This is a genomic window from Pseudomonas oryzihabitans (assembly GCF_001518815.1).
Taxonomy (GTDB): domain Bacteria; phylum Pseudomonadota; class Gammaproteobacteria; order Pseudomonadales; family Pseudomonadaceae; genus Chryseomonas; species Chryseomonas oryzihabitans_E.
Genome location: NZ_CP013987.1, coordinates 700,509 through 756,593 on the forward strand (window position 1 = coordinate 700,509; position 56,085 = coordinate 756,593).

Below are 56,085 nucleotides of genomic sequence, written 5' to 3' on the forward strand. Positions count from 1 at the left end.
GGCCTGAGGGACAGCCTCAGGCGCATGGTGCAGCAGCCCATAGGTACCTTTCTCACCTGCCTGGTGATGGGCATCGCCCTGGCGCTGCCCATGGGCGTGTCGCTGCTGCTGAAGAACGTCGAGCGCCTGGGTGGCTCCTGGCAGCGCGCGGCACAGATCTCGGTCTTCCTCGACCTGCGCACCGGTCAGGACCAGGCCGAGGTGCTGATGAGTCAGATCAAGGTCCTGCCCGATGTGGCCGAGGCCCGTTGGATCAGTCCGGACGATGCCTTGAAGGAATTGCAGCAGGACGCCGGTCTGGGCGAGGCGCTGCGCGAATTGCCGCAGAACCCGCTGCCTGGCGTCATCGCGGTGACGCCCAAGGAAGTCGACAAGAGCCGCCTCGACATGCTGCGCAGTCAGCTGGCCGAGATGAACGGCGTGCAGCAGGTGCAGCTGGACATGCAGTGGGTCGAGCGTCTCACCGCCATCCTCAAGCTGGGCGAGCGCTTCGTCTTCGGCCTGACCGTGGTGCTGGTGATCGCCCTGTTGTTGGTGATCGGCAATACCATCCGCCTGGCCATCGAGAATCGCCGTACCGAGATCGAGGTGGTCAAGCTGGTGGGTGGCACCGACGGCTACGTGCGCCGGCCCTTCCTCTACATGGGCGCGTTGTTCGGCCTGGGCGCCGGCATCGCCGCCTGGGCGCTGCTGGTGTTTGGCCTCAATTGGCTCAACGCCGCGGTGCTGGATCTGGCCGGCCTCTATGGCAGCGATTTCGCCCTGGGCAGCGTTGCCGTCGAAGACGGGCTACAGTTGCTGATCGGCGCCGTGCTGCTCGGCTACATAGGCGCCTGGTTGGCCGTCGCCCGCCATTTGCGCGAGCTCGCTCCACGCTGACGAACGACCGTTTCCGACATCTCCGGAAACGGTCTAAACCCCTGATGTGACAGGCCTTTCAGGGCGGTTTTCAGCTGGGGTTAAGGGAACCTCGGCTAGTCTGGCGCTGTCCAAAAAATCAGTGTTAGACTGTCCAGTGCTTAGTGAATCGGAGGATTCGCATGACCACTTCGTTGCAACCTGTTCCTACATTGGTTCCTGGCGCCAGCCTGGAAGCCTATGTGCATTCGGTGAACAGCATTCCGCTGCTCACTCCGGAGCGGGAGCGTGAACTGGCCGAGCGCCTCTTCTACAAGGAAGACGTCGAGGCCGCCCGCCAGTTGGTGCTCGCGCATCTGCGTTTCGTGGTGCATATCGCCAAGAGCTATTCTGGCTATGGGCTGGCTCAGGCCGACCTCATCCAGGAAGGCAATGTCGGCCTGATGAAGGCCGTGAAACGCTTCAATCCCGAAATGGGTGTACGCCTGGTGTCCTTTGCCGTGCATTGGATCAAGGCCGAAATCCACGAATTCATCCTGCGCAACTGGCGCATCGTCAAGGTGGCCACCACCAAGGCGCAGCGCAAGCTGTTCTTCAACCTGCGCAGCCAGAAGAAGCGGCTGGCCTGGCTGAACAATGACGAGGTCCATCGCGTGGCCGAAACCCTGGGCGTCGAGCCCCGGGAAGTGCGCGAGATGGAAAGCCGCCTGACCGGTCAGGACATGGCCTTCGATCCGGCTAGCGATGCCGACGACGATGCCGCCTACCAGTCGCCAGCCCAGTACCTGGAAGACAGCCGTTACGATCCGGCGCGCCAGCTGGAAGAGGCCGACTGGACCGACAGCTCCACGGCCAATCTGCACGAGGCCCTGGAACGCCTGGACGATCGCAGCCGCGACATCCTCTACCAGCGCTGGCTGGCCGAGGAAAAGGCGACGCTGCATGAGTTGGCGGCCAAGTACAACGTCTCGGCGGAGCGTATCCGCCAGCTGGAAAAGAACGCGATGAACAAGCTCAAGGGCAACATCGCCGCCTGATCCGCGCCTTGCTCGAAGAACCGCACCTCAGGGTGCGGTTTTTTATGTCTGAGAGAAAAGCCGTCGTGGCTATCGCGGTTCGTCGAAGCAGCCAAGTTTGCCGGCCCACGCTGCTGTAGGAGCGGCCCATAGCCGCGATAAACCGCAGGTGGGGTGGAAAGCCGCGCAACTTTTCTTGCGCCGGTTCGAGAAGGCGCGATCATCTAGCTCCGTTACCAGCTACATCATGATCGCGGCCATGGGCTGCTCCTACAGGTGCTGGTGAATCCGTAGGAGCGGCCCATGGCCGCGATTAAACGCAGGTAGATGGAAAGCTGCTCAGCGTTTTCCAAGCGTGAGCTTCAGCGTTACCTAGGCAGCTCGCTGGGGCCAGGTATCCCGCTGGAAAAGGCGGCGCCGTCTTCCACCCTGCGGCGCCTGGCGCTACTGCCCGGTCATCCGCCGCAGGTAGTCGCTACCACCCAACTGGCGCTCCTGCTGGCGGATCCAGGCGGCGCGTTCGGCGACGTAGGCGCTCGGACGACTCGGGCTCCATTCGCGAGGATTGGGCAGCACGGCGGCCAGCAGGCTGGCCTGGCGGTCGGACAGGTAGGGCGCGCCTATGCCGAAATGGTGTCGGGCCGCAGCCTCGGCGCCAAAGACGCCATCGTCCCATTCCACGCTGTTGAGATAGACCTCGAGGATGCGCTGCTTGGACCAGAAGGTTTCCAGGAGCACGGTGAACCAGGCTTCGAAGGCCTTGCGCAGGTAGCTGCGCCCGCTCCAGAGAAAGAGATTCTTGGCGGTCTGCTGGCTGATGGTGCTGGCGCCGCGCAGGGAGCCGCCGGCCTCGTTGTGGCTGAAGGCCTGGCGGATCGCCGCCATGTCGAACCCCCAGTGCTCGGCGAAGTGCTGGTCTTCACCGGCGATCACCGCCATCTTGAGATCGTCCGGCAGCTCCTTCCAGGGGCGCCAGTCACGCTGCAGGTCGATGGGCTTGCCGTCGATCCAGGACTCGACCTTGCGCTCGACCATCAGCATGCTGCCCGGTGGGGGCACCCAGCGCAGGAGCAGCACCAGGGCGGCACTGAGGACGGCGAACCAGAGGGCGATACGCAGGATACGGCGGAGGAGGGTGAGCAGCATCGGCTTGGTCTTTGGCGGTTAGCGGGCCATTATAACCAGCGCTTTCCTTCCATCGCCCGGTAAAACCCATGTTGCGTCTCTTCCTGCTGTTCGCCGCCCTGGCCGGGTTCACCGGCGTCGGGCTCGGTGCCTTCGCCGCCCATGGTCTCAAGGGGCGACTGTCCGCCGACTACCTGGCCGTGTTCCAGACCGGCGTGCTCTACCAGCTAATCCACGCCCTGGCGCTGCTCGGCGTCGCCCTGTTGTCGTTGCACTTCCAGGGTCGCCTGGTGGCCTGGGCGGGAGGCTTCTTCATCGCCGGTATCCTGCTGTTTTCTGGCAGCCTCTACCTGCTGACGCTGACCGGCATCTCGCGGCTGGGAATCATCACCCCCTTTGGCGGGTTGTGCTTTCTCGCGGGCTGGGCCTGCCTGGCCATACTGGCCTGGCGCCTGAGTAGCCTCTAACCGAGCGCAGGCCGTCGTTCCCGGCCTGGCGCCGCTGCAATGAACGCCCGACCGGCGTAGAATGCCGGCTCACCCCGCGACGATGCCTTTGCCATGCAGATCCTGTTGAACGGCGAATCCCTTGAATTGCCGGACGGTGCCACCGTCGCCGACCTGCTCGTGCGTCTCGACTTGACCGGACGGCGGGTAGCGGTGGAACGCAACCTCGACATCGTGCCGCGCAGCCAGCACGCCACCACCGCTCTGGTGGACGGCGACCGGCTGGAAGTGGTCCACGCCATCGGCGGCGGCTAGCCGCGAAAGAGGAATCCAGATGAAAGACACTCCCTTGACCCTGGCCGGGCGCACCTATGAGTCGCGCCTGCTGGTCGGCACCGGCAAGTACCGTGATCTCGAAGAGACCCGGCTGGCCATCGAGGCCTCCGGTGCCGAGATCGTCACCGTGGCGGTGCGCCGCACCAACATCGGCCAGAATCCCGGCGAGCCCAACCTGCTCGACGTGATCTCTCCCGAGCGCTACACCATCCTGCCCAACACCGCCGGCTGCTACGACGCGGTGGAAGCGGTGCGCACCTGCCGCCTGGCCCGAGAGCTGCTCGACGGCCACAACCTGGTCAAGCTGGAAGTCCTGGCTGACCAGAAGACCCTGTTCCCCAACGTCATCGAGACCCTCAAGGCGGCCGAGACCCTGGTGGCCGACGGCTTCGACGTCATGGTCTACACCAGCGACGACCCCATCGTCGCCCGCCAGCTGGAAGCCATCGGCTGTATTGCCGTCATGCCGCTGGCCGGTCTGATCGGCTCGGGTCTGGGCATCTGCAATCCCTACAACCTGCGCATCATCCTCGAGGAGGCCAAGGTGCCGGTGCTGGTGGATGCCGGGGTGGGTACCGCCTCCGACGCCACCATCGCCATGGAGCTGGGTTGCGAAGCCGTGCTGATGAACAGCGCCATTGCCCACGCCCGCGAACCTGTGCTGATGGCCGAAGCCATGAAGCACGCCATCGTCGCCGGCCGCCTGGCCTATCTGGCCGGGCGCATGCCGCGCAAGCTCTATGCGACCGCGTCCTCGCCGCTGGATGGCCTGGTCAACTAAGGCCTGGAGCTATCCTCCATGCGCCCGGCCCCTGCCGGGCGTCTCTTTTTCTCACTATCGATAATGCCATGACCGATCATCAAGACGACCAGACCCCCGACCGCCCCCTGCGCACCATCAAGAGCTTCGTGATGCGCGCAGGCCGCATGACCGAAGGCCAGCAACGTGGCCTTGACCAGGGTTGGCCGCGGTTCGGTCTGGACCTGGCCGACGGCCTCCAGGATTTCGACCAGGTGTTCGGGCGTCAGGCATCGCGCACCTTCGAGATCGGCTTCGGCATGGGCCATTCCACCCTGGAAATGGCCGCCGCCGCACCTGAGCAGGATTTCATCGGCGTCGAGGTGCATCGTCCGGGCGTGGGTGCGCTGCTCAACGGGGCCATGACCCAGGGCCTGACCAATCTGCGGGTCTACAGCTGCGATGCGCTGGAAGTGCTGCGCCAGGGTGTGGCCGATGCCAGTCTGGACCGGGTACTGCTGTTCTTTCCCGATCCCTGGCACAAGAGTCGCCATCACAAGCGTCGGATCGTCCAGCCGGCCTTCGCCGAGCTGGTGCGGCAGAAGCTCAAGGTCGGTGGGGTGCTGCACATGGCCACGGATTGGCAGGCCTATGCCGAACACATGCTCGAGATCATGAACGCTGCCCCTGGTTTCCGTAACCTTGGCGACGCCTCGGGCTACGTGCCACGACCCGAGGAGAGACCCATCACCAAGTTCGAACGCCGGGGCGAACGACTGGGGCACGGTGTCTGGGATTTGAAGTTCGCACGCCTCGACTGACCGCGTGTCGCTGATGAGCAGTGGTTGAGCCGTCGACAGGCTCTTGGCATGATGGCGTTTTGCTTTGATGGGCCCAGCCTGTCGTAATGCGCATGGACAAGCGAGATGTCAGTCGATAAGCACGAGCTGCCAGGGCTTGGGCGGTGATCCGCCCGTCGGACGGCACGTTGGCCGAAATGGACGCCCTGCGCCAGCTAGAGGTCGAGCGGAGCGCCCGCCAGCGTACCGAGCGCTCGCTGAACCTGATGGCCTCGGCTTTCGCGCTGTGCCGTGATGCCATGGCCGTGCTGAGCGAAAGTGGCCAGATCATCGAGGCCAACGAGGCGCTGTGCAGACTGATGCTCAGCGCCGGCAAGAGCGTGTCCGGTCAGTACCTGTCGCATTACATCAAGCTGCCGGAGGCGGCCATCCAGGCCTTCGAGCGCCATGGCTATGCGCTGTCCGAGGCCAGTTTCCATGTCTCGGCCAAGCGCGCGACGCCGATGGAGATCAGCCTCAGTCGTTTCGCCGGCGAAGGCGGAGCCGAGGGCTATGTCATCGCCAGCCTGCGTGACATCACCGAGCGCAAGCGTGCCGAGCAGGCGCTGGAGCGTCTGGCGCTGAGCGATGGCCTGACCCAGCTGCCCAACCGTTCCGGTTTCTATCGCCGTTTCGAAGACTGCCTGCGCGGTCTGGCGCCGGACCGTAGCCTGGCCGTGCTGTTCATCGACGTGGATGGGTTCAAGGAGGTCAACGACTCCCTGGGCCACGAGACGGGTGATGAGCTACTCAAAACCCTGGGCGCCTCTTTGCAGGACAGTCTGGGGGAGGGCGAACTCCTGGCGCGTTGGGGTGGCGATGAATTCGTCGCCGCCGTCGCGGTGGACGGTCGCAGTCAGGCCCGCCAGATTGCCGAGCGTCTGTTGCAGGTGGTCGGCCGGCCGCAACGTATCACCGAGCACGATATCCGGGTATCCGCCAGCATAGGCCTGAGCTTGAGCCCCGAGGACGGGCAGAACGCCGAGACCCTGCTCAGCAATGCCGATGCCGCCATGTACGCGGCCAAGAGCGCCGGCAAGAGCCGGGCACGCTTCTACGATCCGGAATTCACCGCCGAGGCGTTGCGCAAGGTCACGCTGCTGGCCCACCTGCATGCCGCCATCGAGGCGGAAGAAATCAAGTTCGTCCTGCAACCCAAGTTCGATGCCCAGCGGCGCCTGGTCAGTGCCGAGCTGCTGGCGCGCTGGGAGTGTCCCGGCGTGGGGGTGGTGCTGCCCAGCGTCTTCGTTGCCCTGGCCGAGCAGAATGGCATGGCGTCTTCCCTGGGCCGCCTGGCGATCCGGCGTGCTGCTGCCTATGCCCGTGACTTGCAGCTGGCGGGGGTGAACATTCCGGTGGCGGTGAACATCTCCGCACGTCAGGTGGCGGATGACGAGCTGGGCCTGGTGCTGGAGCGCGCCTGCACCGAGTTTGGCGTGCGGCCGCGGGCCCTGGAGCTGGAGGTGACCGAGTCGGTGTTCCTGCAGCGCGGCACGCCGGAACGGCGCCTGGGCCGGCTGCGCGACCAGGGCTTCCGCGTGGCCATGGATGACTTCGGTACCGGTTACTCGTCGCTGAGCTATCTGCACCGGCTGTCGTTCGACACCATCAAGATCGACCGTAGCTTCCTGCTGTCGGTGGATCGTGACGCGCGCTCGCGGCAATTGCTGGCCGGTATCGTCAGCCTGTGCCGGGCGCTCAACATGCAGATCGTCGCCGAGGGCGTGGAGACCCAGGCGCAGTTCGAACTGCTCAAGAGCCTGGGCGTGGATACCTTTCAGGGCTTTCTGCTCGGCCGACCACAGTCGCTGGAAAGTCTGCTGCTGCTGGCTGGCACCACGGACTATGCGCCGGTGCTCTATTAGCCTCTGCGCTCGGCCAGCACGCCCAGCAGGCAGACGCCGATCAGCAGCACCGGGGCCAGGGCGTAGTTGTTGAACTGCGCGAGCCCCTTGACCACCCAGGGCGTCAGGAAGGTCATGGCAGCGCCATAGAGGGCCAGGCTCGCCAGGGCGAAGGCCGGGATTCGGATGGCGGTCGGCAGGCTGCCCAGGCGGGCCTGGATGAAGCCATTGACCTGGCTGCCGAACAGCACCAGCAGGGTAGCGGTGACCGCCAGGGCCACCTCGTCCAGGTGGCTGCGGCTCCAGCGGGAGAGGTCGGCGATATGGTCGAGCACGAAGTCCAAGGCAGAGCTCCTCGTCAGTCAGGTAGAAAGGATTGCAAGAGGTCGTTCAGGAACAGCTGGCCGCGGGCCGTTGGGCGCAGACGCTCCGCGTCTTCCGCCAGCAGGCCGGTACGCCGCGCCGCCGCCAGCGCGGGCGCCAGGCTGTCCAGCGACTGGCCGGTCCGTTGCGGATACCAGGCGGCGGGTACCCCGTCCACCAGGCGCAGGGCGTTCATCATGAAATCGAAGGGCAGGTCGGCCGGTTCCAGTCGCTTCGCACCGGCCTGGAAAGCCCTGGCCGGATCGAGATAGTCCCTGGGCAGACGGGTCTTCCAGGTACGCATCAGGCTGCCATCCGGCGCGCTGAGCTTGGCGTGGGCACCGGCGCCGATGCCGAGGAAGTCGCCAAAGCCCCAGTAGTTGAGATTGTGCCGCGCCTGGCGCCCGGGCTGGGCATAGGCGGAGGTCTCGTACTGCTGGTAGCCGGCGGCCGCCAGGCGCGCCTGGCCGGCTTCCTGGATGTCCCAGAGGGTGTCGTCTTCGGGCAGCTCGGGCGGCTGGCTCCAGAACACCGTATTGGGCTCCATGGTCAGCTGGTACCAGGACAGGTGCGTGGGCGCCAGGGCGATGGCCTGATCGAGATCGCCGAGGGCATCGGCGACGCTCTGCTCCGGCAGGCCGTGCATGAGATCCAGGTTGAAATTGTCGAAGCCGGCGGCGCGGGCCCGATCGGCGGCGCGGATGGCTTCGTCGCGCCCATGGATGCGCCCCAGGGCCTTGAGCTTGGCGTCCTGGAAACTCTGGATGCCGATGGATAGCCGATTGATGCCCAGCCCACGATAGGCGACGAACTTGGCCTGCTCGAAGGTGCCGGGATTGGCCTCCAGGGTGATCTCGATGTCCGGCGCGAAGGCCAGCCGCCGGGCCACGCCCTCCAGCAGTCGGCCCAGGGCGTCAGCGGAAAACAGACTGGGTGTGCCGCCCCCGAAGAAGATCGAGGTCAGCGGCCGGCCATGGACGTGGATCAGGTCGTTGTCCAGATCCGCCAGCAGGGCGTCGACGTACTCCGTTTCCGGTAGCGTCGGGCCAGCGGCATGGGAGTTGAAGTCGCAATAGGGACACTTGCGCACGCACCAGGGGATATGGACGTAGAGCGCCAGTGGCGGCAGGGCGAAGGTATCGGTCACAGCTGGAGCCGTTGCTTGAGCTGGGCCATGGCGCGGGCGCGATGGCTGCGCTGGTTCTTTTCCGCCGGGGCCAGTTCGGCCGCGGAGACCGCTTCGCCGTCGGGCTGGAACAGCGGATCGTAGCCGAAGCCGTGTTCGCCCTGGGCCGCGTGCAGGATACGGCCAGGCCAGAGACCTTCGCAGAGGATCGGCAGCGGGTCATCGGCGTGGCGCACCAGGGCCAGTACGCAGACGAACTGGGCGGTGCGCTCGGCGTCGGGGATGTCACGCAGGGTGTCGAGCAACTTGGCGTTGTTGGCCGCGTCGCCCTGACCATCGGCGTAGCGCGCGGAATAGATACCGGGAGCGCCGCCGAGGGCGTCGACCGCCAGCCCCGAATCGTCGGCCAGGGCCGGCAGGCCGGACAGACGCGCTGCGTTGCGCGCCTTGAGGATGGCATTCTCGACAAAGGACAGGCCGGTTTCCTCGGGCTCCACCTGACTGAACTCACCCACCGAGCGCACCCGCACCCGGTCGCCGAGCATGGCCTGGAGTTCCTTGAGCTTGCCGGCGTTGTGGCTGGCGAGGACCAGTTCGGTAAGGTCGGACATGAGGGCACCGTGTCACGTTGGGAAGGGCGGCGTATTGTACGCGAAGCCACGCCCAGGCTGGGCGCGCCACCCATGCCTTACGTCATATGGCGACGTGATGCTCGTGCAGGCGGGGGGCGCTGACCCGGTAGATGCCGATCTCGCCGAGCAGATTGGGCCACAGGCGACTGGCCCAGCCATGGCGATGCAGGCGGTCCACAGCGAGGCGATCCAGTACCCGGGCGCGCTGTTCGCGGCAGAGACGCTCGAAGTCCTCGAAGGTGCAGAAGTGGATGTTCGGCGTGTTGTACCAGGTGTAGGGCAGGAAGTCCGAGACCGGCATCCGCCCCTTGCCCCCCAGGTACAGCCGGCAACGCCAGTGGCCGAAATTGGGAAAGGTGATGATGCACTGGCGCCCGACCCTGAGCATCTCCTGGAGGATGCGATCAGGGTACTGCATGGCCTGCAGCGACTGGGTCATCACCACCACGTCGAAGCTGTCGCTGGCGAAGTTGGCCAGGCCGCCGTCGAGGTCCTGCTCGATGACGTTGACGTCCTTGAGCAGGCATTCGGCGATCTTGTCCGGGTCGATCTCCAGACCGTAGCCGGTGACCTGCTTGTGATCACGCAGCCAGGCAAGCAACTCGCCGGTGCCGCAACCGAGGTCGAGGACCCGGCTGCCAGCGGGGATCCATTCCTGAATGATGTCCAGATCGGCGCGCACGGCAGCTATACCTCGATGCGGGTCATGTAGTGGGAGAAGGCCTGCAGATAGCGCGGGATGGGAATGAGGAAGGCGTCATGGCCCTGGGGTGCGTCGACCTCCAGGTAGCTGACGTCCTTGCGCGCGGCCATCAAGGCGTTGACGATCTCCTTGGAACGCGCCGGCGAGAAGCGCCAGTCGGTGGTGAAGGAGACGATCAGGAAGCGCGCCTGCACCCCGGCCAGGGTCTTGGCCAGGTCGCCGCCGTGGGCGTGGGCCGGATCGAAGTAGTCCAGCGCCTTGGTCATCAGCAGGTAGGTGTTGGCGTCGAAGCGGCCGGAGAATTCCTCGCCCTGGTAGCGCAGGTAGCTCTCCACCTGGAATTCGACGCTGTGGAAGTCGTAGTTGAGCTGGTCGGTCTTGAGTTCGCGACCGAATTTCGCGCCCATGGCCTCGTCGGACAGGTAGGTGATGTGGCCGACCATGCGCGCCAGCATCAGGCCGCGCTTGGGGATCACGCCCTTTTCCTGGAAGTGGCCGGCATGGAAGTCCGGGTCCGAGAGAATGGCCTGGCGCGCCACCTCGTTGAAGGCGATGTTTTCCGCCGACAGCTTGGACGCCGAGGCGATGGCCAGGCAGTGGCGGATGCGCTCGGGATAGCTGATGGTCCACTGCAGCGCCTGCATGCCGCCCAGGCTACCGCCGATCACCGCCGCCCACTGCCCGATGCCCAGGCGATCGGCCAGCCGCGCCTGGCTGTTGACCCAGTCTTCCACGGTGAGCACCGGGAAGTCCGCGCCGTAGGCCCGGCCGGTCTCGGGATTGGGGCTGCTAGGGCCGGTGGAGCCGTTGCAACCGCCCAGGTTGTTGAGGGCGACCACGAAGAACTTGCGGGTGTCGATGGGCTTGCCGGGGCCGATGCAGCTGTCCCACCAGCCGGGCTTGCGGTCGTCGAGGCTGTGGTAGCCGGCCGCGTGATGGTGACCGGAGAGCGCGTGGCAGATCAGTACGGCATTGCTGCGGCTGGCGTTCAGCTCGCCATAGGTCTCGACCATCAGGTCGTAGGCCGGCAGGGTGCGGCCACAGGCCAGGGCCAGGGGCTCGCTGAAGTGCAGCAGCTCGGGGGTGACCAGGCCGACGGAATCTTCGGGAATGACGCTGGGCATTGACGGCTCGTCCGGGGCGGGGTTCGCCAGTCTAAAGAGCGTCGCCAGGAGCGGCAAGGGCAGGCACGGCGCGGCGGTCAAGGACCGCGCCATGGGTGTCCGGCAGGGCTAGCCGACCCGCGCCAGCGGCAGCGCGACCACGTTGTCGTGGCGCTGGGAGGGCGCCGGCCGGCTGATCTGCTTGAGCATGTCGCTGACCTCGCTGAGCTGGCGATGCAGAACGTCCTCGTGCACCTGCAGCCGCCGCACCTGCTCCTGGCTGTTGAGGTTCTGCTGGGTCAGCTGCTTGAGCGCCAGCATGCTGGTTTCCAGCAGCTGCTTCTGCTCGCGGGTGTGCTGGACCAGCGGGGTCAGGGCGCCGTCGTTCCAGCGCAGCACCTGGGCATGGGCGCCTTCCTGCAGCGCCTGGACCTCCTGGGCCACGGTGGCGAAGAAGCGACGGGCCAGGGCGCTCTGCTCGGTGAGCAGGGTCTTGACCTGGCGCTGCACCTCCTCGGTCTTGAGTTGCAGCTGGCGCAACTCGCGGACATGGGGGCGGATGCGCAACCGCGGCGCTTCCAGCGGATGCAAGGGGTTCTCCGCATTGTGCCGCTGGTAGACCGCGCCAAGCACCTTGTTGGCCCGGTCCGCCTCGTTGTCCAGGGCCAGCAGGTCATGCTCGACCACGCGGAAGAAGCGGGCGATGGACTGGTTGATGCCGACGGTGGTCAGGCTGCTGCGGAATTCCCGGCGGGCGGTTTCCAGATGGGCGTCCAGGCGATCGGTGGCGACCAGGTCGGTCAGCAGCTTGCGCTGGCCGGCCAGCATGTTCTGGGTGGTGCGCAGGTCCAGCAGGCGGCGGTGGTACAGGTCGTACTCCTGGCGCGTACGGGCGGTCTGCAATTCCAGTCCGGCGCCGGGCAGTTCTTCGTCGGCCAGTTGCGCATACTGCGCACGAATGGCTTCCAGCCGCTGCTCGATGAGCGTCCGGCTGGCACCCAGCAGACCACTGGCCTGCTGCACGATGCGCTGCTGCAGAAGACGCTCGCGGGCGCCGACGATGCGTTCGGCGAGCAGCTGTTCGAGGCTGTCCAGCTGGCTGCGCGCCAGCAGTTCCAGGTCGCCACGGACCTTGCCCAGCAGTGCCTGCTTGGCGGACAGCGGCAGGATGTGCTCGGCCGGCAGGGCCAGTTGCCGGGCGCTGGCCTGGCGGACGTTTTCCAGGGACTGGGCGACATGGGCGACGCCGCCGAGGTCGTCCCAGAGGCTGTCGATCTTGTTCATCACCGCGAACAGCCGCTCGGGCGCATCACCCAGGGAGGGCTTGACGCACTGCTCCCAGAGCGCCAGGTCCGATGCGGTCACCCCGGTGTCGGCACCGATGAGAAAGAGCACGGCCTGGGCATGGGGCAGCAGCGACAGGGTCAGTTCGGGTTCGGCGCCCAGGGCGTTGAGGCCGGGCGTATCGAGGATGCGCAGGCCCTGGCGCAGCAAGGGATGATCGATGCTGATGAGGGCATGGCGCCAGGCCGGGACGCTGACCAGGCCGGCGTCATCGATCTGCTCCAGTTGTTCTGGATCGAAACCCAGCTGCACGGCAGTGGCGGTTTCCACCTCGCGCGTCTCGGTGACCTTGGCCAGCAGGGTGGCCATGGCGTCCGGGTGGCGGTCATCCAGGGCGAAACGCTGCCAGGCCTCGGGCGCCTGGCGCCAGGCGCCCAGGCTGCGCTCGTCCAGACGGCTGTCGATGGGCAGCAGCTGCAGATAGGAGCCGTCGGCCCCGGCGTCGAAAAAGATCTCTGTGGGGCACATGGTGGTGCGCCCGGCCTGGGACGGCAGCATGCGCTGGCCGTAGTCGGCGAAGAAGAGGGCGTTGATCAGCTCGGTCTTGCCGCGGGAGAACTCACCGGCGAAGGCCAGGGTGATGCCATCGGTCTGCAGTTCGCTCTGACAGCTGGCCAGGGCGGCGTCCAGGGCAGGGGAGGCCAGACGATTACGCTGCAACCAGTCGCGGTAGCGGCCCAATTGGGTATCGAGTTCGGCTTTCCACGTGGCATAGGCATCGACGTGGCGGAACAGGCGTTCCATAGGGGACTTCCTTGACCTGGACAGCAAAGGCTGGACGGTGCCCCAGCGTCCGGAGGACGTCAATGCCGCCTCCGCCACGACGCGGCAGGCGGTCGTGGCGGAGGGGCGAGTGGTGCTGCTGTTCTGACGTCAGAGGAAGGGAGCGAGGATCTGCGGCATGCCGGTGGCCGCGGCCAGCTGGCCGATGACGAAGCGATCCAGCAGGTTGATCACGATGAAGGCGAAGATCGGCGACAGATCCAACCCACCCAGGTTCGGCAGAAGACGGCGGAAGGGCGCCAGCAGTGGCTCGCAGATCTGGTTGACCAGCTCGGCGGCGGGGTTGTGGGTCTGGGGCGCGACCCAGGAGAGGATGACGCTGACGATCAGGGCAAAGAAGAACACCTTGAGGAACAGCGACGCCACGCCCAGCAGGGCCCAGATCAGCAGGGCGGGGAACAGGCCGCCGATGCTGGCGCCGAGCAGCACCACCACGACCATCATCAGCGCCAGCTGGACCAGGATCGCCAGTACCAGGGCCGCCAGATCGACGCCACCGAAGCCGGGAATGATGCGCCGCACGGGCTTGAGCAGCGGCTGGGTGGCGCGCACGGTGAATTGCGACAGCGGATTGTAGAAGTCGGCCCGGACCAGCTGCAGGATGAAGCGCAGCAGGATGATCAGCAGATAGAGGCTGCCAAGGGTCTGGATGACGTAGACGAGAGCTTGGGCGAAAGCGGACATGGATACTCCTTATCGATCCGGCAACTGGGCCAGTTCCGCAGCCCGGTCGGCCGCGGCGGTGAGGGCTTCTTCCACCAGGTCCTCGAAGGCCCCGGCTTGGAAGGTTTCGATGGCGCGTTCGGTGGTGCCCTTGGGCGACATCACCGAGCGACGCAATTGTTCGGGGCTGCGCTCGCCCTGGCAGGCCATGGCGGCGGCGCCGCGGGCGGTGTGCAGGGTCAGCTGTTCGGCCACCGCGGCCGGCAGGCCGAGCTTGGTGCCGGCCTGGGTCATGGCTTCCATCAGCAGAAAGAAATAGGCCGGACCGCTGCCGGAAACGGCGGTGACCGCGTCCAGCTGCTGTTCTTCGTCGATCCAGAGGGCCAGGCCGACCGCGGCGAGTATTTCCTGGGCACGGTCGCGTTGCGCCGGGCTGACCTGCTCGTTGGCGAACAGGCCGCTGGCACCCAGGCGCAGCTGCGAGGGCACGTTGGGCATGCAGCGCACCAGTGGCCGCTCGCCCAGCCAGCGCGTCAGGCTGGCGCAGGTAATGCCGGCCGCGACCGAGACGATCAGCTGCTCCGGACGCAGGTGGGGGGCCAGTTCCTGGCAGACCTCGCCCATTACCTGGGGCTTCACGCCCAGCACCACCACGTCGGCGTTGTCGAGCACGGCGCTGTTGCTGGCCTCGACGCGGATGCCGTGGTCCCGGGCCAGCGCCTCGCGCTTGGCCGGGTTGCGATTGCTGGCGCTGAGCTGCCGGGCCGGCACGCCCTGGGCGAGCAGCCCGCCGATGATGGCACCGGCCATGTTGCCGGCACCGATGAAGGCGATGCGGGTATCGTTCATCGAGACTTCCTAGGTTGAAGAGGCGGCGGCGCCATAGTCGCGGGCGCCGAAGAGAGCGGTACCGATGCGGACCCAGGTGGCGCCTTCGGCGATGGCGGCTTCCAGATCCTGGCTCATGCCCATGGACAGGGTGTCCAGGCCCAGGTTCAGCGCCTCGCTCAGGGTGCGCAGCCGGGCGAAGGCGGCGCGCTGGCTGGCAGGGTCGTCGGTGGGTTCGGGAATGGCCATCAGGCCACGCAGACGCAGGTTGGGCAACTGGCTCACCGCGGTGGCCAACGCTGGGAGTTCGTCGGGGTGGCAGCCGGACTTGCTGGCTTCGCCGCTGACGTTGACCTGCAGGCAGATGTTCAGTGGCCCGCGCTCGGGCGGACGCTGTTCGGCCAGGCGCTGGGCGATCTTCAGGCGATCCACCGAATGCACCCAGTCGAAGTGGCTGGCGATGGCGCGGGTCTTGTTGGACTGGATGGGACCGATGAAATGCCACACCAGTGGCAGGTCGGCCAGCTCCAGTTGCTTGTCCAGCGCCTCCTGCAGATAGTTCTCGCCGAAGTCGCGCAGGCCGGCGCCAGCGGCCTCCCGCAGCGCCGCGGCGGGCTTGGTCTTGCTCACCGCCAGCAGGCCGACGGTCGCGGGATCGCGGCCTGCCGTCCGGCTGGCGGCGGCGATGCGTTCGAGTACGGTTGCGCTATTCTCGGCTATCGTGGACATTCAGCCCCTGCTTGCGTCGGCGCACCCGGCAGGCCTTGGCGTACCGGATGAAGGAGTGGCGGTGACCAGGTCAGACCGCCAGTGCTGCGCGGCATTCTACCTGCTTGCTCGACATCTGGGAGTCCCATGGATATCACCGAATTGCTGGCCTTTTCCGCGCGGCAAGGCGCCTCCGACCTGCACCTGTCCGCCGGCCTGCCGCCGATGATCCGCGTCGACGGCGACGTGCGCCGCATCAACCTGCCGGCCTTCGAGCACAAGCAGGTGCACGCGCTGATCTACGACATCATGAACGACAAGCAGCGCAAGGACTTCGAGGAATTCCTGGAGACCGACTTCTCCTTCGAGGTGCCGGGCGTGGCGCGCTTCCGGGTCAATGCCTTCAATCAGAATCGTGGCGCTGGCGCGGTGTTCCGGACCATCCCTTCCAAGGTGCTGAGCATGGAAGAGCTGGGCATGGGCGAGGTGTTCAAGAAGATCACCGACGTGCCGCGCGGGCTGGTGCTGGTGACCGGACCGACCGGTTCGGGCAAGTCCACCACCCTCGCGGCCATGCTCGACTACCTCAACAACACCAAGTACCACCACATCCTCACCATCGAGGATCCCATCGAGTTCGTCCACGAGTCCAAGAAGTGCCTGGTCAACCAGCGCGAGGTGCATCGCGACACCCTGGGCTTTTCCGAAGCCCTGCGCTCGGCGCTGCGCGAGGACCCGGACATCATCCTGGTGGGCGAGCTGCGCGACCTGGAAACCATCCGCCTGGCACTGACCGCGGCCGAGACCGGGCACCTGGTGTTCGGCACTCTGCACACCACCTCGGCGGCCAAGACCATCGATCGGGTGGTGGACGTCTTTCCGGCGGAAGAGAAATCCATGGTGCGTTCCATGTTGTCCGAATCCCTGCAGGCGGTGGTCTCCCAGACCCTGCTCAAGAAGGTCGGCGGCGGTCGGGTAGCCGCTCACGAGATCATGATCGGCACCCCGGCCATCCGTAACCTGATCCGCGAGGACAAGGTGGCGCAGATGTATTCCTCGATCCAGACCGGTGGCGGCCTGGGCATGCAGACCCTGGACATGTGCCTCAAGGCGCTCCTGGCCAAGGGGCTGATCAGCCGCGACGCGGCCCGCGAGAAGGCCAAGACGCCGGAGAACTTCTGATGGATTTCGACAGGTTCCTGCAGCTGATGGTGGACAAGGGGGCGTCCGACCTCTTCATCACCACCGGCGTGCCCCCTTCGATGAAGATCAATGGGCGCATGACGCCGGTCACCAAGGATTCGCTGTCTCCCGAGCAGTGCCGGGCCCTGGTGCTGGGGGTGATGACCGACGAGCAGCGGCAGGAATTCCAGCAGAAGCGCGAGTGCAACTTCGCCATCAGCGCCCGGGGCATCGGTCGCTTCCGGGTCAGTGCCTTCTACCAGCGCAATCTGGTGGGCATGGTGCTGCGCCGCATCGAGGTCAACATTCCCACGGTCGAGCAGCTGCGCCTGCCGGAGATCATCAAGAAGCTGGCCATGACCAAGCGCGGCCTGGTGATCTTCGTTGGCGCCACCGGCACCGGCAAGTCCACCTCGCTGGCGGCCATGATCGGCCATCGCAACAAGAACTCGGCGGGGCACATCATCTCCATCGAGGATCCCATCGAGTACATCCACCAGCACCAGGGCTGCATCGTCACCCAGCGCGAGGTAGGGATCGACACCGAGTCCTTCGAGGTGGCGCTGAAGAACACCCTGCGCCAGGCGCCTGACGTGATCATGATCGGCGAGATCCGCAGTCGGGACACCATGGAGCATGCTCTGGCCTTCGCCGAGACCGGCCACCTGTGCCTGGCCACCCTGCACGCCAACAACGCCAACCAGGCGCTGGATCGCATCATCCACTTCTTTCCGGCCGATCGACACAGCCAGACCTGGATGGACCTGTCGCTCAACCTCAAGGGCATCGTCGCCCAGCAGCTGGTGCCGACCATCGATGGTCAGGGGCGCCGCGCGGTGATTGAGGTGCTGCTCAACACCCCGCTGGCCACCGACCTGATCCGCAAGGGCGAGGTGCACGAACTCAAGGCGCTGATGAAGAAGTCCGGCGAACTGGGCATGCAGACCTTCGACCAGTCGCTCTACAGCCTCTATCGCGACGGCGAGATCAGCTACGAAGCGGCCCTGGCCCACGCCGATTCCGCCAACGACCTGCGGCTGATGATCAAGCTGGGGTCGGAGACGGATGCCGATCACCTCAATCAGACCACCCGCAATCTCTCGGTGGACATGGGCGACGACCCACCCAGGCGCTTCCGCTAGCTCTCGCCGTCGGCTGCCAGGGTCCTGGCCTCGCGCAGGGCAGCGACCAGCGCCTGGCGTGCCTGCTCCTGCTGCCCTGCGTCCGGGGTGCGCAGGATGTAGGACGGATGATAGGTGGCGATGATCCAGCGCTCGTCCAGCCGCAGGGGCCGACCCATGAATTGCGCGAGGCCCCGTGGCTTGCGCTTGAGCAGGGCTTCCAGGGCCGTCGACCCCAGAGCCACCACTACCGTCGGCTGGATGTCGCGCAGCTCCTGCTCCAGCCAGTAGCGGCAGGGGGCGATCTCCGGTCCTGGGGTGACGTGCTTGCGTCTCCGGCCCTGGGGAATCCACTTGAAGTGCTTGACCGCATTGGTGAGGAATACCTCGCTGCGGTCGAGACCTGCCTCGGCCAGTGCCGCCATCAGCACCTGCCCGGCCGGCCCGACGAAGGGGCGACCCGCCAGGTCTTCCTGGTCGCCGGGCTGTTCTCCCAGCAGCAGGATGCGCGCCGTGCGTGGGCCTTCGCCGGCCACCGGCTGGGTGGCCTTCTCCCAGAGTTCGCAGCGGCGGCATTCGTCGAGGGTGGTGGGCAGCGGTCGATCCGGCTGGGCGCGTTCCGCGGCGATCAATACCTCGCGACCGCCCTGACGACCCACGGCCTCGGCCTGGGCCAGGCGCTGGGCGCCGGCTCGGGCCTCGCTAAGCAGTGCCGGGATAAGCGGCCCTTCCGGCAGATCCTTCCAGAAGCGCGCCGGCATGTTTCCCCTCAGGGTGCGCGGATTGGCCCGTGCTGGATTGAAGGTGCTGCGGTAATAGGCGCGCCAGAGTTCGTCACCAGCGTTGCGGTCATCGTCCTCCGGCGTCTGGCGGGCCAGTTGCTGCAGCTCGGCGGGGCAGGGCTCCACCAGTTGCAGCGCCTGGCCATCCCAGAGCGCGGCGGCCTCCGGGGTCGCGATCAGCCAGCTGCTATTGCCCATGCGGTCGCAGAAATGCGGCGCCGCCAGGGCCAGGACGTCGTGGGCGGGCTGGTGCCAGGCCACCCAGGCCGGCGGACCGGCGCTTTCCGCACGCGGGCGGAATCTGAGGAAGGCATGCACGTGGTGGATCTCGCGGCGGATCGCCTTGACCCGACGCTGTAGTTCGCTGCCGTCTTCATCGCCGGCCAGCATGGCCGCGCGCTCGCCCTGGGCGACCCGCCAGAGCACCTGATAGAGCAGTGCCCAGCGATCGTCACTGCGAAAGCAGGCGGCGTAGGTCAGGGCCTCGGCCAGTTGCGGCGGGATGCGCACGGCGCTACTGGGTGGCGTCGGCACCGCCTCGACCGGTTCGTCGAACAGGTCGCCCAGTCCACGGCTCTCCTGCCAGCTCACCAGAGCTGGTGCGATACCGGCCTGAAGCAGCCGGCGTGCCTCCTGGCGCCAGCCGGCGAAGGTGCCGTCGAAATCGACCCTGTGCATCTAGAGCAGGGCGAGCTGGGCGGGCGGTTCGGCCAGCTGCCGACGCAGGTCGAGTGATTCGGCCAGCCGTGGTTGCGGCCGGTAGTCCTGGGTGATGATGAAGGGGCGAGCCTTCTCCACGCTGCATTTCAGGCGGATCAGATCGGCGTAGCGGATGCGCCGTTCGCGTCTGAGTTCCACCAGGCGCTTGGCCGAGAGCACACCGATACCGGGTACCCGGGCGATCAGTGCCTGGTCGGCGCGATTGAGATCCAGCGGGAAGATGGCGCGATTGTGCAGCGCCCAGGCGAGTTTGGGATCAACGTCCAGCGGTAGCTGGCCGTCTTCGGTGGGCAGCTCTTCCGCCTGGAAGCCGTAGCCGCGCATGAGGAAGTCGGCCTGGTACAGGCGGTGCTCACGCAGCAGGGGCGGCGGTTGCAGTGGCACCGTGCCCGGGCTTTCCGGAATCGGACTGAAGGCCGAGTAGTAAACGCGCTTCAAGCGATAGGCGCCATAGAGTGTCTGGGCGGTATCGAGAATGGTGCGGTCGTCGGTGGCGTCGGCGCCCACGATCATCTGGGTGCTCTGGCCGGCCGGTGCGAAGCGCGGCGCCTTGGCTTCGGCCTCGGCTTCCTCCAGGCCCAGGCGGATGTTGCCCATGGTCTTGCGGATGCTGCTGCCGTTCTTTTCCGGCGCCAGCTTGATCAGGCTGCTCTCGGTGGGCAGCTCGATGTTCACCGACAAACGATCGGCATAGAGACCGGCCTGGGCAATGATCTCGGGATCGGCGTCGGGAATGGTCTTGAGATGGATGTAGCCGCGGAACTGGTGCTGTTCGCGCAGCAGCTGGGCCACCCGGGTCATCTGCTCCATGGTGTAGTTGGAGGAGCGGATGATGCCGGAGCTGAGGAACAGCCCGCTGATGACGTTGCGCCGATAGAAATCGAGGGTCAGCTGCACCACTTCCTCGGGCGTGAAGCGCGCCCGCGGGACGTTGCTGCTGCGGCGATTGACGCAGTACTGGCAGTCGTACTGGCAGAAGTTGGTCAGCAGCACCTTGAGCAGCGCCACGCAGCGCCCGTCGGGGGTGAAGCTGTGACAGATGCCCATGCCGTCGGTCGAGCCCAGGCCGTCCTTGCCCTTCGAGCTGCGCTTGGGCGCACCGCTGCTGGCGCAGGATACGTCGTACTTGGCGGCATCGGCGAGAATGATCAGCTTGTCAGCGAGCTCCATCGAGATCTCCTGTACTGTGATTGCATACAGTATCCAGGAAGCGGAGCGTCGTTCAATGGCTTTGCGCCGGGCGGCGCCGAGTGGAGCGACACTCCGCCGAGCGGTAGCAGCCCGGCGGAGCGAGGGGAGGGATCAGGACTTGCGGGTACGCTTGGTACGCGGCTTGTCCGCGACGGGACTGGTTTCCGCCGCCAGGGTGGGCTGCTGCAACACACGCTTGGCCGACGCGAACCTTTTGGTCCAGTAGGGCTTGCTCAGGTGATCGACCCGCACGCTTTCGCCGCTGCGCGGGGCATGGACGAAGCGATCGTTGCCCAGGTAGATGGCGACGTGGTCGATGCCGCTGCGCTGACCGGTCTTGAAGAACACCAGGTCACCAGCCTTGAGGTCGCCACGGGCGACCTTGGGGCCCTTGAGCTGGGACAGCTCACGGGAGGTGCGCGGCAGCTTGACGTTGTGCACGTCACGGTAGACGTAGTTCACCAGGCCGCTGCAATCCAGGCCGTTCTGCGGATTGGTCCCGCCGTAGCGATAGGGGGTACCGACCAGGTCCATGGCACGGGTCGCGACCTGGGCGCCGACGTTGCGGGTGGCGGCCTGAGCGGTGGCCTGTTTGCGGTGCATAGCACTGGTGGCCCGGGCTGCGCGCTTGGCGCGGGCCGCGGAAGCCGCCTGGGTATGGTCCACGGCGGCAACGTGCCGAGTCGCGGCCTTGCGAGCCGGAGTGGCGGCTACATGCCGAGCGGCGGTCTTAGGAGCTGAAGCGGCGGTGACATGCCGGGCTGCGACCTTATGGACCGGAGCGGCAGTGCGCGCTGCAGAGTTCTCTTTCGCTTGTACTGCCGCGGGCAGCACAAGACAGGCGGAGAGCCATGTCAGAAGAAATAGACGCATTGTCGTAGGGGTGTCTGAAGATCGAAGCGAGGGATTCTATACCAACCCTGTGGATATTTTGTGCACCTCTCATCAAGAAATTATGTAATTTTTAGCGGAAAGTGAGGTCCCTAAAGCGCCAACCAGTGAGACTCCCTGGGCATTCATCCAGTTTTCGACATAAAGTCATGGTGAAGGTAAGGGTGTAGGTAAGGTGGGTCTTTTCCGTCAGTCGCGAGGTCGTAGACATGCAGTATCAGGACACCCATAGCAAGGTCATGGGCTATCTGCTGTGGATTTTCGGGTTTCTCGGCGCGCATCGCTTCTACTATGGCAAACCGGTCACCGGCACCCTCTGGTTCTGCACCCTGGGATTGCTGGGCATCGGCTGGCTGATCGATCTCTTCCTGATCCCGGCCATGGATCGCGAGGCGGACCTGCGCTTCCAGTCCGGTTCGCTGAACTACAGCCTGGGCTGGATCCTGCTGACCTTCCTGGGCATCTTTGGCGTGCACCGCCTCTATATGGGCAAGTGGATCACTGCCATCCTCTATTTCTTTACCGCCGGTTTCTTCCTGCTCGGCGTGCTCTACGACTTCTGGACGCTCAATTCGCAGATTTCCGAAGAGAATCGTCGACGGCTGGTGCGCTAAGACCGGCTGAGAGGCAAAGAAAAGGGGCTCCGCGGAGCCCCTTTTCTATTCAAGCGCCGCGCTGGTAGGTCGCGCGCCCCCCTACCAGGGTGCGCTCGATGCGGCCGGGCAGGATGAGGCCATGGAAGGGGCAATTGCGGCCACGGGAGAGCCAGGGCGTAGCGGCCTGGGCGGTCGGCTGCTGGGCGAACAGCACCAGGTCCGCCGGCAGCCCCTTGGCCAGACGACCCGCCTCGAGGCGCAGGGCCTGGGCCGGGCCGCTGGTCAGACGGGCCAGGAGGGTCGGCAGATCCAGCAGGCCGTCCGCCACCAGGGTCAAGGCCAATGGCAGGAGCAATTCGACGCTGCTGATGCCTGGTTCGGTGGCGGCGAAGGGCGCCAGCTTGGCATCCGCCTCATGTGGCTGATGATGGCTGGAAATGGCGCCAATCACGCCGTCACGCACCCCGGCACGCAAGGCGTCGCGGTCACGGGCGGTCCGCAGCGGCGGTTTGACGTGATAGAGGCTGGAAAAGCCCTGCAGGGCTTCATCGGTGAGCAGCAGTTGATAGAGCGCCACGTCGGCGGTCACCGGCAGGCCACGCGCCTGGGCTGCGGCGATCATCTCCACCGCGCGCGCGCTGGTCAGTTGGCCGAAGTGGGCGCGCACGCCGCTCTGTTCCACCAGCAGCAGGTCGCGGGACAGGGCGATGGTTTCCGCCGTCTCCGGGATGCCGGTGAGACCCAGGAAGCTGGCGGTGGGGCCTTCGTGGGCCAGGCCGCCCTCGGCCAGATCGGCGTCCAGGGCAGTAAAGACCACGGTGAGATCGAAGGTGGCGGCGTATTCCAGGGCCCGCCGCTGTACCCGCAGGTTTTCGAAGCGCTGCAGGCCGTTGGTGAAGGCGACGCAGCCGGCATCGCGCAGCGCCATCAGTTCGGAGAGCTGTTCGCCACCCAGGCCCTTGGTCAGGGCACCGATGGGGTGAACCCGGGCATGATCGGCGGTACGCGCTCGGTCGAGGATGAGTTCGGCCACCGCGGTGGTGTCCAGCACCGGGCGGGTGGTCGGCGGACAGCACAGGCTGGTGACGCCACCGGTCGCGGCGGCGCGGGTCTCGCTGTCGACGTTGCCCTTGCGGGTCAGGCCCGGCTCGCACAGGGCGACGTCCAGGTCGACCAGGCCGGGTGCCAGGATGAGGTCGCTGGCGTCCAGCTGCTCGGCGGCCTGGAAGCCCTGGGGCGCCTCGCCGATGGCCAGGATGCGGCCCTCGTCGACATGGACGTCGCTGATCTGGTCGAGGCCAGAGGCCGGGTCGATCACCCGGGCGTTGCGGATGCTCAGGCTCACTGCGCATTCTCCTGTAGCTGACGCTGGGCCGTCTGCCCGCTCATGGTCATCGACAGCACCGCCATGCGGACCGCGATGCCGTAGGTGACCTGATTCAGGATGACCGACTGCTCGCCATCGGCGACCGCCGATTCGATCTCCACGCCGCGATTGATCGGCCCCGGGTGCATGACGATGGCGTCGGGTTTGGCACGGGCCAGGCGCTGGCGGGTCAGGCCGAACAGCCGGTAGTACTCGCCCTCGCTGGGCAAGAGGCCGCCCTGCATGCGTTCGCGCTGCAGGCGCAGCATGATCACCACGTCCACCCCTTCCAGGCCCTCGGCCAGATCGGTGCAGGTGCGTACGCCATAGAGGTCTTCCAGGCCGACCGGCAGCAGGGTGCGCGGCGCGACCACGCGGATGTCGCGGCAGCCCAGGGTACGCAGCGCCAGCATGTCGGAGCGGGCCACCCGCGAGTGCAGGATGTCGCCGACGATGGCTACCGACAGGTTGGCGAAGTCGCCCTTGTGCCGGCGGATGGTCAGCATGTCGAGCATGCCCTGGGTGGGGTGGGCATGGCGGCCGTCGCCGCCGTTGATGATGGCGACATCGGGGCAGACGTGTTCGGCGATGAAGTGGGCCGCGCCGGAATCGGCATGGCGCACCACGAACATGTCGGCGGCCATGGCCTCCAGGTTGCGCAGGGTGTCGAACAGCGTCTCACCCTTGCTGGTTGAGGAGGTGGAAACATTGAGGGTGATGACGTCCGCCGACAGCCGCTTGGCCGCCAGCTCGAAGGTGGTACGGGTGCGGGTCGAGTTCTCGAAGAAGACGTTGCACACCGTCTTGCCGCGCAGCAGCGGCACCTTCTTCACCGCCCGGGCGCCGACTTCCAGAAAGGAGTCGGCCGTATCGAGCAATTCGGTGAGGAGTTCGGCGGGCAGGTCATCGAGCGAAAGGAAATGGCGCAATTGGCCCTGGGCGTTGAGTTGCAGCGAACGCGTAGCGTCGGTCATGGCAGCGAATCCAGGTCAGGCGGCGGGGACGTCGCGGTATTCGAGGGCGAGCGGCGTGGGGCCGGTCAGCTTGACGCGCTGGGTGGCGGCGAGCGTCAGGGTGGCGCCCACCACGTCGGGCTGGATCGGCAATTCGCGGGCATTGACGTCCAGCAGGCAGACCAGGGTCACACTGGCCGGGCGGCCATAGTCGAAGAGTTCGTTGAGCGCCGCGCGCACGGTGCGACCGCTCATCAGGACATCGTCCACCAGCACCAGGTGCCGACCGTCGACCCCGAAGGGCAGGGCCGAAGGGCGCACCTGGGGATGCAGGCCCTTCTGGGTGAAGTCGTCCCGGTAGAAGGACACGTCCAGGCTGCCCAGCGGGGTGTCCAGGCCGAGTTCGGCCAGCAGAGCCTCGGCGACCCATAGGCCGCCGGTGTGGATGCCGACGAAGCCGGGATCGGTGATGCCACGACGATCCAGCGACAGGCGCAGGTCGGCGGCCAGCCGTGGCAGAAGCTCGGCGGGAGAGGGCAGGTGCATGGCTACTCCGATTGCGGGCGCGCGGCCCGTTCCAGTTGTTGGGTCAGCCAGCCTTCCAGGAGGAGGGCGGCGGCAAGGGCGTCCACCGGGCGTTCGCGATAGCCGTCGCGCTGACCGCCCTGCAGGCGCTCGCCCTTGGCGGCATAGGTGGTGAGGCGCTCGTCATGGGTATGCACGGGCAGGCCGTAGCGCCCCTGCAGGCGGCGGGCGAAACGTTCGGCGCGCTCGCTCATCTCGCTGGGCGTACCGTCCATGTTCAGTGGCAGACCGACCACCAGCGCAGTGGGGCGCCATTCGTCCAGCAGGCGCTGGATCTGCTGCCAGTCGGGCACGCCGTTCTGTGCCTTCAGGGTGAGCAGTTCGCGGGCCTGGCCGGTGACGGCCTGGCCGACGGCGACGCCGATCTGCCGGGTGCCGTAGTCGAAGCCCAGATAGAGACCGCTGGGCGCGCTCATGCATGACCCGCCTGGCGCGAGAGCAGGCGCAGGTCGACGCCCAGCAGGGCGGCCGCTGCGCCCAGACGCTGGTCGCTGGGCGTCTCGAACAGCAGGGCGCTGGTGGCCGGGGTGGTGAGCCAGAGATTGGCCGCCAGCTCTTCTTCGAGCTGGCCGGGACCCCAGCCGCTGTAGCCCAGGGTGATCAGGTGGCGGGCCGGGCCGGTGCCGTCGGAAATGGCGAACAGCACGTCTGGCGACGTGGTCAGGCTCAGTTCCTCGAGCTCCAGGGTGTTCTGGAAGGTGGGGCCGGCATCGTGCAGCACGAATCCGCGGTCGTTCTGCACCGGACCGCCGGAATAGAGGGCGATGCTGGCGTCGTCCGAGGTGGCCGGTACGTCAGGGCGCAGTTGTTCGAGCAGGTCGTCCAGATGCAGGCCGTTGGGGCGGTTGATCACCAGGCCCATGGCGCCATCGGGGCCGTGGTCGACGAGGTAAATGACCGTTTCGGCGAAATTGGGATCGTCCATCTGCGGCATGGCGATCAGGAGTTGGTGCTGTAGGGTGGTGCTGGAGGTCGGCTTCATGACCGGCAAGTTTCCCGGTTGCGCGGTCCGGCTTCAAGTACAACGGCGCGTCGGGCTATTGGCTGGACAGGCGGTCGCCGCGCTCGAAGCGCCAGGTACGGATGATCTCCAGCCGGTCGATGTCGGTCAGATCGCCACTGAAGGGGGCAAAGGGCGCCGCCAGCCGGACGATGCGCAAGGCGGCCTGGTCCAGCACCGGACGCCCCGAGGACTCCAGCACCTGGACCTCGTAGAGCGAGCCGTCCTTGTTGATGGCCACCAGCAGCCGCAGGCTGCCATAGAGCCGGTCGCGCTTGGCCTGCTCGGGGTAGTTGAGGTTGCCGATACGCTCGATCTTGCGCCGCCATTCTTCCTTGTAGCGGGCGCCCTTGTCTTTTTGCGTCGAGGCGGCGTTGATCCGCCAGATTTTCGGGCGCTTGGCGTATTGCTGGCGCTCCTCGGCGAGCTGGGCTTCCAGGCTGGCGAGTTCGGCGGCCTGGCTGTCGGCCTCGGGACTGGGGGCGTCACGCTGTTCCCGCTCGGGCGTCTCGCGACTGGGCTCGGCCTTGGTCGGCCGAGAGGCGCGGGTGGTCACCGCGGCCTTGGGTGCCTGGGCCCGATCCGCCGCGGGCGGGCGGGCAGGCGGTGCGGCCTGGCGGATCTCGCTGTCATGGAAGGGCGCCTGCACCGGGGTACTGGGCGCGGCTGCCTTGTCCAGGGTGCCACTGCCCTGCTGGTTTTCCTGGGCGAGAAAATCGGCTTGCTTGGGCGCCTCGTCGCTCTTGAAGCTGGCCAGCGTCACCTCCAGGGTGCGGCTGATCTGGGTAGGTTCGGGCAGCGAGAAGCCGACGCCGAGGATCAGCACGACATGCAGCAGGGTCGCGATGAGCAGCGTGAAGCCCAGGCGGTCGGCGGGACGGACCTGGGGAGCGGGGGACGGGGCGGTGCTGGGCATTGACTGGGTCGGCAAGGGCAGAGGACGCGCGGCAGGGCTGGCGCCAGTCTGCGGATTGTGTCCGCGGTTGTCCATGCCGCCGCGGGCGGCATGGACGTTCGCCTCAGCTCGCGCGTTTCTGCGCGATGACATCCATGAGGCGCTCGGCGATACGAGTATCGTAGGCCGCATCGATCTCGCGGATGCAGGTCGGGCTGGTGACATTGATCTCGGTGAGGTGCTCGCCGATCACGTCCAGGCCGACGAAGAGCAGGCCGCGCTTGCGCAGCTCCGGCCCTACCGTAGTGGCGATCTCGCGATCCCGCGCCGACAGTGGCTGGGCGACGCCGCGGCCGCCGGCAGCCAGGTTGCCGCGGGTTTCGCCCTGCGCCGGAATGCGCGCCAGGCAGTAGTCCACCGGTTCGCCGTCGATCATCAGGATGCGCTTGTCACCGTCCTTGATGCCCGGCAGGTAGCGCTGGGCGATGATCTGCTGGGTACCGTGGGCGGTGAGGGTCTCCAGGATCACCGAGAGATTGGGATCGCCCTCCCGGTGGCGGAACACCGAGCTGCCACCCATGCCGTCGAGCGGCTTGAGAATGACGTCACCATGGGTACGCGCGAATTCGCGGATGATGTCGGCGCGGCGGCTGACCAGGGTCGGCGGGGCCAGTTCGGGAAACAGGGTGGCGAAGAACTTCTCGTTGCAGTCGCGCAGGCTGGCGGGACGATTGACCACCAGGGTGCCGCCACGCTCGGCCTGTTCCAGCAGGTAGGTGGCATAGACGAATTCGTTGTCGAAGGGCGGATCCTTGCGCATCAGGATGACGTCCAGGTCGCGCAGGGGCAGATCGACGCCTTCGCCGAAGGCGAACCAGCGTTCCGGATCCTGGAACACGTCCAGCTGTCGACCGCGGCCGCGGGCTTCGCTATCGACCTGGTACAGGTCCTGCATCTCGAAGTAGTGCAGTGTCCAGCCGCGGGCCTTGGCCGCCCACAGCATGGCCATGGAGCTATCCTTTTTATAGGAGATGCGTTCGATGGGATCCATGACGATCCCCAGGCGGATACTCATTGACGCTAGACCTCGGTTTTACGTGGGCAAGGCGTCAGAATAGCCCTTCGATCCCCTCCAGTGCCAATGCTTGCGCGATCGTCGTGGCGGGCGGGCCGGTGGTCCGCCGCCAGGGGATCTGCGTGGTACGTCACGGTATTGTGTGCTACAAAGAGGCGCCGCCAAAGTGCCCGGATCGACATCATTCACGTTTCATCGACGATGAGCTGGTAGCTTGAACATGGAACAGTATTCGGAAGGGCTCAAGGTCATGGTGATCGACGATTCGAAGACGATTCGTCGCACCGCCGAGACCCTGCTCAAGAAGGTTGGCTGCGAGGTCATCACCGCCATCGATGGATTCGATGCGCTTGCCAAGATCGCCGATAGTCATCCCCACATTATTTTCGTGGACATCATGATGCCGCGGCTGGATGGCTATCAGACCTGCGCACTGATCAAGAACAACAGCGCGTTCCGCGCGACCCCCGTCATCATGCTGTCCTCCCGTGACGGGCTCTTCGACAAGGCCAAGGGCCGCATCGTCGGCTCTGACCAGTACCTCACCAAACCTTTCAGCAAAGAAGAGCTGATCGGTGCGATCAAGACCCACGTCCCCAGCTTCACTCCGCTCGAACAAGCGTCCTGAGTGTCCTGAGGCGGGCGATTCAATCTAGTAGGAAATTTTCATGGCTCGAATTCTGATCGTCGACGACTCTCCCACCGAGATGTACAAGCTCACCGCCATGCTGGAAAAGCATGGGCATCAGGTGCTCAAGGCCGAGAACGGCGCCGATGGCGTCGCCCTGGCGCGCCAGGAGAAGCCGGATGCGGTCCTGATGGATATCGTCATGCCCGGTCTCAACGGCTTCCAGGCCACCCGACAGCTGACCAAGGATGCCGAGACCAGCCATATTCCGGTGGTCATCGTCACCACCAAGGACCAGGAAACCGACAAGGTCTGGGGCAAGCGTCAAGGCGCCAAGGACTACCTCACCAAGCCCATCGACGAAGACACCCTGCTGCGCACCCTGGCGGGTGTCCTGCAAGGCTGAGGCCTAACGTCCGTTTCTCGCGGCAGCGCCCCAATCGGCAGGGAATCCTATGAGCGACGCCACCACGCCCTACGAACTCTTGCGGCTGATCGATCTGCGCTGCCGCGAACGAGCTGCGGGCCTACCGGCGCAGCAGGAAAACCAGCGGAGCTGGAGCGGCATCGGCTTTCGCCTTGGGGAACTGCGCTTCGTGATTCCCATGGGCGAGGTCAGCGAGATCCTGCCCGAGCCACGCTTCACCGCGCTACCCGGCGTCAAGCCATGGCTCAAGGGCGTGGCCAATGTGCGCGGTCGGCTGTTGCCGATTGCCGACCTGGGGCAATTTCTCGGCGTGAAGGTCCAGGCGCTGCGCAAACAGCGGCGCATCCTGATCGTCGACCATGGTGACCTCTTCGTCGGATTGGCGGTTGACGAAGTCCTGGGCATGCAGCATTTCGACATCGAGGCCTATCGCGAGCACGCCGACAGCGTGCCAGCGGGTCTGCACTTCTTTCTGGAAGGCGTCTTCCAACGCGACGTGCCGTGGCTGGTCTGTAGCCCGCGCGCCTTGGTCGAGCATCCCGAATTCAAGGACGTCGCGGCCTGAGCCACTAGGCGCAGCGGCGCGACGTACCGGGTCTGGGTCGGGATGGCAGGAGCTGTCGCCGACGGTTGGGGGTAGGGCGACGAACACCGACTTCAAGCGAAGCGATGCGTCGACCGACAAGGATAGAACTAAAGGAACCAAGGTCCAGGCGGGGGCCGCTGATGAACAAACTCAATACCGGGAAGCTCAACGCGTGGGTCGCGGGCATGTTCGTGGTGCTGATCGTCGCGATCGTGCTGCTGTTCGCCAACTTCGCGTACCTGGGCACCCAGACCAACTACGACAACCAGTACCAGGGCCAGGCCACCGAGCTGCGCATCCTCTCGCAGCAGCTGGCCAAGAGCGCCAGTGAGGCCGCCACCGGCAAGGCCGGGGCCTTCAAGGACCTGCGCCAAGCGCGTGCCGAGTTCGAGCGCCGCCTGAACATCCTGCGCAGTGGTGATCCGCAGACCGGTTTGCCGCCCTCGCCCGCGATCCTCGGCCCGCGGCTGGACACCTTGCAGGCGCAGTGGGACATCCAGCGCAAGCAGGTCGATAGCATGCTCGGCAGCGAACAGACCGTGCTGTCTCTGCACCAGCTGTCCGGCGCCCTGGCCGATACCATTCCCCAGCTGCAGGTCGAGAACGAGGAGATCGTTGATATCCTGATCGAGCGCGGCGCGCCGGCCAGTCAGGTGGTGGTGGCCCAGCGTCAGGCGCTGCTCGCCGAGCGGATCCTCAGTGCCATCAACAAGATCCTTACGGGTGACGAAGCCGCGGTACAGGCCGCCGACAGCTTTGGTCGCGACGCCAGCCTCTATGGACGGGTGCTCAAGGCCATGCGCGAGGGCAACGCTTCCATGGGCATCGCCAAGATCACCGATCCCGAAGCGGTCGGCCGGTTGAACGAAGCCAACAAGCTGTTCGAATTCGTCGCCGGCAACGTCGACGAGATCCTCGCCACCTCGCCCGAACTGTTGCAGGTCCGCTCCGCCGTGGGCCAGATCTACAGTGGTTCTCAGGCGCTGCTCGGTTCCGCTTCGGAGCTCGGCGCCGGTTACGCCGCGCTGGCCCAAAGTCGCAAGATCAACACCGTGGGCAGCTATCTGCTGGTGTTCATCGCCCTCGGCGCCATCCTCTGCATCGGCTACATCCTGGTCCGCGACACCCGCCGCCGGCTGGCTGAGACCGACGAGAAGAACCAACGCAACCAGACCGCCATTCTGCGTCTGCTGGACGAGATCGCCGACCTGGCCGATGGTGACCTGACCGTGCAGGCCACGGTGACCGAGGATTTCACCGGCGCCATCGCCGACTCCATCAACTACTCCATCGACCAACTGCGCGAGCTGGTGGAAACCATCAACCAGACTGCCGTGCAGGTGGCCGCCGCCGCCCAGGAATCCCAGGACACCGCCACCGTGCTGGCCGAGGCCTCGGAACACCAGGCCCAGGAAATCGCCGGGGCTTCCGCGGCCATCAACGAAATGGCCGTGTCCATCGACCAGGTATCCACCAACGCCTCGGAATCCACCGCGGTGGCGGAGCGCTCCGTGGCCATCGCCAACAAGGGCAACCAGGTGGTGCACAACACCATCATCGGCATGGACAACATCCGCGAGCAGATCCAGGACACCGCCAAGCGGATCAAGCGCCTGGGTGAGTCCTCCCAGGAGATCGGCGACATCGTCGGCCTGATCAACGACATCGCCGACCAGACCAACATCCTGGCACTGAACGCGGCCATCCAGGCTTCCATGGCCGGTGACGCCGGCCGTGGTTTCGCCGTGGTCGCCGACGAGGTCCAGCGCCTCGCCGAACGCTCGTCCGGCGCCACCAAGCAGATCGAGGCGCTGGTCAAGGCGATCCAGACCGATACCAACGAGGCGGTCATCTCCATGGAGCAGACCACCTCGGAAGTGGTCCGCGGCGCCGCCCTGGCCCAGGACGCCGGTGTGGCCCTGGAAGAGATCGAGAAGGTCTCCCAGAGCCTGGCCGGCCTGATCCAGAACATCTCCAACGCCGCTCGCCAGCAGTCGTCGTCCGCCAGCCATATCTCCAGCACCATGAACGTGATTCAGGAGATCACCTCGCAGACCTCGACCGGTACTACCGCCACCGCGCGCAGCATCGGCGAGCTGGCCAAGCTGGCCAGCGAGATGCGGCGTTCGGTATCGGGCTTCAATCTGCCGAACGAACAGCCGTTGAGCTGAGTACAACAGCCATATCGCGGTGTGGCGAGGGGGAGATGGCGTGAGGGAGTCGAGTTGGGCGTTGCGCCGTGCTCCCGAGCTGCCGGATGCGGACTTCGAACGCTGGCGCCAGTTGCTCGAAACGCGCGCCGGAATGGTGCTGGACGAACGCCAGCGCGGTTTTCTGCAGATCCAGCTGGCTGCACGCATGCGCGAGCTGGAGATCGCCGACTACGACGGCTACTACCGTACCGTCTGCGCAGGGGTCAGTGGCCGGATCGAATGGGTCCGACTGCTGGATCGGCTGACCATCCAGGCGACCCGCTTCTTTCGTCATCCACCGTCCTTCGCCCTGCTGGAAGCCTATGTGAATGAGTTCGCCCGGACCGGGGAGGGCAGGAGCCTGACCCTGTGGAGTCTGGGTTGCGCCAGTGGAGAGGAAGCGTTTTCGATGGCCATCAGCACCGCCGAGGTCTTGTCCCGGCAGGAGCAGCCCCTGACGTTCGCGCTGACCGGTACGGATATCAGCAGCGAGGCCCTGCGCCAGGCGCGGCAGGGCACCTATAGTTTGCAGCGGCTGGCCGGGGTGCCGGCCGCCCTGCGCGAGCGCTATTTTCACGCCCGCGAGGACGGCAGCTTCGAGATCTGCTCCCGCTTGGCGGAGCGGCTGTGCTTCGCCCGGCTCAATGTGCTGGAACTGGGCCAGGCCCCCTTGCAGGGACTCAATGTCATTTTTTGTCAGAACTTGCTGATTTATTTCCGCCGCTGGCTGCGTCGAGATCTGCTCAACCAGCTGGTCCAGCGGCTTGCACCGGGTGGTTTGTTGGTCCTGGGTGTCGGTGAGGTGAGCAATTGGAGCCATCCGCAACTGATACCCGTCGATCATCCCGAAGTCCTGGCGTTTACCCGCCAGGTGGAACGCCCGGTATGACAGGAGCCGAAATGATCGATCGACACGACTACGTAGCCCTCGAGTGGGTCAAGGGAGAGATCGCCGAAACCTTGCAGCAGGCCCGCAAGGCGCTCGAGGCGTTCGTCGACAACCCACACGACCGTAGCCGCCTGGGGTTTTGCCGGACCTATGTGCACCAGGTCTATGGCACCTTGCAGATGGTGGAGTTCTACGGTGCCGCGCTGCTTGCCGAAGAGATGGAGCTGCTCCTGCAGGCGCTCCACGAAGAGCGGGTAGGCAGTTCGGACGAGGCACTGGAAGTGCTGATGCAGGCCATCCTGCAGGTCCCGCCCTATCTGGATCGGGTCCTGGAGGCCCGTCGCGATCTGCCGCTGGCCATCCTGCCGTTGCTCAACGACCTGCGTTCGGCCCGTGGCGAAAAGCTGCTGTCGGAAACCAGCCTGTTCTCGCCGGATCTGTCGGCCACGCCGCTGTCGCTGAGCGACGACGAGCTGGCCGACCGCGCCTCGCCGGACTGGCTGCCGCGCCTGCGCAAGCTGCGCCAGGCCCTGCAGGGGGCCCAGGTCGGCCTGTTCCGCGACCGTGACGTCCAGTTGCACCTGGATTACTTGCTGCGCGTTTTCGAGCACCTGGATCAGCTCTGCGCCGGCTCGCCCTTTGGCGCCCTCTGGCCGGTGGCGGCCGGGCTGACCGAATTGATGCAGGCCGGCGAGCTGGACAACAGCAGTTCGATCCGCGGGCTGTTGCGACAACTCGATCGGGAGCTGAAGCGGCTCATCAGCGATGGCGTGGCGACCCTCAACCAGCCAGCGCCGGCCGATCTGCTGAAGAACCTGCTGTTCTATCTGGCCAAGGCGCCGGTGCAGAGTCCGCGCATCGCCGCGCTCAAGGCCCGCTATCGCCTCGACGAAGCGCTGCCGGACGCCGAGTTGGTGGGCGTCGAACGTTCGCGCATCGTTGGCCCGGATCGCGAGGCCATGCGTTCGGTGGTGACCGCGCTCTGTGAAGAACTGGTGCAGATCAAGGACAGCCTGGATCTGTTCGTGCGCAGTGATCGCCAGCAGGCCGCCAGCCTGCGCAGCCAGCTGGCGCCGCTCAAGCAGATCGCCGATACCCTGGCGGTGCTGGGCTTCGGTCAGCCGCGCAAGGTGGTGCTGGAACAGCACGAAGCCGTCGCCGAACTGGCCGATGGCGCGCGTGAGGCCAGTGACGCCGCCCTGATGGACATCGCTGGCGCGCTGCTCTACGTCGAGGCGACCCTGGCCGGTATGGTCAGCGGCAACGAGGTGGGCGATGCCGAGGAAAGCCGGCTGCCGACCACCGATATCGACCAGTTGCACCGGGTGGTGGTGCGCGAGGCGCGCAATGGCCTGGAGCAGTCCAAGGATGCCATCATCGAATTCATCGCCTCCCAGTGGAACCATGACCACCTGGAGCCGGTACCCCTGCTGCTGACCCAGGTCCGTGGTGGCCTGGCGATGATTCCGCTGGAGCGGGCCGCCGCCCAGGTGCAGGCGGCCAACGACTACATCGGCCAGCAGCTGCTGGGCAAGCAGGCCGTACCCGACTGGCAGAGTCTGGATACCCTGGCCGACGCCATCACCAGCGTCGAGTACTACCTGGAGCGCCTGGCGGAAGATCCGTCCACGCCCCACGACATGATTCTCGACATCGCCGACGAGAGCCTCATCGCCCTCGGCTATCCGCCCAAGGCGGCCAGTGAAGGGGACGTGGTGGAGGTGCCCTTGGCGCCCAGCGCGGTCGAGCCGCCCTTTGAGTCCATGGGCGAGGAGCCGGTGCCTGAGGAGTCGCTGGAGCTCACGGCCTTGCCGGTCGAGGAGCCCAACGACGCAGGGGAAAGTACCCTGTATGAGGCCGAACCCATCGTCGAGGACGAATTTTCGACCTTCGATCTCCAGGCTGACGCCGAGACGACGGCAGATGCCAGCGATGACGCCTTACCCGCCGCGCTGGAGGCTGCCGACGAAGAATCCGAAGAGCGGCTGGCGGCTAGCGAGCTGGACAGCCAGGCGCCCGTGACCACCGATGCGGAGGCGATCGCCGAGGTGCTGGCCGCACCGGTCGACCCCATCAATCCGCCCGCGGCGCAGGTGCCGAAGGCGCTGTTGCCCCCTGCGGCCGATGCCGAACCGGTCGAGGAAGAACTGCGCGAGGTCTTTATCGAGGAGGCCGGCGAGGTCCAGGCGGAGCTGGAGCGCTGGTTGCCGACCTGGCAGGCCGATCCCGAGCAGCGCACCGCGCTGAGCGAATTGCGGCGCAATTTCCATACGCTCAAGGGCAGCGGCCGCATGGTCCAGGCGCTGGTCATCGGCGAACTGGCCTGGGCACTGGAGAATCTGCTCAATCGCCGGTTGGATCATAGCGTCGATCACGGTCCCGCCTTGCAGGCGGTGGTCGAGCAGACCTGTGCGCTGCTGCCGGAGCTGGTCGAGGAATACGCCGAAGATCGGCAGCGGCAGCGTGACGACGTCGACTGGCTGGCCCACGCCGCCCACGCCTTGGCACGCAACGAAGCCCTGCCCGAACGTATGCCGGCCCCTGTCGAGACCTTGGTCGAAGCGGAGCTGTCGCCGATGGAGGTCGTCGATCAGGCCCCTTCCTCCGGCGCGGGTGGCGAAGCCGATACCCAGTTGCTGGACATCTTTCGCACCGAGGCCCAGGCCCATCTGGAGACGGTGCGGCGTTTCCTGGAGCAGGCCGACGCGGGCCATCCCCAGCCGGTTTCCGACAATCTCCTGCGCGCCCTGCATACCCTCAAGGGCAGTGCCCATATGGCGGGCAGTTCGCCGCTGGCCGAGTTGGCCTCGGCGCTGGAAAGCCTGGCCAAGGAATACAAGCTCGTCCATGTCCCCTTCGCCGAGCCGGAATGCGCCTTGCTCGCCCAGGGTGCGGAATTGCTGGAACAGCGACTCGCTGATCTCGACGAAGCGTCACTGGCCGCACCGCTGGCCGGTTCGGCGGCGCTGATCGAGCAATGCGAGACGCTGCTGGAGCAATTGAATCCCCAGTTACCGGTTCCGGAAGCACCCTTGCCGGAGCAGCGCGACGTGCTGCGCCTGGCCGATTTCCTGATGCCGGCGATGGAGCTGCTGCTGGAGGCCGACGAACGCCTGGGCGCTTGGCGCACCCAGGACGAGCGGGCGGCCTGCCCGGATCTGCTGGCCGAGCGCCTGAACACCTTCGCCGATGGCGCGGCCCGGGTCGGACTGGTCGATGTGGAGCAACTGGCCGAGGCGCTGCAGGTGGTCTATGCAGCGGTGGCGAGCGGTTCCTTGCCGGCCGACGAGGCCTTCTTCCGTGAGGCCGAAGAGGCGCAGGAAGCCCTGATCAGCATGCTCAACCAGCTGGCCGGCGGCATGCGCGCGACCCCGGCTGAAGAGCGTATCCAGGGCCTGCGTGCGCTGCTGGCGGGCATCCTGGCCGGACTACCCATGGCGGCGAGCACCTTGCTGGCCGAGCCGGAGCCCGAAGCCCTTTTCGATCCGGAAGTGGCCACTCCAGTGGCCCCCGACCTTGCGCTCGACGTCGATCTACCAGCCGAAGCCGAAGTCGATCCCGGGACACTGAACGAGCCTCAGGAGGCGCTGCCACCTGCAGCGGACGGCTCCAGCGAAGCCCAGCCGGAGCTCGCAAGCGGGGCAGACGAGTCAGCGCCCGTCGATGCGGTCGATCCGGAAATGCAGCTGATCTTCCTCGAAGAGGCCCAGGACCTGCTGGACAGCGCCGATCGGGCGTTGGAGCGCTGGCTGGTCGAGCCTCAGCAGAGCTTCCACCTCGGCACCCTGCAGCGCGATCTGCATACCCTCAAGGGCGGCGCCCATCTTGCCGGGGTCGTGCCCGTCGCGTGCCTGGCCACGGAACTGGACGCCATCTACGAAGGCCTGCTCGACGGTCGTCTCGCTGGCGGTGCCGAACTGGCCGCGCCTCTGCGTGACGCCCATGGCTGCCTGGCCGCGCAACTGGAAGAGCTGGCGGCGGGTGAGCCGATCAGTGAGCATGCCGATCAAGTCGAACGCCTCCAGCGCATCCGCATGGGGCATCTCGATGACCTGGCAGAAACGACCGAAACCGAGTCGGAGCGCCTTCTGGGCGAGCCTGATCTCGCCGCCGAATTGGGCGAGCCGGCAGCGGATGCCACGCCAGACGACGAGTCCCAGGCCGCGGTGTCGATGCCCGAGGCCGTCGCGCCAGGCATGGACGAAGGTCCGGACGCCGAGTTGCTGGCCATCTATATCGAAGAGAGTCGCGACCTGCTCGACAGCATGGCGACCTCGTTACGGGCCTGGGAAGCCGAGCCGCGCAACAGCCTGGAACTGGAATCCCTGTTGCGCGACCTGCACACCTTGAAGGGTGGGGCTCGCCTGGCTGAGGTGGATGCCATCGGCGATCTCGCCCATGCCCTGGAAGCCTTCTATGAGGGATTGGCGCGAGGGCGAATCAAGTCAGGTGCCGAACTGGGCGGTCTGCTGCACCGCTGCCACGACCGACTGCATCAGCAACTCGAAACCCTGGCCCAGGGGCAGTCCCCGGCGGCAGCCGAGGACCTTGTCGAGGCCCTGCGTGACTACCGCGGAGAGTCGCAGGCGGCAGGTGAAACCCCGACCGCTCTGGTGACGCCCGCGCCGATCTTCGATGAAGATACCGACGCGGAAATCCTCGAGATCTTCATCGAGGAAGCGCAGGACCTGTTGGCCAGCATGGATGAAGCGCTGGCCCGCTGGCCGGCCGCACCCGAGGCGGCGGTAGACGAATTGCTGCGCTGCCTGCACACCCTCAAGGGCGGCGCGCGCCTGGCCGGTCTCCATGGGCTGGGTGAGCAAGCCCATGCCCTGGAGCAGCAGCTGGCCGAATTGAGGTCGCTGGCGGTAGGACTGGGTGAGGGCGATCGCGAGCGCGTCCATGACCTGGCGACCCAGGGGGTCGACGAGCTGCAAGTCGCGGTGGCCCAGTTGTCGCTGCCCGCGCCGGCTCAACCAACCGCGCCAGAGATACAGGAAGCGGCCGTCCAGACCGAACAGGACATCCAGGGGCTTGGCGACCTCCCGCTGGAGACGGACAGCGCCACCCGTGCGGAATCCGCCAGCACCGATGCCGAGGGCGAGGTAGAACTGCCGGCGGAAAACGCGGCGGTGGCGCCAGTCATGGTGGCGGACGCGGCGCCCGCGGCAGCCGTTGCCCCGCTGCCTTTCGTCCAGCGCCTGCAGCAGGTCCGCCAGCAGGCGGCGCAGCGGCGTTCCTCCCAGGAGCTGGTGCGGGTGCCGGCCGCGTTGCTGGAACAGTTGGTCAACCTGGCCGGCGAGACCTCGATCTTCCGCGGCCGCGTCGAGCAGCAGGTCAATGACATCGGCACCACCCTGGGTGAGATGGAAGCCACCATCGAGCGGGTGCGCGATCAGCTGCGCCGGCTGGATACCGAGACCCAGGCGCAGATCATCAGCCGTCACCATGAGGACGTGGATCGCGCCGGCTACGAAGATTTCGATCCCCTGGAGCTGGACCGCTATTCCCAGCTGCAGCAGCTGTCCCGGGCGCTGTTCGAGTCGGCTTCCGACCTGCTGGACCTGAAGAACACCCTGGGCCAGCGCAACAGGGACGCCGAAACCCTGCTGCTGCAGCAGGCGCGGGTCAACACCGAGCTGCAGGAAAGCCTCATGCAGACGCGCATGGTGCCCTTCGAGCGCATGGTGCCGCGCCTGCACCGGGTGGTCCGCCAGGTCAGCGGCGAGTTGGACAAGCCGGTCGAACTCAGGGTCGACAACGCCGAAGGCGAGCTGGACCGCACGGTGCTGGAGCGGATCATTCCGCCGCTGGAGCACATGCTGCGCAACGCCATCGACCATGGCGTCGAGGACGCCGCCGGACGCCAGCGCGCTGGCAAGCCGGCCGAGGGCGTCATCAGTCTGGATCTGCGTCGCGAAGGCGGCGACATCATCCTGACCCTGGCGGACGACGGTCGTGGCATCGACCTGGATGCGGTTCGTCGCAAGGCCATCGAACGCGGCCTGATGACGGAAGACGCGGAACTCTCCGAGACGGAAGTGCTGCAGTTCATCCTCGAATCCGGTTTCTCCACGGCGCCGACCGTGACCCAGATTTCCGGGCGCGGCGTGGGCATGGACGTGGTGCACCAGGAGGTGAAGCAGCTCGGCGGCAGCATGGACATCCATAGCGTGCCGGGGGCGGGAACGCGCTTCACCATTCGCCTGCCATTCACCGTGTCGGTGAACCGGGCGCTCATGGTGCACGCCGGCGACGACCTCTACGCCGTGCCACTCAACACCATCGAGGGCATCGTGCGGGTGACCGCGGCCGACCTCGAGCGCTATTACCGCCCGGGGGCAGGGACCTTCGAATACGGCGGCCAGCATTATGACCTGCGCTATCTCGGCCATCTGCTCGGCAATGGCCAGCAGCCCAAGCTGAGCGGCCAGAGCCTGCCGCTACCGGTGGTGCTGGTGCGTGCCGCGGAATACGCCGTGGCCGTGCAGGTGGATGCGGTGGCCGGCTCGCGCGAAATCGTGGTGAAGAGCCTCGGGCCGCAGTTCGCCGGGGTACCCGGCCTGTCTGGCGCCACCCTGCTGGGTGACGGCCGCGTGGTGGTGATTCTCGACCTGCTGGCCATGATCCGCAGTCGGCGCCTGTCCGGTGAAGACCTGCCGCGCCCGAGTCCGACCCCGGCGATCCTGCCGGAGAACGCGCGGCCGCCCCTGGTCATGGTGGTGGACGATTCGATCACCGTGCGCAAGGTCACCAGCCGCCTGCTGGAACGCCATGGCATGGAGGTCTTCACCGCCAAGGACGGGGTGGACGCCATCGCCCAGCTACAGGAGCGCCAGCCGGACATCCTCCTGCTGGACATCGAGATGCCTCGCATGGACGGCTTCGAGGTGGCGACCCTGGTCCGCCACGACGCGAACCTCAAGGATCTGCCCATCGTGATGATCACCTCCCGTACCGGGGAAAAGCACCGCGACCGGGCCCTGAGCCTGGGCGTGAACGAATACCTGGGCAAGCCCTATCAGGAAAGCGAACTCCTGGCCCATATCCATCGGTTGGTCGGGGATCATGACTGAAACACACAATGCCCGCGTCGCCATCCTGGCCGACAGTCCGCTGCAGCGCCATGTGCTGCAGCAGGTGCTGGCCGACAATGGTTATCACGTCGTCCTCAACAGCGATCCGGAGCGCTTCGACGAAGCGACCTGGGCCACGGTCGCGACCGATCTGTGGCTGATCGACCTCAGCCAGACGGAGGAGTCGTCCCTAGTGGACGCGCTGCTGGATGGCGCCGAGGTGCCCATCCTGTTCGGCGAAGGCCAGGCGCCCGAGCGCTTCACCGATCCCTTCGCCCAATGGGAAAAGCGCCTGATCGGCAAGCTCAAGCGCCTGATCGGCGATCCGGTGGCCGCGGTCGGCCCGGCGTTGGAGACCCTGCTGCAGGATCAGCCGCGACCCCCGCGCCTGGCCCTGCCCGAGCCCCTGGCCAACTTGCCGCTGCCGGCGGGCGATCCCGCACCTGAGGTCTGGTTGCTGGCGGCGTCCCTGGGTGGTCCGGCGGCGGTGAAGGCCTTTCTCGATGCCCTGCCCGGCGGTCTGCCGGTTGGCTTCCTCTATGCACAGCACATCGGCGACGGCTTTGCCGCCAACCTGCTGCGCGCGGTGGGCCGCCACAGCCAGTGGCACATCCAGAACGTGCGTCCGGGGGAGCCGGTGCGCTGCGGCGAGGTGGTGGTGGTGCCGACCCAGCAGGAGCTCACCTTCCGCGCCAACAGCGCCCTGGACATCGTCGAGCGTGCCTGGCCCGAGCCCTATACGCCGTCGATCAGCCAGATGATGCTCAACCTGGCGCAACACTTCGGTACGCGCTGCGGCGTCATCGTCTTCAGCGGCATGGGTAACGACGGTACCGCGTCCGCGCCCTATGTACGGCGTCGCGGTGGCACCCTCTGGACGCAGTCGGCGAGCACCTGCATCGCCCCGAGCATGCCGGAAAGCCTGCGCGAATCGGGTCTTGCGACCTTTACCGCCGATCCCCGCGGCCTGGCCGAAGCCCTGGTGGCTCGCCTGGCCGAGCAGCGAAGCTAAAGGAATTTCCGATGTCGACCACCACACCTGGCGCCGAGCACCTGACCGGTCTGCTGCTGACCCTGGCCGATCGCACCCTGCTGCTGCCCAATGCGGCGGTGGCCGAACTGGTGCCATGCCGTGAGATCCGCCCCTTGCCGGTGCAGCCGGAGTGGTGCCTGGGTCAGGTGGCCTGGCGTGATCTGCGCCTGCCGCTGATCAGCTTCGAGGCATTGTCCAGTGGCAGTGCCGCGCAATTCGATGGTGACCGCCACGCACGGGTAGCCATCCTCAACGCCCTGGGGGGGCGTGACCGGGTACGTTTCCTCGCCCTGCTGATTCGGAGCATTCCGCGCTCCCTGCGTATCACCCCGGAACTGGTCGCCGCCAAGGTGCCCCTGGCAGCCCTGGAGCTGGGCGCCGTGGCATACGAAGGCGGCACGGCGCGTATCCCCGATCTGATCGGGGTGGAAGAGCGGCTGGCCGCTGCTGGCGTGTTCTAGTCCTGCCGGGTCAGGCGCATCTCGCCGTTTTCATCCGGGCTGACAGCGACTCCGCGGTAATCCGCCAGGGTCGGCAGGCCCAGCCCCAGTGGCTCGCGATGGGTGGCGGTGATGGCCACCGCATCGGCGCCGGCCGCCTTGGCGGCGGCGAAGCCGGCGTGGGCATCCTCGAACACCAGGCAATCACCGATCTCCACCCCCAGCTTGCGCGCCCCGGCCAGGAAACAGTCGGGCGCCGGCTTACCCTGGGTGACGTCTTCGGCGCAGACCATCACGGGCGGCAGGGCCATGCCCGCTGCGGCGAGCCGGACCTCGGCCAGACGGCGCGAGGCGGAGGTTACCAGCGCCCAGCTGCCGGCCGGCAGGCTGGCGAGAAAGACCGCGGCACCAGGGATTTCCTGGATGTCGGCGACATCGGCGATCTCCAGCTCGGTGATGGCGCGGGTCTCGGCCTCGATGTCGGCGCCGGCGGGCGCGAAGCGCTTCACCGTCTCCACCGCTCGCACGCCGTGCATGACTGCCAGGACGTCCGCCGGGTCGAGGCCGTGGCCGCGTGCCCAGGTGCTCCAGGCACGTTCGGCGGAGGCCACGCTGGTGAGCAGGGTGCCGTCCATGTCGAACAGGAAGGCGGCGTAGGGGCGAGAGGGCAGGGTCATCCAGGGCTCCAAGAACTATCCGTAGGAAAGGGGACAGGCCGCCACAAGGCAGCGGCCCGTTAGGCCGGTCAGGGGGTTTGGAAATCACCCCAGAGTTGCTGGGCGACGCTCAGGGCCACCACCGGGGCGGTCTCGGTGCGCAGCACCCGTGGGCCCAGGCGCGCCGGCTGGAAACCGGCAGCGCGGGCGGCCGTGACTTCGGCATCGCTCAGGCCGCCTTCGGGGCCGATCAATAGCGCCAGGCGGGCGGGGCGGGCATGGCTCTCCAGCGGCTCGGCAACCGGGTGCAAGACCAGCTTGAGATCGGCGTCCAGCCCGGCCTGCCAGTCAGCCAGCAGTTGCGGCGGATGGATCAGGGGCACGCTGGAGCGACCACACTGTTCACAGGCGCTGATGGCCACCTGGCGCCAGTGCTGCAGGCGCTTGTCGGCGCGTTCGTCCTTGAGGCGCACCTCGCAGCGTTCGCTGACCAGCGGGGTGATCTCGGCCACGCCCAGTTCGGTGGCCTTCTGGATCGCCCAGTCCATGCGCTCGCCGCGGGACAGGCCCTGGCCGAGGTGGATCTGCAGGGGCGAATCCGGCTGGCCGGGCAGCGCTTCGGTGAGTTCGACGCTGAGGGTCTTCTTGCCCACCTCGACGACCTGGCCGAGGTACTCCTGGCCGCTGCCGTCGAACAGTTGCACGGCATCCCCCGGCGCCAGGCGCAGCACGCGGCCCAGGTAGTGGGCCTGGGCCTCGGGCAGGTCCAGGCGGCCGAGGGCCAGGGGCAGGTCGAGGTGGCAGCGGGTGAGACGCATGGCGGACTCCAGATCAGCCGGGATCGCGGTGGTTGGGGTGCAGGTCGCTCAGGGCGACACTGACCGAGGTACGGGTGGCGAGGTCGATGCCCTGGGTCGCTACCTCGGCGAGGAAATCGATCTGCTCGGGGGTGATGACATAGGGCGGCAGGAAGTAGACCACGTTGCCCAGCGGCCGTAACAGGGCGCCGCGGAAGAGGGCGTGCTGATAGACCGCAAGGCCGCGTCTTTCCTGCCAGGGGTAGGGCGTGCGGCGGGCCTTGTCGGCGGTCATCTCGATGGCCAGGGCCATGCCGGTCTGGCGCACTTCGCCAACGTGGGGATGATCGACCAGGTGGGCCGTGGCCTCGGCCATGCGCCGCGCCAGCGGCTTGTTGGCTTCGATGACGTCGTCCTGTTCGAAGATGTCCAGGGTCGCCAGGGCGGCGGCGCAGGCCAGCGGATTGCCAGTGTAGCTGTGCGAGTGCAGGAAGGCGCGCAGGGTGTCGTAGTCGTCGTAGAAGGCCTGGTAGACGGCGTCGGTGGTCAGGCAGGCGGCCAGCGGCAGGTAGCCGCCGGTGAGGGCCTTGGACAGGCAGAGGAAGTCCGGACGGATGCCAGCCTGTTCGCAGGCGAACATCGTACCGGTGCGGCCGAAGCCCACGGCGATCTCGTCATGGATCAGGTGCACGCCATAGCGGTCGCAGGCCTCGCGCAAGAGGCGCAGATAGACCGGGTGGTACATGCGCATGCCGGTGGCGCCCTGGATCAGCGGCTCGACGATGACCGCGGCGACACTGGCGTGGTGCTCGGCCAGGGTGCGCTCCATGTGCGCGAACATCTGCCGTGAATGCTCTTCCCAGCCCATGCCCTCGGGACGCAGGTAGCAGTCCGGGCTCGGCACCTTGAGGGTGTCCAGCAACAGGCCTTGGTAGGTCTCGGTGAACAGCGCCACGTCACCCACCGACATGGCTGCCACCGTCTCGCCGTGGTAGCTGTTGGTCAAGGTGACGAAGCGGCGCTTTTCCGGCTGCCCCACGTTGCGCCAGTAGTGATAGCTCATCTTCAGCGCCACCTCGATGCACGAGGAGCCGTTGTCGGCATAGAACACCCGGTCGAGACCGGCCGGGGTCAGGGCGACCAGGCGCTCGGACAGCTCGATCACCGGCTGATGACTGAAGCCGGCGAGGATGACGTGCTCCAGCTGGTCGACCTGGGCCTTGATGCGCTCGTTGATGCGCGGATTGGCGTGGCCGAAGACGTTGACCCACCAGGAGCTGACGGCATCCAGGTAGCGGTTGCCGTCGAAGTCTTCCAGCCAGACACCTTCGCCGCGGCGGATCGGGATCACCGGCAGCTGCTCGTGATCCTTCATCTGGGTGCAGGGGTGCCAGAGCACCTCCAGGTCACGGCGCATCCAGTCGTGATTGGTCATTGGCGGTCTCCTGGCGGCGGGCCCGGCGATAAAAAGGGGGCGCAAGCCTAAGCCAGGGCGCGCGACGGGAGCAAGGCGCGGGCCGATTGCCGGTCGTGGCGGCAGCTAGTGGCCCCGTGGCCGCTGGCGTATGCTGCGCCACCGCTGTTCCCCGGTCCCAGGAGTCTAGAAAAGATGTCGTCGCGTTGGACAGGTTTTACCGTCTGCTTGGCAGCCGGCGTATTCGCTACCAGCCTGAGCGCAGGCGCCGCCGAGAAGGCGCATAAGGAGACGCACAAGGCGCCGGAAAAGGCCGCCGCTGCGCCCGTCGCGCCCAGTGGTCCCTCGGTGATCGTGGTCGGCGCCGGCATGGCCGGGCTGGCCTCGGCCTATGAACTGCAGCAGGCGGGTTGGAACGTGACCCTGCTGGAAGCCGGCCCGCGGGTTGGTGGCCGCTCCGGTCTCGCCTCCAGCGAGTGGATCGGCGACACCAAGGCCCAGCCGCTGCTCAACCACTACCTGGATACCTTCAAGCTCAAGACCGTGGACGCGCCGTCCTTCGTGCGCACCCCGGGCTATCTGATCGAAGGCCAGTACTATTCCCAGGACGACCTGGCGCAGAAGATGCCGGCCGTGGCCGATGCCCTGAAGCGCGTCGACAAGTCCCTGGACGATCTGGCCGCCGCCATCAGCGATCCGCTGCAGCCGACCGCCACCCCGACCCTGCACGCCCTCGACCAGATCAACGCCGCCACCTGGCTGGACAGGCAGAACCTGCCGCCGGTGGCGCGCCAGCTGATCAACCAGCGCATCCGCGTCCGCTACGACGAGCCCTCGCGCCTGTCGCTGCTCTATCTGGCCCAGCAGACCCGCGTCTATCGTGGCGTCGACGACAAGGACCTGCGCGCCTCCCGTCTGCCCGGTGGCAGCGAGGTGTTGGCCCAGGCCTTCGTCAAGCAGATCAAGACGATCAAGACTGACAACAAGGTCTCCAGCATCGTCCAGGACAAGGACGGCGTCGTGGTCAAGGCCGGTGCCACCGGCTACAAGGCCGACTATGTGGTGATGGCGGTGCCGCTGCGCGCCCTCGGCCAGGTGCAGATGACGCCGGCGCTGGATGCTACCCAGCAGGCGGCGATCAAGGGCACCACCTATGGCTGGCGCGACCAGATCCTGCTCAAGTTCAAGACCCCGGTGTGGGACAGCAAGTCGCGCATGAGCGGCGAAATCTACAGCGACCAGGGCCTGGGCATGCTGTGGGTGGAGCCGGACGTGAAGGGCGGCGCCAATGTGCTGGTCAACCTGGCCGGTGACAGCGCACGCCTGGTGCAGGCCTTTGGCGACAAGCAGATGGTCGACCAGGTGCTGATCCGCTTCCATGCCTTCTATCCCAAGGCGCGCGGGGCCTTCTCCGGCTACGAAGTCCGTCGCTACAGCCGCGATCCGGGCCTGGGCGGCGCCTATCTGGCCTATGGTCCGGGCCAGATCACTCGCTACTGGCGGCTGTGGGAAAAGCCGGCCGGCCGGGTGATCTTCGCTGGCGAGCACACCGATCCGCTGCATCCGGGCACCCTGGAAGGCGCCCTGGCCAGCGGTCAGCGCGCCGCCGGCCAGGTCCGCGACCTCAAGGCCGGCAAGGCCGTGGTGCCGGTCGTGGCCAGTGCCAAGACCGCCGCCCAACCGGTCGCTGCGCCCAAGGCCGGTGACGCCGCGCCGGCCAAGGCCAGTGGCGAGCACGGCTTCTTCTGGAAGCTGTTCCACTGGTCGTTCTGATCGCGACCTGAGCCCAGACGCTGCCGCTGCGCAGCGTCTGGGCCGGACCGGACGAGGCGCTCGCGCGCCCTCCGATCCATCGAATCCTTCGATATTGATTCGACACTTTTTCCGCTTTCCATCGATACGTTTGCGGCTAGGCTTAGGCAAAGCTTTTTCAGGAGAGAAAAGCGATGCACTGGCGCAACGACGGCCTTCGCTACGGTCTGGTAAGTCTGGTTCTGCATTGGGTCATGGCCCTGGCGATCATCGCCATGTTCGCCTCCGGTCTGTGGATGCGGACCCTGGACTACTACGACACCTGGTACCACACCGCCCCCGAGCTGCATAAGAGCGCCGGCATCCTCTTGCTGATCGCCCTGGTGCTGCGCCTGCTCTGGCGCCTGGTCAGCCCGCCGCCGCCGGTGGAAGGCAGCCCCCTGGTGCGCCGCGCCGCGGGTGCCGGGCACTTCCTGCTCTATGGGCTGATGCTCACCGTGATGGTGGCCGGCTACCTGATTTCCACCGCCGATGGCGTGGCCATCGATGTCTTTGGCTGGTTCAAGGTCCCGGCGACCCTGAGCGGTCTGCCGGAGCAGGCCGACACCGCTGGCAAGATCCATCTCTGGTTCGCCTGGACGCTGATCGTCCTGGCCGGCCTGCACGTGGTGGCCGCCCTCAAGCACCACTTCGTCGACCGCGACGGCACCCTGGTCCGCATGCTCGGCCGGGTCCACATCCCGCACTGATCGCCTTTCCCACCACCACATGGAGCTTCATCCAATGCTGAAGAAAACCGTTGCCGCCCTGGCCCTGGGTACCGCTCTGCTGGGCGCTGGCCAGGCCATGGCCGCCGATTACAAGATCGACAAGCAGGGCCAGCACGCCTTCATCCAGTTCCGTATCCAGCACCTGGGCTACAGCTGGCTGTATGGCACCTTCAAGGACTTCGACGGCAACTTCAGCTTCGATGCCAAGGATCCCTCCGCCGACAAGGTCAAGGTGACCATCAACACCGACAGCGTCGACACCAACCACGCCGAGCGTGACAAGCACCTGCGCAGCGCCGACTTCCTCAACGTCGCCGCCCATCCCCAGGCCAGCTTCGAATCCACCAAGGTCACCCCCACCGGCGACGGCACCGCCGACGTCACTGGCAACCTGACCCTGAACGGCGTGACCAAGCCGGTCACCATCAAGGCCCACTTCATGGGCGAGGGCAAGGACCCGTGGGGTGGCTACCGCGCCGGCTTCGAGGGCACCACCACCCTCAAGCTCAAGGATTTCAACATCCAGAAGGACCTTGGTCCCAAGTCCCAGGAAGTGGAATTCATGCTGTCCTTCGAAGGCGTGCGCCAGTAACGGGACGCCCTCAGGTTGTAACCAAAAATGCCGGATTCGTCCGGCATTTTTGTGGCTGGTCGTTTTTGGCGATGGAGTGGACGCCAGGGAAATTTCCCGGCAGAACTCGGCTCCTGCCTCATGGTCTGCTACCGAGGTCGTCGCACGGGCCCGGTTTTGTCAGCATGGCCTTTTTCACGAGCGTCGGAGCACCTGGCGAGATACCCGAGCATGGCACTTGGGTTATTTACAAACAGTCGTGAACGTAAGTATATTTGTCTGATAATAATTCCTATGCTCGAGCCGGTGCGGATCCACAAGGCGCGCTGCGCATGCTCATTTCCCAGCTTTCAAGGACTTTTGATATGCAGATCAAGCCGGCGCATGCCTTTTTCGCTCCCGCCCTGCTGGCCGTAGCCTTAGCCCTGGGTGCCTGCGGCAAGCAGGACAACAAGGACCAGCAGCAACAGCAGCAGAAGCCCGCGGAAGTCGGGGTGGTGACGATGGAACCTCGCACCGTGACCCTGACCGATGAACTCCCCGGGCGTACCGCCGCCTTCCGCATCGCCGAGGTCCGTCCCCAGGTGAGCGGCATCCTGCTCAAGCGCTATTTCACCGAAGGCGCCGACGTGAAGGCCGGCACTCAGCTCTATCAGATCGATCCGCGCACCTACGAGGCCAACGCCAATTCCGCCAAGGCCTCCCTGGCCCAGGCGCAGGCCACTCTCGCCTCCAACCGGCTCAAGGCCCAGCGCTATGGCGCCCTGGTCAAGGAGCAGGCGATCAGCAAGCAGGAAGCCGACGATGCGCTGTCCATGCAGCGGCAGAACGAAGCCCAGGTGGAATCGGCCAGGGCCGCCCTGCGCAACGCCGAGATCAACCTGGCCTACACCAAGGTCGCCGCGCCCATCTCCGGCCGCATCGGTCGCTCGATGATGACCGAAGGCGCCCTGGTCACCGCCGACCAGACCACCGCCCTGACCAGCATCACCCAGTTGGACCCCATCTATGTCGACGTGACCCAGTCCGCCACCGACCTCTTGCGCCTGCGTCGCGAGCTGGACAGCGGTCAGCTGCAGAAGGTGCAGGGCGAGAACGCCGCCGAGGTCAAGCTGATGCTGGAGGACGGTAGCGCCTATAGCCGTCCCGGCAAGCTCAAGTTCGCCGAGGTGTCGGTGGATCAGGGTACCGGCTCGGTGACCATCCGCGCCGAATTCCCCAACCCCGACAAGCTGCTGCTGCCCGGCATGTTCGTGCGTGCCCAGTTGCAGTCCGGGGTGCGCCAGAACGCCCTGCTGGTACCGCAACAGGGCGTGACCCGCAACCTCAAGGGCCAGCCCACTGCCATGGTGGTCAACGGCGAGGGCAAGGTCGAGCAACGGGTACTCAAGACCGAGCGTACCGTCGGTTCCGACTGGCTGGTCACCGATGGCCTCAAGGCCGGTGACAAGGTCATCACCGAGGGTCTGCAAAAGATCAAACCGGGTGCCACCGTCACCGCCAAGCCGGCGAGCAACATCGCCTCCGCCGAGCAGAAGCCGGCGGGTCAGGGTCAGTAAGGGGAGCGCCCGATGTCCAAGTTCTTCATCGATCGGCCCATTTTCGCCTGGGTAATCGCCCTGGTGATCATGCTCGCCGGCATCCTGTCGATCCTCAATCTGCCGATCAACCAGTACCCGAACATCGCCGCACCCGCGGTCTCGATCCAGGTGTCCTATCCGGGCGCCTCGGCGCAGACGGTGCAGGACACCGTGGTCCAGGTCATCGAACAGCAGATGAACGGGATCGACAACCTCAGGTACATCTCCTCGGAGTCCAACTCCGACGGCAGCATGACCATCATCGTGACCTTCAACCAGGGCACCAACCCCGATATCGCGCAGGTCCAGGTGCAGAACAAGCTGCAGCTGGCGACGCCGCTCCTGCCGCAGGAAGTCCAGCAGCAGGGCATGCGCGTCGCCAAGTACCAGCGCAACTTCATGATGGTGGTGGGCCTGGTGTCCATGGATGGCTCCCTGACCAAGGAAGACCTGTCCAACTACATCGTCTCCAACATGCGTGATCCCATCGCCCGGACCACTGGTGTCGGTGACTTCCAGGTGTTTGGCGCCCAGTACGCCATGCGCATCTGGCTCGATCCGCAGAAGCTGGTGAAGTACCAGCTCACCCCGGTCGATGTCAGCGCCGCCATCCAGAGCCAGAACGTGCAGATCGCCTCCGGTCAGCTCGGTGGCCTGCCGGCGGTGCCGGGACAGCAACTCAACGCCACCATCATCGGCAAGACCCGTCTGACCAGCGTCGAGGAATTCGGCAAGATCTTCCTCAAGGTGGACCAGAGCGGGGCCCAGGTCCGGCTACGCGATGTGGCGCGGGTGGAATTGGGCGGCGAGAACTATTCCATCGATGCCCAGTTCGACGGCAAGCCGGCGTCCGGCATGGCCCTGCGTCTGGCCACCGGGGCCAACGCCCTGGACACCGCCAAGGCGGTCCATGCCACCATCGACCGCCTCAAGCCGTTCATGCCCCCGGGCATGGAAGTGGTCTATCCCTATGACACCACCCCAGTGGTGACCGCCTCCATCCACGAGGTGGTCAAGACCCTGGGCGAGGCGATCCTGCTGGTGTTCCTGGTGATGTTCCTGTTCCTGCAGAACTTCCGGGCCACCCTGATTCCCACCATCGCCGTGCCCGTGGTCCTGTTGGGCACCTTCGCGGTGCTGCTGGCCGCCGGTTTCACCATCAACATCCTGACCATGTTCGGCATGGTGCTCGCCATCGGCTTGCTGGTGGACGACGCCATCGTGGTGGTGGAAAACGTCGAGCGGGTGATGGCCGAGGAGGGCCTTTCGCCTAAGGAGGCGACGCGCAAGTCCATGGGCCAGATCCAGGGCGCCCTGGTGGGTATCGCCATGGTGCTGTCGGCGGTGTTCGTGCCCATGGCCTTCTTTGGTGGCTCCACCGGGGTGATCTATCGCCAGTTCTCCATCACCATCGTCTCCTCGATGGTGCTGTCGGTGCTGGTGGCCCTGATCCTGACGCCGGCGCTTTGCGCCACCATGCTCAAGCCGGTCAAGCAGGGGCACCACGAGAAGCGCGGTTTCTTCGGCTGGTTCAACCGCAAGTTCGAAAACGGTCAGCACCGTTACGAGCGCAGCGTGGCCGCCGTGATCCGCCACAAGGTGCCCTTCCTGCTGCTCTATGTGCTGATCGTCGGCGTCATGGTATTCCTGTTCACCCGTATCCAGTCGTCCTTCCTGCCGGAAGAGGACCAGGGCGTGATCTTCGCCCAGGTCACCACGCCGCCGGGCTCCACTGCCGAGCGGACGCAGAAGGTGCTCGACACCATGCGCGAGATGATGATGAAAAACGACTCGAGCGCGGTCAGCTCGATGTTCACCGTCAACGGCTTCAACTTCGCCGGTCGTGGCCAGAGTTCGGGTCTGGCCTTCATCCAGCTCAAGCCCTGGGAAGAGCGCCCGGATGCGCGCGACGGTGCCAGCGCCGTGGCCGGTCGGGCCATGGGCTACCTGTCGGGCATCAAGGACGCCATCGTCTACGCCATCGTGCCGCCGGCGGTACTGGAGCTGGGTAACGCCACCGGCTTCGACTTCTATCTGCAGGACCAGGGCGGCATCGGTCACGAGGCGCTCATGGCTGCCCGTAACCAGCTGCTCGGCATGGCCGCGCAGAATTCCAAGCTGATGCAGACCCGTCCCAACGGCCTCAACGACGAGCCGCAATTCAAGCTCATCGTCGACGACGAGAAGGTGCGGGCCCTGGGCCTGTCGCAGAGCGACGTCAACCAGACCCTGTCCATCGGCTGGGCCTCCAGCTACGTCAACGACTTCATCGACCGCGGTCGGGTGAAGAAGGTGTACCTGCAGGGCGAAGCCAGCGCGCGGATGAACCCCGAGGACTTCAACAAGTGGTACGTGCGCAACGGCTCAGGCGAGATGGTGCCGGTGTCGGCCTTCGCCCGCGGCGAATGGATCTACGGGTCGCCCAAGCTGGAGCGCTACAACGGCATCTCCTCGCTGGAGATCCTCGGTTCCGCCGCGCCTGGCTACAGCACCGGTGATGCCATGGCCGAGATCGAGCGCATGGCCAAGGACCTGCCGCAGGGCGTGGGCATCGCCTGGACCGGTCTGTCCTACGAGGAACGGCTGTCCGGCTCCCAGGCGCCGGCGCTCTATGCGCTGTCGCTGCTGGTGGTGTTCCTTTGCCTCGCGGCGCTGTACGAAAGCTGGTCGATCCCGATCGCGGTCATCCTGGTGGTGCCGCTGGGGGTGGTGGGGGCCTTGCTGGCTACCTACTTCCGTGGTCTGGCCAACGACGTCTTCTTCCAGGTCGGTCTGTTGACGACCATTGGCCTGGCGGCGAAGAACGCCATCCTGATCGTGGAATTCGCCAAGGAGCTGCACGAAGGCGGCAAGAACATCGTCGACGCGGCAGTGGAAGCCTCGCGCATGCGCCTGCGGCCCATCATCATGACCTCCATGGCCTTCATCCTGGGCGTGGTGCCCCTGGCGATCTCCTCGGGCGCCAGCTCCGGCAGCCAGCACGCGGTCGGTACCGGCGTGATCGGCGGCATGCTCACCGCCACGATCCTGGCGATCTTCTGGATTCCCATGTTCTACGTGGTGGTCAGCAGCCTGTTCAAGGACAAGGCCAGCAAGGACCAGGAAGCCCATGGCAAGGAAGGACACTGATATGAAGAAGTCTGTCTTGGCAGTGGTGGTGGGCATGCTGGCCGTCTCCGGCTGCAGCCTGATCCCCGATTACCAGCGGCCCAATGCACCGGTGGAGAATGCCTGGCCCCACGGCCAGGCCTACGATGCCCTCACGGTCAATCGCGACCAGCAGGCGGCAGACATCGGCTGGCGCGATTTCTATCGCGACCCGGCGCTGCAACGGCTGATCCAGCTGTCGCTGGACAACAACCGCGACCTGCGCCAGGCCGCCCTGAACGTGCGGCTGTACCAGGCGCAGTACCGCGTGCAGCGCGCCGAGCTGTTTCCCGATATCGGCGTCAGCGGTACCGGTACCCGTTCCCGTCAGCCGGAGGACCTGAGCCAGGTCTCCGCCATCCGCGAACTGCTCGCCGGCAACAGTGCCAACGGCGCGGGCGGCGGGGGTGGTGGCAGCATCAGCAGCCAGTACAGCGTGACCCTGGGCTTCACCTCCTATGAGCTGGACCTGTTCGGCCGCCTGCGCAGCCTCAGCGAGCAGGCGCTGCTCAACTACTTCGCCACCAGCGAAGGGCGCCGCAGCACCCAGATCTCGCTGGTGTCCGAAGTGGCCAATGCCTACTACGCCTGGCTCACCGACCAGCGCATGCTGCAGGTGACCCGCGAGACCCTTGCCGCCTACCAGCGCTCCTACGACCTGACCCGGCAGACCGTCGAGAACGGCGTGGCCAGCGGCCTGGACCTGCGTCAGGCGCGTACCGCCCTGGAAGGAGCGCGGGCGAATCTGGCGCAGTACACCCGCCAGGTGGCCCAGGATCGCAACGCCCTGACCCTGCTGCTGGGCACCTCGATCCCGGCGGACCTGCCACAAGGCAAGGGCCTGGATGGCAAGGACCTGCTCGCCGACCTGCCGGCCAACCTGCCGTCGGATCTCTTGCAGAAGCGTCCGGACATCCTCCAGTCCGAGCTGCAGCTGCGCGCCGCCAATGCCAACATCGGCGCGGCCCGGGCGGCCTTCTTCCCGCGCATCAGCCTGACCGCCCAGGGCGGCACGGCCAGCCGGGATCTCAATGGCCTGTTCGACGCCGGCTCCGGCTACTGGACCTTCTCGCCGAGCATCAACATCCCGATCTTTACCGCCGGCAGTCTCAAGGCCAGCCTGGATGCGGCCAAGATCCAGAAGGACATCAACGTCGCCACCTACGAGAAGGCGATCCAGACCGCCTTCCGCGAAGTGGCCGATGCCCTGGCGGCGAAGGGCACCTACGACGACCAGCTGCAGGCCCAGCAGGACCTGGTGCAGGCCAGCCAGGAGTACTACGACCTGGCCAACCTGCGCTATCGGCAGGGCATCGACAACTACCTCACGGTACTCGACGCCCAGCGTTCGCTGTACAGCGCTCAGCAGCAGTTGATCACCGACCGACTCAACCAGCTCAACAGCGAGGTCACCCTTTACAAGGCCCTCGGCGGTGGCTGGCTGGAACGCAGCCAGACCCGGCCGCCGCTGGCGACCAAGCCATAACACCTGGTCTGAGCGACGCCGGCCTCGTGCCGGCGTTTCTTTGTCCGGAGGCCCGGTCTATCGACGCCGGTGAGGGGCTGGGTATACTGCCCCCTGTCCCTTTCTTCCGGAGTCTCTGCATGCGCTATCGCCTGTTGCTCGGCCTGCTCGCCGCCACTGGTCTGACCCTGGTCGGTTGTGCCAGCAGCCCCCAGCAATTGAGTCCGCAACCCCAGATCACCGCGCCCATCGCCCCGGTCGGCCAGGGCCAGCCGATCTCGGTCCGGGTGGTCGACGGGCGTTCCTCCTTCACCCTGGGCACCCGCGGCGGTCTCTATCCCGACACCAGTGTGGTGGTAGTGCAGACCCAGGACGTGATTCCCAAGCTGCAGGCGGAAGCCGAGAAGGCCGTGCGCCAGATGGGCTTCACCCCGTCACCCAATGCCGGCCCAGGCGCGCCCCAGCTGACCCTGACCCTGGCCGAGCTGAACTATCAGTCGCCCAAGGAGCTGTACGTCACCGCGTCCGACGTCGCGGCGGCCTTCCAGGTCGAGGTGCGCAACAGCCAGCGCGGCTACAAGGGTCGCTATGGTGCCAGTCTCAACCAGCGCTTTGGCATGGCGCCCAATGCCGAGGCCAACACCAAGCTGGTCAGCGATGTCCTGAGCGATGCCCTGACCCGGGTGTTCAAGGATCCGACGGTGGTGCAGGTGCTCAGCGGCCATTGAGCCGCGACCGTCCACAAAAAAGCCCGGCTCGTGCCGGGCTTTTTCATGAGCGCGCGTGGGCTATTCCAGACCGGCCAGGACGCGGTACTTGTTCAGCACCGGCTGGGCGTACTGGCGCACCAGCTGGGCGCGGTGGTCCGCCGGGCATTCGGCCAGGCGTCTTTCCCACTCGGCACGGGCGACCTCGATCTCCTCGGCCGGAAACAGGGTGTCCACGGTGGGCACGGCCAGCTCCGCATCGCGGCCATCCCAGGCGGCATAGGCCAGGTAGCTGGCAGGAAACAGCCGGTAGTTGCCGAGGATCTGCCGATCCATCTCCTGGGCCAACGCCTTGGCATCCTCGAACTCGCCACTGACCGGCTCGCCGAAGGCCACGTGCACCCGCCCCTTGTAGCCGGTGATGCCCAGCGCGATGCTGACGTCATCCTCGCCCGGCGCCTTGGTATAGCCGCCGGTGGTGGCGCGGATGTGCAGTTCGCGAGCCTTGGCCTGGTCGCAGGGATCGAATTCGTAGCTGATGGATACCGGCACGATGTTCAGCGCCTTGACCAGTTCGGCGAAGGGCTCGTCCTTGCAGCTCATGTGGAACATCTTGAGGATGGCCGAATCGGTGCGGTCGTCGCCGTCCTTGGCTCGGCCCTCGGCCTGGGCGATCCAGATGGACTGGCCGTCCTGGCGGATCGAATGATTGATGTAGGCGGACAGGTTCTGGTACGCCGCCAGCTTTTCGCGCCGGCCGCTGATGGAGCGGTGCACGATGAAGCTCTTGTTCAGCCGCATCAGGTCGCTGACGAAGGGCTTCTGCAGGAGGTTGTCGCCGATGGCGATGCGCGGCGTTGGCAGACCGGCGTGGTAGACGGCATAGTTGACGAAGGCCGGGTCCATCACGATGTCGCGGTGGTTGGCCAGGAACAGGTAGGCGCGGCCGCTGCGCAGCTGGTCGATGCCCGAGTAGGTGACGCCGTCCGAGGCCTTCTCGATGGCGCGATCCACATAGGGTTCGAGCTTGTCCTGCAGCGCCGCGACGCTCTGGATACCACTCAGTTCCTGGCGCAGGCGCGTGCGCAGCAGCGGGCGCACTACCCAGCCGAGTCCCTTGGACAGGCGCGGGAACCGGTAGCCGGCAAGGATGCCGATGAAGTGGTCGTCGTCGATCAGGCGGGCCAGAACCCCGGGGACTTCCGCGTCGTTATAGGGTCGAATGGCTTCGAACTCGCCCATGGTGTTCTCTTGTAGAAATTCCGGCGGCCATAGTAGTGGGCGTGGCGCCAGATGCAAGCGCCAGGGGCCGGATGGGCGGCAGGTTGGCGGTCAAGGAGTACAGGCAGATGCTGGAAAGCCAGGAATACGATTGCCCTTATTGCGGCGAACCGGGCGAGGTGGTGCTCGACCTCAGCGGCGGTGATCAGGACTACTACGAAGACTGCGAAGTCTGCTGCCGACCGATCCGCTTCGGGCTGCACACCGACGGCGAGGACTGGAATCTCGAGGTTCGGCGGGAGGATGACTGATGCGCCGCATCTATGAGCCGGGGTCGCTGCACGAGGGCGAACTGCTCCTGGCCGTGCTCGCCAGCGAGGGCATCAGTGGTTTCCTCGCCGGTCGCCATCTGCTCGGAGGCATCGGTGACCTGCCGGCGGTGGGGCTGCTCGGTCTGCTGGTCGAGGACGAGGAAGCCCAGCGCGCGCAGGCACTGATCGCCGCGTACAATGCCGCCACGCCCCTGCCGGGAGAGGATCCCTCCCCCGAGCAGGGCATCCTCATCTGTTGAAAGGTTTTCATGTCCGGACGCTACGCCCTGTTCCGCTGGCCCACCGAATTCGCCGCGCTGCCGGGGTTGCCTGAACGGCATCCGCCGCGCTGGAACATCTCCCCCCATCAGCAGGTGCTGCTGCAGCGGCGCACGGAGGAGGGCGAGCGTCTCGACAGTGGCCGCTGGGGACTGACGCCCCCCTGGCTCACCGATCTTTCCCGCACCCCCACCCATGCCCGTGCTGAAAGCCTGGCTACCCAGCCGATGTTTCGCGAGGCCTTTCGCCTGCGGCGCTGCCTGCTGCCGGCCAATGGCTTCTATGAGTGGCGCGGCAACCACCGCAAGCGACCCTACTGGATGCTCAATGG

52 protein-coding genes (2 of these 52 running past the window's edge) are annotated in these 56,085 nt (G+C 66.2%); 28 read left to right on the top strand and 24 right to left on the bottom strand.

Annotated features, from left to right (window positions below):
- Together ftsX and rpoH are read left to right on the top strand one after the other, a co-directional pair.
- Positions 1–879, top strand: the 3' portion of a protein-coding gene (gene ftsX, locus APT59_RS03250) for a permease-like cell division protein FtsX (protein WP_059313530.1). 132 nt of this gene lie to the left of the window's left edge; 879 of the gene's 1,011 nt are visible here — the last part of the coding sequence; its start codon lies beyond the left edge, outside the window; the stop codon is at positions 877–879.
- A 161-nt stretch (positions 880–1,040) separates the two neighbouring features.
- Complete coding sequence (rpoH, locus tag APT59_RS03255) at positions 1,041–1,895, top strand: RNA polymerase sigma factor RpoH (RefSeq protein ID WP_026083834.1); 855 nt, start codon at positions 1,041–1,043, stop codon at positions 1,893–1,895.
- A 423-nt stretch (positions 1,896–2,318) separates the two neighbouring features.
- On the opposite strand, the gene mtgA is transcribed toward rpoH, so the two are convergent.
- Positions 2,319–3,020 carry a monofunctional biosynthetic peptidoglycan transglycosylase gene (gene mtgA / locus APT59_RS03260; protein ID WP_059313531.1) on the bottom strand — a complete coding sequence of 234 codons (702 nt, stop codon included), beginning with the start codon at positions 3,018–3,020 and terminating at the stop codon, positions 2,319–2,321.
- 68 nt (positions 3,021–3,088) lie between these two features.
- Between mtgA and APT59_RS03265 the strand changes: the two genes are divergently transcribed.
- The 5 genes from APT59_RS03265 to APT59_RS03285 all read left to right on the top strand — a co-directional run bounded on the left by APT59_RS03265 (position 3,089) and on the right by APT59_RS03285 (position 7,224).
- Positions 3,089–3,466 (top strand): DUF423 domain-containing protein, encoded by a 378-nt coding sequence (locus APT59_RS03265; protein WP_059313532.1) that lies wholly within the window; start codon positions 3,089–3,091, stop codon positions 3,464–3,466.
- A 93-nt stretch (positions 3,467–3,559) separates the two neighbouring features.
- The gene (thiS, locus tag APT59_RS03270; RefSeq protein WP_017640999.1) at positions 3,560–3,760 is read left to right on the top strand and encodes a sulfur carrier protein ThiS; all 201 of its coding nucleotides are present in this window, start codon (positions 3,560–3,562) and stop codon (positions 3,758–3,760) included.
- Positions 3,761–3,779: 19 nt separating this feature from the next.
- Positions 3,780–4,562, top strand: a complete 783-nt coding sequence (locus tag APT59_RS03275; RefSeq protein WP_059313533.1) for a thiazole synthase — start codon at positions 3,780–3,782, stop codon at positions 4,560–4,562.
- Between the two features lie 107 nt (positions 4,563–4,669).
- Positions 4,670–5,341 (top strand): tRNA (guanosine(46)-N7)-methyltransferase TrmB, encoded by a 672-nt coding sequence (gene trmB, locus APT59_RS03280; RefSeq protein WP_217265992.1) that lies wholly within the window; start codon positions 4,670–4,672, stop codon positions 5,339–5,341.
- 176 nt (positions 5,342–5,517) lie between these two features.
- Positions 5,518–7,224 carry a putative bifunctional diguanylate cyclase/phosphodiesterase gene (locus APT59_RS03285; protein ID WP_059313535.1) on the top strand — a complete coding sequence of 569 codons (1,707 nt, stop codon included), beginning with the start codon at positions 5,518–5,520 and terminating at the stop codon, positions 7,222–7,224.
- Here the strand turns inward: APT59_RS03285 and APT59_RS03290 are convergent.
- The 9 genes from APT59_RS03290 to APT59_RS03330 all read right to left on the bottom strand — a co-directional run bounded on the left by APT59_RS03290 (position 7,221) and on the right by APT59_RS03330 (position 15,477).
- Positions 7,221–7,547, bottom strand: coding sequence for a DUF3392 family protein (locus APT59_RS03290; protein WP_059313536.1), 327 nt, complete (start codon positions 7,545–7,547; stop codon positions 7,221–7,223). The two genes, APT59_RS03285 and APT59_RS03290, sit on opposite strands and share 4 nt — an antisense overlap.
- A 14-nt stretch (positions 7,548–7,561) precedes the next feature.
- Entirely contained in the window at positions 7,562–8,713 is a 1,152-nt protein-coding gene (hemW, locus tag APT59_RS03295) for a radical SAM family heme chaperone HemW (RefSeq protein ID WP_059313537.1), read from the bottom strand.
- Positions 8,710–9,303 (bottom strand): RdgB/HAM1 family non-canonical purine NTP pyrophosphatase, encoded by a 594-nt coding sequence (gene rdgB / locus APT59_RS03300; RefSeq protein WP_059313538.1) that lies wholly within the window; start codon positions 9,301–9,303, stop codon positions 8,710–8,712. Before rdgB ends, hemW begins: the two co-directional genes overlap by 4 nt.
- Positions 9,304–9,385: 82 nt before the next feature.
- The gene (metW, locus tag APT59_RS03305; protein WP_059313539.1) at positions 9,386–10,006 is read right to left on the bottom strand and encodes a methionine biosynthesis protein MetW; all 621 of its coding nucleotides are present in this window, start codon (positions 10,004–10,006) and stop codon (positions 9,386–9,388) included.
- Positions 10,007–10,011: 5 nt separating this feature from the next.
- Positions 10,012–11,151 (bottom strand): homoserine O-succinyltransferase MetX, encoded by a 1,140-nt coding sequence (metX, locus tag APT59_RS03310; RefSeq protein WP_059313540.1) that lies wholly within the window; start codon positions 11,149–11,151, stop codon positions 10,012–10,014.
- A 108-nt stretch (positions 11,152–11,259) separates the two neighbouring features.
- Positions 11,260–13,218, bottom strand: coding sequence for a dynamin family protein (locus APT59_RS03315; RefSeq protein ID WP_059313541.1), 1,959 nt, complete (start codon positions 13,216–13,218; stop codon positions 11,260–11,262).
- Between the two features lie 129 nt (positions 13,219–13,347).
- Positions 13,348–13,941, bottom strand: coding sequence for a YggT family protein (locus APT59_RS03320; protein ID WP_059313542.1), 594 nt, complete (start codon positions 13,939–13,941; stop codon positions 13,348–13,350).
- A gap of 9 nt (positions 13,942–13,950) precedes the next feature.
- Complete coding sequence (gene proC, locus APT59_RS03325) at positions 13,951–14,769, bottom strand: pyrroline-5-carboxylate reductase (protein WP_059313543.1); 819 nt, start codon at positions 14,767–14,769, stop codon at positions 13,951–13,953.
- A gap of 9 nt (positions 14,770–14,778) precedes the next feature.
- Complete coding sequence (locus APT59_RS03330) at positions 14,779–15,477, bottom strand: YggS family pyridoxal phosphate-dependent enzyme (protein WP_059313544.1); 699 nt, start codon at positions 15,475–15,477, stop codon at positions 14,779–14,781.
- A gap of 126 nt (positions 15,478–15,603) precedes the next feature.
- Here APT59_RS03330 and pilT point away from each other — a divergent pair, with 126 nt between their 5' ends.
- Together pilT and APT59_RS03340 are read left to right on the top strand one after the other, a co-directional pair.
- Positions 15,604–16,638 (top strand): type IV pilus twitching motility protein PilT, encoded by a 1,035-nt coding sequence (gene pilT / locus APT59_RS03335; RefSeq protein ID WP_007161666.1) that lies wholly within the window; start codon positions 15,604–15,606, stop codon positions 16,636–16,638.
- Positions 16,638–17,780, top strand: a complete 1,143-nt coding sequence (locus APT59_RS03340) for a PilT/PilU family type 4a pilus ATPase (RefSeq protein WP_059313545.1) — start codon at positions 16,638–16,640, stop codon at positions 17,778–17,780. The genes pilT and APT59_RS03340 overlap by 1 nt, the downstream gene beginning before the upstream one ends.
- Here the strand turns inward: APT59_RS03340 and APT59_RS03345 are convergent.
- The 3 genes from APT59_RS03345 to APT59_RS03355 all read right to left on the bottom strand — a co-directional run bounded on the left by APT59_RS03345 (position 17,777) and on the right by APT59_RS03355 (position 21,118).
- On the bottom strand, positions 17,777–19,219 hold the full coding sequence (locus APT59_RS03345) for a UdgX family uracil-DNA binding protein (RefSeq protein ID WP_059313546.1): 1,443 nt from the start codon (positions 19,217–19,219) through the stop codon (positions 17,777–17,779). The genes APT59_RS03340 and APT59_RS03345 overlap by 4 nt on opposite strands.
- Entirely contained in the window at positions 19,220–20,431 is a 1,212-nt protein-coding gene (locus tag APT59_RS03350; protein ID WP_017640984.1) for a putative DNA modification/repair radical SAM protein, read from the bottom strand.
- Positions 20,432–20,563: 132 nt separating this feature from the next.
- Positions 20,564–21,118, bottom strand: coding sequence for a C40 family peptidase (locus APT59_RS03355; protein ID WP_059313547.1), 555 nt, complete (start codon positions 21,116–21,118; stop codon positions 20,564–20,566).
- 434 nt (positions 21,119–21,552) lie between these two features.
- Here APT59_RS03355 and APT59_RS03360 point away from each other — a divergent pair, with 434 nt between their 5' ends.
- Positions 21,553–21,957 carry an NINE protein gene (locus APT59_RS03360; RefSeq protein WP_059313548.1) on the top strand — a complete coding sequence of 135 codons (405 nt, stop codon included), beginning with the start codon at positions 21,553–21,555 and terminating at the stop codon, positions 21,955–21,957.
- Positions 21,958–22,006: 49 nt separating this feature from the next.
- Here the strand turns inward: APT59_RS03360 and APT59_RS03365 are convergent, their stop codons facing one another.
- From APT59_RS03365 to gshB, 7 genes are all read right to left on the bottom strand, one after another.
- Complete coding sequence (locus APT59_RS03365; protein WP_059313549.1) at positions 22,007–23,284, bottom strand: dihydroorotase; 1,278 nt, start codon at positions 23,282–23,284, stop codon at positions 22,007–22,009.
- Complete coding sequence (locus APT59_RS03370; protein ID WP_059313550.1) at positions 23,281–24,279, bottom strand: aspartate carbamoyltransferase catalytic subunit; 999 nt, start codon at positions 24,277–24,279, stop codon at positions 23,281–23,283. The genes APT59_RS03365 and APT59_RS03370 overlap by 4 nt, the downstream gene beginning before the upstream one ends.
- A gap of 15 nt (positions 24,280–24,294) precedes the next feature.
- Positions 24,295–24,804, bottom strand: coding sequence for a bifunctional pyr operon transcriptional regulator/uracil phosphoribosyltransferase PyrR (pyrR, locus tag APT59_RS03375; RefSeq protein WP_059313551.1), 510 nt, complete (start codon positions 24,802–24,804; stop codon positions 24,295–24,297).
- Between the two features lie 2 nt (positions 24,805–24,806).
- On the bottom strand, positions 24,807–25,259 hold the full coding sequence (ruvX, locus tag APT59_RS03380; RefSeq protein WP_007161675.1) for a Holliday junction resolvase RuvX: 453 nt from the start codon (positions 25,257–25,259) through the stop codon (positions 24,807–24,809).
- On the bottom strand, positions 25,256–25,825 hold the full coding sequence (locus APT59_RS03385) for a YqgE/AlgH family protein (RefSeq protein WP_059313552.1): 570 nt from the start codon (positions 25,823–25,825) through the stop codon (positions 25,256–25,258). Before APT59_RS03385 ends, ruvX begins: the two co-directional genes overlap by 4 nt.
- Before the next feature lie 55 nt (positions 25,826–25,880).
- Positions 25,881–26,759: an energy transducer TonB gene (locus APT59_RS03390; protein ID WP_059313553.1), complete on the bottom strand. Its 879-nt coding sequence runs from the start codon at positions 26,757–26,759 to the stop codon at positions 25,881–25,883.
- 103 nt (positions 26,760–26,862) lie between these two features.
- Positions 26,863–27,813, bottom strand: a complete 951-nt coding sequence (gene gshB / locus APT59_RS03395; RefSeq protein ID WP_059313554.1) for a glutathione synthase — start codon at positions 27,811–27,813, stop codon at positions 26,863–26,865.
- Between the two features lie 220 nt (positions 27,814–28,033).
- Between gshB and pilG the strand changes: the two genes are divergently transcribed.
- From pilG to APT59_RS03435, 8 genes are all read left to right on the top strand, one after another.
- Positions 28,034–28,441, top strand: coding sequence for a twitching motility response regulator PilG (gene pilG, locus APT59_RS03400; protein ID WP_007161679.1), 408 nt, complete (start codon positions 28,034–28,036; stop codon positions 28,439–28,441).
- 40 nt (positions 28,442–28,481) lie between these two features.
- The gene (gene pilH / locus APT59_RS03405) at positions 28,482–28,847 is read left to right on the top strand and encodes a twitching motility response regulator PilH (protein ID WP_007161680.1); all 366 of its coding nucleotides are present in this window, start codon (positions 28,482–28,484) and stop codon (positions 28,845–28,847) included.
- Positions 28,848–28,896: 49 nt separating this feature from the next.
- Positions 28,897–29,433, top strand: a complete 537-nt coding sequence (locus APT59_RS03410) for a chemotaxis protein CheW (RefSeq protein ID WP_059313555.1) — start codon at positions 28,897–28,899, stop codon at positions 29,431–29,433.
- A gap of 161 nt (positions 29,434–29,594) precedes the next feature.
- On the top strand, positions 29,595–31,625 hold the full coding sequence (locus APT59_RS03415) for a methyl-accepting chemotaxis protein (protein ID WP_059313556.1): 2,031 nt from the start codon (positions 29,595–29,597) through the stop codon (positions 31,623–31,625).
- A 61-nt stretch (positions 31,626–31,686) separates the two neighbouring features.
- Positions 31,687–32,535 (top strand): CheR family methyltransferase, encoded by an 849-nt coding sequence (locus APT59_RS03420; protein ID WP_082696277.1) that lies wholly within the window; start codon positions 31,687–31,689, stop codon positions 32,533–32,535.
- Positions 32,536–32,546: 11 nt separating this feature from the next.
- Positions 32,547–39,611, top strand: coding sequence for an Hpt domain-containing protein (locus tag APT59_RS03425; RefSeq protein WP_059313558.1), 7,065 nt, complete (start codon positions 32,547–32,549; stop codon positions 39,609–39,611).
- Positions 39,604–40,623 carry a chemotaxis protein CheB gene (locus tag APT59_RS03430; RefSeq protein ID WP_059313559.1) on the top strand — a complete coding sequence of 340 codons (1,020 nt, stop codon included), beginning with the start codon at positions 39,604–39,606 and terminating at the stop codon, positions 40,621–40,623. The genes APT59_RS03425 and APT59_RS03430 overlap by 8 nt, the downstream gene beginning before the upstream one ends.
- 11 nt (positions 40,624–40,634) lie before the next feature.
- On the top strand, positions 40,635–41,105 hold the full coding sequence (locus tag APT59_RS03435; protein WP_059313560.1) for a chemotaxis protein CheW: 471 nt from the start codon (positions 40,635–40,637) through the stop codon (positions 41,103–41,105).
- On the opposite strand, the gene APT59_RS03440 is transcribed toward APT59_RS03435, so the two are convergent.
- The 3 genes from APT59_RS03440 to APT59_RS03450 all read right to left on the bottom strand — a co-directional run bounded on the left by APT59_RS03440 (position 41,102) and on the right by APT59_RS03450 (position 43,972).
- The gene (locus APT59_RS03440; protein ID WP_059313561.1) at positions 41,102–41,761 is read right to left on the bottom strand and encodes an HAD-IA family hydrolase; all 660 of its coding nucleotides are present in this window, start codon (positions 41,759–41,761) and stop codon (positions 41,102–41,104) included. The two genes, APT59_RS03435 and APT59_RS03440, sit on opposite strands and share 4 nt — an antisense overlap.
- A 68-nt stretch (positions 41,762–41,829) precedes the next feature.
- Positions 41,830–42,558 (bottom strand): 16S rRNA (uracil(1498)-N(3))-methyltransferase, encoded by a 729-nt coding sequence (locus tag APT59_RS03445; RefSeq protein WP_059313562.1) that lies wholly within the window; start codon positions 42,556–42,558, stop codon positions 41,830–41,832.
- A 13-nt stretch (positions 42,559–42,571) separates the two neighbouring features.
- A complete protein-coding gene (locus APT59_RS03450; protein WP_059313563.1) occupies positions 42,572–43,972 on the bottom strand; it encodes an adenosylmethionine--8-amino-7-oxononanoate transaminase in 1,401 nt (466 codons plus the stop codon).
- Positions 43,973–44,146: 174 nt separating this feature from the next.
- On the opposite strand from APT59_RS03450, the gene APT59_RS03455 reads away from it, so the two are divergent.
- The 7 genes from APT59_RS03455 (at position 44,147) to APT59_RS03485 (ending at position 53,964) form a co-directional block, all read left to right on the top strand.
- Positions 44,147–45,724: a flavin monoamine oxidase family protein gene (locus tag APT59_RS03455; protein ID WP_059313564.1), complete on the top strand. Its 1,578-nt coding sequence runs from the start codon at positions 44,147–44,149 to the stop codon at positions 45,722–45,724.
- Positions 45,725–45,897: 173 nt separating this feature from the next.
- Positions 45,898–46,452, top strand: a complete 555-nt coding sequence (locus tag APT59_RS03460; RefSeq protein WP_059313565.1) for a cytochrome b — start codon at positions 45,898–45,900, stop codon at positions 46,450–46,452.
- A 34-nt stretch (positions 46,453–46,486) separates the two neighbouring features.
- Positions 46,487–47,065: a YceI family protein gene (locus APT59_RS03465; RefSeq protein WP_059313566.1), complete on the top strand. Its 579-nt coding sequence runs from the start codon at positions 46,487–46,489 to the stop codon at positions 47,063–47,065.
- Between the two features lie 344 nt (positions 47,066–47,409).
- Positions 47,410–48,603, top strand: a complete 1,194-nt coding sequence (locus APT59_RS03470; RefSeq protein ID WP_059313567.1) for an efflux RND transporter periplasmic adaptor subunit — start codon at positions 47,410–47,412, stop codon at positions 48,601–48,603.
- Positions 48,604–48,615: 12 nt separating this feature from the next.
- Positions 48,616–51,753 (top strand): efflux RND transporter permease subunit, encoded by a 3,138-nt coding sequence (locus APT59_RS03475; protein ID WP_059313568.1) that lies wholly within the window; start codon positions 48,616–48,618, stop codon positions 51,751–51,753.
- Between the two features lies 1 nt (position 51,754).
- Positions 51,755–53,257, top strand: a complete 1,503-nt coding sequence (adeC, locus tag APT59_RS03480) for an AdeC/AdeK/OprM family multidrug efflux complex outer membrane factor (RefSeq protein ID WP_059313569.1) — start codon at positions 51,755–51,757, stop codon at positions 53,255–53,257.
- A gap of 119 nt (positions 53,258–53,376) precedes the next feature.
- Positions 53,377–53,964, top strand: a complete 588-nt coding sequence (locus APT59_RS03485; protein ID WP_059313570.1) for a YajG family lipoprotein — start codon at positions 53,377–53,379, stop codon at positions 53,962–53,964.
- A gap of 60 nt (positions 53,965–54,024) precedes the next feature.
- On the opposite strand, the gene APT59_RS03490 is transcribed toward APT59_RS03485, so the two are convergent.
- The gene (locus APT59_RS03490; RefSeq protein ID WP_059313571.1) at positions 54,025–55,185 is read right to left on the bottom strand and encodes a 1-acyl-sn-glycerol-3-phosphate acyltransferase; all 1,161 of its coding nucleotides are present in this window, start codon (positions 55,183–55,185) and stop codon (positions 54,025–54,027) included.
- 107 nt (positions 55,186–55,292) lie between these two features.
- Here APT59_RS03490 and APT59_RS03495 point away from each other — a divergent pair, with 107 nt between their 5' ends.
- The 3 genes in view from APT59_RS03495 to APT59_RS03505 are tightly spaced (at most 9 nt apart) and all read left to right on the top strand, a layout consistent with a single transcriptional unit that may run on beyond the window.
- The gene (locus APT59_RS03495) at positions 55,293–55,475 is read left to right on the top strand and encodes a CPXCG motif-containing cysteine-rich protein (RefSeq protein ID WP_017639858.1); all 183 of its coding nucleotides are present in this window, start codon (positions 55,293–55,295) and stop codon (positions 55,473–55,475) included.
- Complete coding sequence (locus APT59_RS03500; RefSeq protein WP_017639857.1) at positions 55,475–55,735, top strand: putative signal transducing protein; 261 nt, start codon at positions 55,475–55,477, stop codon at positions 55,733–55,735. Before APT59_RS03495 ends, APT59_RS03500 begins: the two co-directional genes overlap by 1 nt.
- A 9-nt stretch (positions 55,736–55,744) precedes the next feature.
- A protein-coding gene (locus APT59_RS03505) for an SOS response-associated peptidase (RefSeq protein ID WP_059313572.1) crosses the window boundary here: on the top strand, positions 55,745–56,085 show its 5' portion. The gene runs 277 nt beyond the window's last position; 341 of the gene's 618 nt are visible here — the first part of the coding sequence; the start codon lies at positions 55,745–55,747; its stop codon lies beyond the right edge, outside the window.

Excerpts from the sequence above, each read along its gene's own strand:
- rpoH (WP_026083834.1), top strand. The coding sequence starts at position 1,041 with ATGACCACTTCGTTGCAACCTGTTCCTACATTGGTTCCTGGCGCCAGC.
- mtgA (WP_059313531.1), bottom strand. The coding sequence starts at position 3,020 with ATGCTGCTCACCCTCCTCCGCCGTATCCTGCGTATCGCCCTCTGGTTC.
- APT59_RS03265 (WP_059313532.1), top strand. The coding sequence starts at position 3,089 with ATGTTGCGTCTCTTCCTGCTGTTCGCCGCCCTGGCCGGGTTCACCGGC.
- thiS (WP_017640999.1), top strand. The coding sequence starts at position 3,560 with ATGCAGATCCTGTTGAACGGCGAATCCCTTGAATTGCCGGACGGTGCC.
- APT59_RS03275 (WP_059313533.1), top strand. The coding sequence starts at position 3,780 with ATGAAAGACACTCCCTTGACCCTGGCCGGGCGCACCTATGAGTCGCGC.
- APT59_RS03285 (WP_059313535.1), top strand. The coding sequence starts at position 5,518 with ATGGACGCCCTGCGCCAGCTAGAGGTCGAGCGGAGCGCCCGCCAGCGT.
- rdgB (WP_059313538.1), bottom strand. The coding sequence starts at position 9,303 with ATGTCCGACCTTACCGAACTGGTCCTCGCCAGCCACAACGCCGGCAAG.
- metX (WP_059313540.1), bottom strand. The coding sequence starts at position 11,151 with ATGCCCAGCGTCATTCCCGAAGATTCCGTCGGCCTGGTCACCCCCGAG.
- APT59_RS03315 (WP_059313541.1), bottom strand. The coding sequence starts at position 13,218 with ATGGAACGCCTGTTCCGCCACGTCGATGCCTATGCCACGTGGAAAGCC.
- APT59_RS03320 (WP_059313542.1), bottom strand. The coding sequence starts at position 13,941 with ATGTCCGCTTTCGCCCAAGCTCTCGTCTACGTCATCCAGACCCTTGGC.
- proC (WP_059313543.1), bottom strand. The coding sequence starts at position 14,769 with ATGAACGATACCCGCATCGCCTTCATCGGTGCCGGCAACATGGCCGGT.
- APT59_RS03330 (WP_059313544.1), bottom strand. The coding sequence starts at position 15,477 with ATGTCCACGATAGCCGAGAATAGCGCAACCGTACTCGAACGCATCGCC.
- pilT (WP_007161666.1), top strand. The coding sequence starts at position 15,604 with ATGGATATCACCGAATTGCTGGCCTTTTCCGCGCGGCAAGGCGCCTCC.
- APT59_RS03340 (WP_059313545.1), top strand. The coding sequence starts at position 16,638 with ATGGATTTCGACAGGTTCCTGCAGCTGATGGTGGACAAGGGGGCGTCC.
- APT59_RS03345 (WP_059313546.1), bottom strand. The coding sequence starts at position 19,219 with ATGCACAGGGTCGATTTCGACGGCACCTTCGCCGGCTGGCGCCAGGAG.
- APT59_RS03350 (WP_017640984.1), bottom strand. The coding sequence starts at position 20,431 with ATGGAGCTCGCTGACAAGCTGATCATTCTCGCCGATGCCGCCAAGTAC.
- APT59_RS03360 (WP_059313548.1), top strand. The coding sequence starts at position 21,553 with ATGCAGTATCAGGACACCCATAGCAAGGTCATGGGCTATCTGCTGTGG.
- APT59_RS03370 (WP_059313550.1), bottom strand. The coding sequence starts at position 24,279 with ATGACCGACGCTACGCGTTCGCTGCAACTCAACGCCCAGGGCCAATTG.
- pyrR (WP_059313551.1), bottom strand. The coding sequence starts at position 24,804 with ATGCACCTGCCCTCTCCCGCCGAGCTTCTGCCACGGCTGGCCGCCGAC.
- ruvX (WP_007161675.1), bottom strand. The coding sequence starts at position 25,259 with ATGAGCGCGCCCAGCGGTCTCTATCTGGGCTTCGACTACGGCACCCGG.
- APT59_RS03385 (WP_059313552.1), bottom strand. The coding sequence starts at position 25,825 with ATGAAGCCGACCTCCAGCACCACCCTACAGCACCAACTCCTGATCGCC.
- APT59_RS03390 (WP_059313553.1), bottom strand. The coding sequence starts at position 26,759 with ATGCCCAGCACCGCCCCGTCCCCCGCTCCCCAGGTCCGTCCCGCCGAC.
- gshB (WP_059313554.1), bottom strand. The coding sequence starts at position 27,813 with ATGAGTATCCGCCTGGGGATCGTCATGGATCCCATCGAACGCATCTCC.
- pilG (WP_007161679.1), top strand. The coding sequence starts at position 28,034 with ATGGAACAGTATTCGGAAGGGCTCAAGGTCATGGTGATCGACGATTCG.
- pilH (WP_007161680.1), top strand. The coding sequence starts at position 28,482 with ATGGCTCGAATTCTGATCGTCGACGACTCTCCCACCGAGATGTACAAG.
- APT59_RS03410 (WP_059313555.1), top strand. The coding sequence starts at position 28,897 with ATGAGCGACGCCACCACGCCCTACGAACTCTTGCGGCTGATCGATCTG.
- APT59_RS03415 (WP_059313556.1), top strand. The coding sequence starts at position 29,595 with ATGAACAAACTCAATACCGGGAAGCTCAACGCGTGGGTCGCGGGCATG.
- APT59_RS03425 (WP_059313558.1), top strand. The coding sequence starts at position 32,547 with ATGATCGATCGACACGACTACGTAGCCCTCGAGTGGGTCAAGGGAGAG.
- APT59_RS03430 (WP_059313559.1), top strand. The coding sequence starts at position 39,604 with ATGACTGAAACACACAATGCCCGCGTCGCCATCCTGGCCGACAGTCCG.
- APT59_RS03435 (WP_059313560.1), top strand. The coding sequence starts at position 40,635 with ATGTCGACCACCACACCTGGCGCCGAGCACCTGACCGGTCTGCTGCTG.
- APT59_RS03440 (WP_059313561.1), bottom strand. The coding sequence starts at position 41,761 with ATGACCCTGCCCTCTCGCCCCTACGCCGCCTTCCTGTTCGACATGGAC.
- APT59_RS03445 (WP_059313562.1), bottom strand. The coding sequence starts at position 42,558 with ATGCGTCTCACCCGCTGCCACCTCGACCTGCCCCTGGCCCTCGGCCGC.
- APT59_RS03450 (WP_059313563.1), bottom strand. The coding sequence starts at position 43,972 with ATGACCAATCACGACTGGATGCGCCGTGACCTGGAGGTGCTCTGGCAC.
- APT59_RS03455 (WP_059313564.1), top strand. The coding sequence starts at position 44,147 with ATGTCGTCGCGTTGGACAGGTTTTACCGTCTGCTTGGCAGCCGGCGTA.
- APT59_RS03460 (WP_059313565.1), top strand. The coding sequence starts at position 45,898 with ATGCACTGGCGCAACGACGGCCTTCGCTACGGTCTGGTAAGTCTGGTT.
- APT59_RS03465 (WP_059313566.1), top strand. The coding sequence starts at position 46,487 with ATGCTGAAGAAAACCGTTGCCGCCCTGGCCCTGGGTACCGCTCTGCTG.
- APT59_RS03470 (WP_059313567.1), top strand. The coding sequence starts at position 47,410 with ATGCAGATCAAGCCGGCGCATGCCTTTTTCGCTCCCGCCCTGCTGGCC.
- APT59_RS03475 (WP_059313568.1), top strand. The coding sequence starts at position 48,616 with ATGTCCAAGTTCTTCATCGATCGGCCCATTTTCGCCTGGGTAATCGCC.
- adeC (WP_059313569.1), top strand. The coding sequence starts at position 51,755 with ATGAAGAAGTCTGTCTTGGCAGTGGTGGTGGGCATGCTGGCCGTCTCC.
- APT59_RS03485 (WP_059313570.1), top strand. The coding sequence starts at position 53,377 with ATGCGCTATCGCCTGTTGCTCGGCCTGCTCGCCGCCACTGGTCTGACC.
- APT59_RS03490 (WP_059313571.1), bottom strand. The coding sequence starts at position 55,185 with ATGGGCGAGTTCGAAGCCATTCGACCCTATAACGACGCGGAAGTCCCC.
- APT59_RS03495 (WP_017639858.1), top strand. The coding sequence starts at position 55,293 with ATGCTGGAAAGCCAGGAATACGATTGCCCTTATTGCGGCGAACCGGGC.
- APT59_RS03500 (WP_017639857.1), top strand. The coding sequence starts at position 55,475 with ATGCGCCGCATCTATGAGCCGGGGTCGCTGCACGAGGGCGAACTGCTC.